The organism is Allobosea sp. 05T422_2 (assembly GCF_056396265.1).
Window position 1 is genome coordinate 1 of record NZ_JBFTLD010000021.1, and the last position, 57,671, is coordinate 57,671.

General features: G+C 65.6%; 50 protein-coding genes and 2 pseudogenes (1 of these 52 running past the window's edge). 24 read left to right on the forward strand and 28 right to left on the reverse strand.

The features are described from left to right. Nucleotides 1-218 precede the first annotated feature (218 nt). Both AC1DJT_RS06180 and tenA read right to left on the reverse strand, forming a co-directional pair. Complete coding sequence (locus AC1DJT_RS06180; protein ID WP_476833727.1) at nt 219-1,352, reverse strand: serine hydrolase domain-containing protein; 1,134 nt, start codon at nt 1,350-1,352, stop codon at nt 219-221. Nucleotides 1,353-1,521: 169 nt separating this feature from the next. Then, nucleotides 1,522-2,190, reverse strand: coding sequence for a thiaminase II (gene tenA, locus AC1DJT_RS06185; RefSeq protein ID WP_441504342.1), 669 nt, complete (start codon nt 2,188-2,190; stop codon nt 1,522-1,524). Here tenA and AC1DJT_RS06190 point away from each other — a divergent pair. The 3 genes from AC1DJT_RS06190 (at nt 2,183) to sugE (ending at nt 3,843) form a co-directional block, all read left to right on the forward strand. Next, a complete protein-coding gene (locus AC1DJT_RS06190) occupies nt 2,183-2,410 on the forward strand; it encodes a hypothetical protein (RefSeq protein ID WP_476833728.1) in 228 nt (75 codons plus the stop codon). The genes tenA and AC1DJT_RS06190 overlap by 8 nt on opposite strands. 340 nt (nt 2,411-2,750) lie before the next feature. Then, on the forward strand, nt 2,751-3,500 hold the full coding sequence (locus tag AC1DJT_RS06195; protein ID WP_441504343.1) for a F0F1 ATP synthase subunit A: 750 nt from the start codon (nt 2,751-2,753) through the stop codon (nt 3,498-3,500). A 25-nt stretch (nt 3,501-3,525) separates the two neighbouring features. Next, nucleotides 3,526-3,843, forward strand: coding sequence for a quaternary ammonium compound efflux SMR transporter SugE (gene sugE, locus AC1DJT_RS06200; RefSeq protein WP_113511072.1), 318 nt, complete (start codon nt 3,526-3,528; stop codon nt 3,841-3,843). A 90-nt stretch (nt 3,844-3,933) separates the two neighbouring features. Here sugE and AC1DJT_RS06205 read toward each other — a convergent pair whose 3' ends face one another. Continuing rightward, entirely contained in the window at nt 3,934-4,602 is a 669-nt protein-coding gene (locus tag AC1DJT_RS06205; RefSeq protein ID WP_441504344.1) for a hypothetical protein, read from the reverse strand. Nucleotides 4,603-4,718: 116 nt separating this feature from the next. Beyond that, complete coding sequence (locus AC1DJT_RS06210; protein WP_441504345.1) at nt 4,719-5,264, reverse strand: MarR family winged helix-turn-helix transcriptional regulator; 546 nt, start codon at nt 5,262-5,264, stop codon at nt 4,719-4,721. A 122-nt stretch (nt 5,265-5,386) separates the two neighbouring features. Here AC1DJT_RS06210 and AC1DJT_RS06215 point away from each other — a divergent pair, with 122 nt between their 5' ends. From AC1DJT_RS06215 to AC1DJT_RS06230, 4 genes are all read left to right on the forward strand, one after another. Then, entirely contained in the window at nt 5,387-6,178 is a 792-nt protein-coding gene (locus AC1DJT_RS06215) for an MBL fold metallo-hydrolase (RefSeq protein ID WP_476833729.1), read from the forward strand. 177 nt (nt 6,179-6,355) lie between these two features. Next, nucleotides 6,356-6,481: a type B 50S ribosomal protein L36 gene (ykgO, locus tag AC1DJT_RS06220; RefSeq protein WP_038363015.1), complete on the forward strand. Its 126-nt coding sequence runs from the start codon at nt 6,356-6,358 to the stop codon at nt 6,479-6,481. A 147-nt stretch (nt 6,482-6,628) separates the two neighbouring features. Beyond that, nucleotides 6,629-7,285, forward strand: coding sequence for a tetratricopeptide repeat protein (locus tag AC1DJT_RS06225; RefSeq protein ID WP_476768274.1), 657 nt, complete (start codon nt 6,629-6,631; stop codon nt 7,283-7,285). A gap of 53 nt (nt 7,286-7,338) precedes the next feature. Next, nucleotides 7,339-8,307: an alpha/beta fold hydrolase gene (locus AC1DJT_RS06230; RefSeq protein ID WP_441504348.1), complete on the forward strand. Its 969-nt coding sequence runs from the start codon at nt 7,339-7,341 to the stop codon at nt 8,305-8,307. Between the two features lie 100 nt (nt 8,308-8,407). On the opposite strand, the gene pyk is transcribed toward AC1DJT_RS06230, so the two are convergent. Genes pyk through AC1DJT_RS06245 form a run of 3 tightly spaced genes read right to left on the reverse strand, consistent with a single transcriptional unit; the run spans nt 8,408 to nt 11,570 of the window. Then, nucleotides 8,408-9,847, reverse strand: coding sequence for a pyruvate kinase (gene pyk, locus AC1DJT_RS06235; protein ID WP_441487924.1), 1,440 nt, complete (start codon nt 9,845-9,847; stop codon nt 8,408-8,410). 10 nt (nt 9,848-9,857) lie between these two features. Next, a complete protein-coding gene (locus tag AC1DJT_RS06240; protein WP_441487925.1) occupies nt 9,858-10,307 on the reverse strand; it encodes a DUF1036 domain-containing protein in 450 nt (149 codons plus the stop codon). Between the two features lie 6 nt (nt 10,308-10,313). Further along, complete coding sequence (locus AC1DJT_RS06245) at nt 10,314-11,570, reverse strand: glycerate kinase type-2 family protein (protein WP_476833730.1); 1,257 nt, start codon at nt 11,568-11,570, stop codon at nt 10,314-10,316. A 173-nt stretch (nt 11,571-11,743) separates the two neighbouring features. On the opposite strand from AC1DJT_RS06245, the gene AC1DJT_RS06250 reads away from it, so the two are divergent. Together AC1DJT_RS06250 and AC1DJT_RS06255 are read left to right on the forward strand one after the other, a co-directional pair. Beyond that, nucleotides 11,744-12,538, forward strand: coding sequence for an N-formylglutamate amidohydrolase (locus tag AC1DJT_RS06250; RefSeq protein WP_476768270.1), 795 nt, complete (start codon nt 11,744-11,746; stop codon nt 12,536-12,538). 110 nt (nt 12,539-12,648) lie between these two features. Continuing rightward, the gene (locus AC1DJT_RS06255) at nt 12,649-12,891 is read left to right on the forward strand and encodes a DUF2312 domain-containing protein (RefSeq protein ID WP_043233170.1); all 243 of its coding nucleotides are present in this window, start codon (nt 12,649-12,651) and stop codon (nt 12,889-12,891) included. 199 nt (nt 12,892-13,090) lie between these two features. Here AC1DJT_RS06255 and AC1DJT_RS06260 read toward each other — a convergent pair whose 3' ends face one another. Next, the gene (locus AC1DJT_RS06260) at nt 13,091-15,628 is read right to left on the reverse strand and encodes a methyl-accepting chemotaxis protein (protein WP_441504351.1); all 2,538 of its coding nucleotides are present in this window, start codon (nt 15,626-15,628) and stop codon (nt 13,091-13,093) included. A 592-nt stretch (nt 15,629-16,220) separates the two neighbouring features. Here AC1DJT_RS06260 and AC1DJT_RS06265 point away from each other — a divergent pair. Together AC1DJT_RS06265 and AC1DJT_RS06270 are read left to right on the forward strand one after the other, a co-directional pair. Further along, on the forward strand, nt 16,221-17,117 hold the full coding sequence (locus tag AC1DJT_RS06265; RefSeq protein ID WP_476833731.1) for an ABC transporter substrate-binding protein: 897 nt from the start codon (nt 16,221-16,223) through the stop codon (nt 17,115-17,117). After that, nucleotides 17,114-19,804 (forward strand): ATP-binding protein, encoded by a 2,691-nt coding sequence (locus AC1DJT_RS06270; RefSeq protein WP_476833732.1) that lies wholly within the window; start codon nt 17,114-17,116, stop codon nt 19,802-19,804. Before AC1DJT_RS06265 ends, AC1DJT_RS06270 begins: the two co-directional genes overlap by 4 nt. On the opposite strand, the gene AC1DJT_RS06275 is transcribed toward AC1DJT_RS06270, so the two are convergent. The 8 genes from AC1DJT_RS06275 to AC1DJT_RS06310 all read right to left on the reverse strand — a co-directional run bounded on the left by AC1DJT_RS06275 (nt 19,768) and on the right by AC1DJT_RS06310 (nt 27,380). Then, entirely contained in the window at nt 19,768-20,487 is a 720-nt protein-coding gene (locus AC1DJT_RS06275) for a response regulator (RefSeq protein ID WP_441504354.1), read from the reverse strand. The genes AC1DJT_RS06270 and AC1DJT_RS06275 overlap by 37 nt on opposite strands. 367 nt (nt 20,488-20,854) lie before the next feature. Continuing rightward, entirely contained in the window at nt 20,855-20,986 is a 132-nt protein-coding gene (locus tag AC1DJT_RS06280; protein ID WP_441504355.1) for a hypothetical protein, read from the reverse strand. A gap of 85 nt (nt 20,987-21,071) precedes the next feature. Beyond that, nucleotides 21,072-21,881: an anti-sigma factor family protein gene (locus AC1DJT_RS06285; protein WP_441504356.1), complete on the reverse strand. Its 810-nt coding sequence runs from the start codon at nt 21,879-21,881 to the stop codon at nt 21,072-21,074. Then, a complete protein-coding gene (locus AC1DJT_RS06290) occupies nt 21,878-22,447 on the reverse strand; it encodes an RNA polymerase sigma factor (RefSeq protein ID WP_476768267.1) in 570 nt (189 codons plus the stop codon). Before AC1DJT_RS06290 ends, AC1DJT_RS06285 begins: the two co-directional genes overlap by 4 nt. Before the next feature lie 47 nt (nt 22,448-22,494). After that, nucleotides 22,495-23,865 (reverse strand): S8 family serine peptidase, encoded by a 1,371-nt coding sequence (locus AC1DJT_RS06295; protein WP_476833733.1) that lies wholly within the window; start codon nt 23,863-23,865, stop codon nt 22,495-22,497. Beyond that, on the reverse strand, nt 23,862-25,037 hold the full coding sequence (locus tag AC1DJT_RS06300; protein WP_441504359.1) for a glycerate kinase family protein: 1,176 nt from the start codon (nt 25,035-25,037) through the stop codon (nt 23,862-23,864). Before AC1DJT_RS06300 ends, AC1DJT_RS06295 begins: the two co-directional genes overlap by 4 nt. A gap of 111 nt (nt 25,038-25,148) precedes the next feature. Then, on the reverse strand, nt 25,149-26,627 hold the full coding sequence (locus AC1DJT_RS06305) for an SLC13 family permease (protein ID WP_476833734.1): 1,479 nt from the start codon (nt 26,625-26,627) through the stop codon (nt 25,149-25,151). 147 nt (nt 26,628-26,774) lie between these two features. Beyond that, on the reverse strand, nt 26,775-27,380 hold the full coding sequence (locus AC1DJT_RS06310; RefSeq protein WP_441504361.1) for an FMN-dependent NADH-azoreductase: 606 nt from the start codon (nt 27,378-27,380) through the stop codon (nt 26,775-26,777). 116 nt (nt 27,381-27,496) lie between these two features. Between AC1DJT_RS06310 and AC1DJT_RS06315 the strand changes: the two genes are divergently transcribed. Both AC1DJT_RS06315 and AC1DJT_RS06320 read left to right on the forward strand, forming a co-directional pair. Continuing rightward, nucleotides 27,497-28,498, forward strand: coding sequence for a LysR family transcriptional regulator (locus AC1DJT_RS06315; RefSeq protein WP_476833735.1), 1,002 nt, complete (start codon nt 27,497-27,499; stop codon nt 28,496-28,498). A gap of 78 nt (nt 28,499-28,576) precedes the next feature. After that, nucleotides 28,577-29,185 (forward strand): glutathione S-transferase family protein, encoded by a 609-nt coding sequence (locus AC1DJT_RS06320; RefSeq protein WP_476833736.1) that lies wholly within the window; start codon nt 28,577-28,579, stop codon nt 29,183-29,185. Between the two features lie 18 nt (nt 29,186-29,203). On the opposite strand, the gene AC1DJT_RS06325 is transcribed toward AC1DJT_RS06320, so the two are convergent. The 3 genes from AC1DJT_RS06325 to AC1DJT_RS06335 all read right to left on the reverse strand — a co-directional run bounded on the left by AC1DJT_RS06325 (nt 29,204) and on the right by AC1DJT_RS06335 (nt 34,701). Then, a complete protein-coding gene (locus AC1DJT_RS06325; protein WP_441504362.1) occupies nt 29,204-30,973 on the reverse strand; it encodes a peptidoglycan L,D-endopeptidase MepK in 1,770 nt (589 codons plus the stop codon). Between the two features lie 200 nt (nt 30,974-31,173). Next, on the reverse strand, nt 31,174-33,099 hold the full coding sequence (locus tag AC1DJT_RS06330) for a L,D-transpeptidase family protein (RefSeq protein ID WP_476833737.1): 1,926 nt from the start codon (nt 33,097-33,099) through the stop codon (nt 31,174-31,176). A 108-nt stretch (nt 33,100-33,207) separates the two neighbouring features. Continuing rightward, nucleotides 33,208-34,701 carry a sigma-54-dependent transcriptional regulator gene (locus AC1DJT_RS06335; protein WP_441504364.1) on the reverse strand — a complete coding sequence of 498 codons (1,494 nt, stop codon included), beginning with the start codon at nt 34,699-34,701 and terminating at the stop codon, nt 33,208-33,210. A gap of 165 nt (nt 34,702-34,866) precedes the next feature. On the opposite strand from AC1DJT_RS06335, the gene AC1DJT_RS06340 reads away from it, so the two are divergent. From AC1DJT_RS06340 to grxD, 6 genes are all read left to right on the forward strand, one after another. Further along, on the forward strand, nt 34,867-36,723 hold the full coding sequence (locus AC1DJT_RS06340) for a M3 family oligoendopeptidase (protein ID WP_476833738.1): 1,857 nt from the start codon (nt 34,867-34,869) through the stop codon (nt 36,721-36,723). 26 nt (nt 36,724-36,749) lie between these two features. Then, complete coding sequence (locus AC1DJT_RS06345; RefSeq protein WP_441504366.1) at nt 36,750-37,631, forward strand: methyltransferase domain-containing protein; 882 nt, start codon at nt 36,750-36,752, stop codon at nt 37,629-37,631. Nucleotides 37,632-37,647: 16 nt separating this feature from the next. Continuing rightward, nucleotides 37,648-38,100 carry an acyl-CoA thioesterase gene (locus AC1DJT_RS06350; RefSeq protein WP_441504367.1) on the forward strand — a complete coding sequence of 151 codons (453 nt, stop codon included), beginning with the start codon at nt 37,648-37,650 and terminating at the stop codon, nt 38,098-38,100. A gap of 167 nt (nt 38,101-38,267) precedes the next feature. Beyond that, nucleotides 38,268-40,475, forward strand: coding sequence for a phosphoribosylformylglycinamidine synthase subunit PurL (purL, locus tag AC1DJT_RS06355; RefSeq protein ID WP_476775641.1), 2,208 nt, complete (start codon nt 38,268-38,270; stop codon nt 40,473-40,475). Nucleotides 40,476-40,487: 12 nt separating this feature from the next. Beyond that, nucleotides 40,488-40,724, forward strand: a complete 237-nt coding sequence (locus AC1DJT_RS06360; RefSeq protein ID WP_476833739.1) for a BolA/IbaG family iron-sulfur metabolism protein — start codon at nt 40,488-40,490, stop codon at nt 40,722-40,724. Between the two features lie 46 nt (nt 40,725-40,770). Continuing rightward, nucleotides 40,771-41,106, forward strand: coding sequence for a Grx4 family monothiol glutaredoxin (gene grxD / locus AC1DJT_RS06365; RefSeq protein ID WP_043233156.1), 336 nt, complete (start codon nt 40,771-40,773; stop codon nt 41,104-41,106). Nucleotides 41,107-41,145: 39 nt separating this feature from the next. Here the strand turns inward: grxD and AC1DJT_RS06370 are convergent, their stop codons facing one another. The 3 genes and pseudogenes from AC1DJT_RS06370 to tlpA form a co-directional block, all read right to left on the reverse strand. Next, on the reverse strand, nt 41,146-41,394 hold the full coding sequence (locus AC1DJT_RS06370) for a DUF1272 domain-containing protein (RefSeq protein WP_441487946.1): 249 nt from the start codon (nt 41,392-41,394) through the stop codon (nt 41,146-41,148). An 87-nt stretch (nt 41,395-41,481) separates the two neighbouring features. Beyond that, a pseudogene (locus tag AC1DJT_RS06375) lies at nt 41,482-43,212 on the reverse strand (carbamoyltransferase family protein). Nucleotides 43,213-43,260: 48 nt separating this feature from the next. Next, on the reverse strand, nt 43,261-43,890 hold the full coding sequence (tlpA, locus tag AC1DJT_RS06380) for a thiol:disulfide interchange protein TlpA (RefSeq protein WP_476833740.1): 630 nt from the start codon (nt 43,888-43,890) through the stop codon (nt 43,261-43,263). Nucleotides 43,891-43,919: 29 nt separating this feature from the next. Between tlpA and argH the strand changes: the two genes are divergently transcribed. The 4 genes and pseudogenes from argH to AC1DJT_RS06400 all read left to right on the forward strand — a co-directional run bounded on the left by argH (nt 43,920) and on the right by AC1DJT_RS06400 (nt 49,642). Next, nucleotides 43,920-45,311, forward strand: coding sequence for an argininosuccinate lyase (gene argH / locus AC1DJT_RS06385; protein ID WP_476833741.1), 1,392 nt, complete (start codon nt 43,920-43,922; stop codon nt 45,309-45,311). Between the two features lie 201 nt (nt 45,312-45,512). Continuing rightward, nucleotides 45,513-45,569, forward strand: a pseudogene (lptM, locus tag AC1DJT_RS06390) (LPS translocon maturation chaperone LptM); the annotation flags it as partial. 112 nt (nt 45,570-45,681) lie between these two features. Then, nucleotides 45,682-46,833 (forward strand): diaminopimelate decarboxylase, encoded by a 1,152-nt coding sequence (gene lysA / locus AC1DJT_RS06395; RefSeq protein ID WP_476833742.1) that lies wholly within the window; start codon nt 45,682-45,684, stop codon nt 46,831-46,833. 130 nt (nt 46,834-46,963) lie between these two features. Then, a complete protein-coding gene (locus AC1DJT_RS06400; RefSeq protein ID WP_441504371.1) occupies nt 46,964-49,642 on the forward strand; it encodes a TIGR02302 family protein in 2,679 nt (892 codons plus the stop codon). A gap of 6 nt (nt 49,643-49,648) precedes the next feature. Here the strand turns inward: AC1DJT_RS06400 and yddG are convergent, their stop codons facing one another. From yddG to AC1DJT_RS06430, 6 genes are all read right to left on the reverse strand, one after another. After that, a complete protein-coding gene (yddG, locus tag AC1DJT_RS06405; protein WP_441504372.1) occupies nt 49,649-50,500 on the reverse strand; it encodes an aromatic amino acid exporter YddG in 852 nt (283 codons plus the stop codon). Between the two features lie 169 nt (nt 50,501-50,669). Continuing rightward, on the reverse strand, nt 50,670-51,809 hold the full coding sequence (locus AC1DJT_RS06410; RefSeq protein ID WP_441504373.1) for an alpha/beta hydrolase: 1,140 nt from the start codon (nt 51,807-51,809) through the stop codon (nt 50,670-50,672). A 266-nt stretch (nt 51,810-52,075) separates the two neighbouring features. Then, nucleotides 52,076-53,350, reverse strand: a complete 1,275-nt coding sequence (locus AC1DJT_RS06415) for an NAD(P)/FAD-dependent oxidoreductase (RefSeq protein ID WP_476833752.1) — start codon at nt 53,348-53,350, stop codon at nt 52,076-52,078. A 48-nt stretch (nt 53,351-53,398) separates the two neighbouring features. Beyond that, nucleotides 53,399-54,520: an amino acid ABC transporter permease gene (locus AC1DJT_RS06420; RefSeq protein ID WP_441504374.1), complete on the reverse strand. Its 1,122-nt coding sequence runs from the start codon at nt 54,518-54,520 to the stop codon at nt 53,399-53,401. Between the two features lies 1 nt (nt 54,521). Next, complete coding sequence (locus tag AC1DJT_RS06425; protein WP_476833743.1) at nt 54,522-55,694, reverse strand: amino acid ABC transporter permease; 1,173 nt, start codon at nt 55,692-55,694, stop codon at nt 54,522-54,524. An 85-nt stretch (nt 55,695-55,779) separates the two neighbouring features. Further along, a complete protein-coding gene (locus AC1DJT_RS06430) occupies nt 55,780-56,802 on the reverse strand; it encodes an amino acid ABC transporter substrate-binding protein (RefSeq protein ID WP_441487957.1) in 1,023 nt (340 codons plus the stop codon). Between the two features lie 310 nt (nt 56,803-57,112). On the opposite strand from AC1DJT_RS06430, the gene AC1DJT_RS06435 reads away from it, so the two are divergent. Further along, nucleotides 57,113-57,671: the 5' portion of an amidohydrolase family protein gene (locus AC1DJT_RS06435; protein ID WP_476833744.1), read on the forward strand. It continues 932 nt past the right edge of the window; 559 of the gene's 1,491 nt are visible here — the first part of the coding sequence; it begins with the start codon at nt 57,113-57,115; the stop codon falls past the right edge of the window.

Below are 57,671 nucleotides of genomic sequence, written 5' to 3' on the forward strand. Positions count from 1 at the left end.
ATCCGGGTTTTTGCGTTTGGTGCCTCAATGGCAAGGGCAGCCGCGATGTCCGAATGCCGCCTGATGCGCGGCAGGGGCGCTCCGCCCATCCCTTGAGGGCGGACGGCGCGAATCACTGCCGCCCGTGCTTTGAAGCGGTCTCCGCCGGGCTCAGGCGGGACCTGCTGCCCCCCGCTGTCCACAGGGCCGGTCAGGCGACCAGCCATCGGCAAACCCGCCTAGCGGGCCGCTGCGAGCATGCGATCGACGAAGCCGTCGAGGGCGGATTTGTCGATCCAGCGCAGCACCGCGACGAGATCCTGCGTGGGATCGAGCCAAATTGCGTTGACGCCGGCACCAAGCGCGAAGACGGCCGTGGCGGGAACATTCGGCCGAGCCGCCGCGCCCCGGTTGAGCCACCAGAGATAGCCGTAATTCTCGAGCGTGGGTGAAGGCGACAGCATGTCGTCGATCCAGGCCGGCGATAGCAGCTCACGGCCAKCCCAGGCGCCACCGCGCCCTACGAGCAGGCCCAGCCGGGCGTGGTCGCGCGCGCTGATGAAGAGGCCGCCGCCCCAATGGCCGCCGCCGGGCACGGACTGCACGCTCCGGCCGTCGATCTCGACCGAGGAATTGCGATAGCCCTGCCACTCCCAGCCTTGCGAGGCCCCGATCGGTTCCATGATGCGCTCGCGCAGGACCTCGGGCAGCGGCTTGCGGAAGCGCTGCAGCAGGCAATAGGCCAGCAGGTTCACCCGTACGTCATTGTACTCGTAGTGGCTGCCAGGTGGCTTGAGGGCGCGCCGCTCGCCCTTGCGGCTGTTGTCGGCGCCCGGCCCGATCTGCCGGTTATGATCGACCTGGTCCGACTTGCCGAAGATTTCCCCCTGCCATTCGCTCGATTGCTGCAGGAGATGGCGCCAGGTGATGGCCGCATTCTGCGCGCCCTCGAACCAGGGACCGTCGACGGTTTTCGCCACCGGCTCGTCGACATCGCGAATCAGTCCGTCGGCGACGGCAAGCCCCGCCAGCACGGCGATATAGCTCTTCGCGATGGAGAAGGTCATGTCGGCGCGGGCCGTGTCGCCCCACTCGGCAACCAGGCGGCCGCCCCGGAGGATCAGGCCGGCCGGACCGCCGCGCTCCCTGACCGGGCCGACGATCTCGCTCCAGGTGCCTGACTCGTTCCATTCGACGAGGCCGACATAGCGCCCGTCGGGATAATAGAAGCTGCGCGGCCAGGTGCTCTCCTGCGCCTTGGCGAAGTCGACGGCAGCCTGCAGCCTTGCGGCGTCGAAGCCGGCTTCGGCCGCTGGAATGGTTTCCCAATCGCCATTGGCCGGCGGTACATAGGCATCATTGGTCTGAGACACGTGGCTGATCCTCGGAGGCATTGCGCGGGCCGATCATTGCGAAACGCTACCATACCCGACCGGTCTCAGCCGTCATGTCGAGAGTGATCCCGGCCTGCGCCGCATACCGGGCGCGCAGAGCTCGCCGGCCGGCTGCAGGTGGTCGGGGCGGATCGGTGGATGATCCCGGCTATGCGGTGCCGTCGTTCAGCGCCATTTGCCAGAAATCCGCCTCGAGACGGGAGGCCTTGGCAAAGAGGGTCGTGAGTTCGGCAAAGCGCCGTTCCGTCATCGCCCGCGCGGCGAGATCGTCGAGATGGCGCCGGGCTGCCATCGCGATTTCCTGATAGGCATCGCCGGCATATTCCCCGATCCAGTCGCGATAGGGATGGTCCCCGAGTGGTTCTGGGCCCGCGGGAGTAAGGTTTCGCCCGATTTCGGCATAGCCGATCACGCAAGGGGCGAGCGCGACATGCAGGTCGAGCAGGTCGCCCGAGACGCCGCAGTCCAGCACGAACCGGGTATAGGCAATCGTCGCGGCATGCTCCGGTGCTGCTTCGATCTCGGTGGGGTGCAGCCCCCAACGGCCGCAGAGCCGGATATGGAGGTCCATCTCGACGTCGAGGATGGCTGCCAGGCCGGCCTTGGCCGCCCGCATGTCGGAAAGCGTGCGGCCCTTGTAGATTGCGAGCGCATAGGCGCGGGCGAACTGGATCAGGAAGAGATAATCCTGCACCAGATAGGTACGGAAGGCGGCCTGCGGCAGCGTGCCAGTCGCCATTTGCCGGACGAAGGCGTGGTCGACATAGCTCGTCCAGTCGGCCTTTGCGGCGGACTTCAGTCGATCGAAAATGTCCATCTCAGGCGTTGTCTCCACAGGCGGTGCCAGCCGGATGCGCGAAATGCGGCATCAGGCCGCCGGAACCGATAAGCTTTGGCGGGCCAGGCTGCAAATTCCGGCTCTACCCCCGAATTCGAACAGCTTCGGGGTGTTTTCGGCGATGGAAGCGCTCGGACCGGTTAGCGCTCGCGGCGGCTTTCTGACCGTCATCAATGTGAAGGCCAGCCCGTCCGGTTGACGTGAAATTCACTTCGCTCTAGAGACCGGCCCGCACTGGACGACCTGTGCCATCTGTAACGCTGKGGACGGCCCCATTGTCTCGGGAGAGATAATGGAACCGACATGCCCCAGGCATGGCCGCAGGCTGCTGATTGATCAGCGAGCCGGGCCTTCTTCTCAGAAACTGCCCTCTTCCCAAAACCTGACGAACCGCTTCGCCCGCTGGCACGTCCATGCGCGCCGTCCGGATTCGTCCCGTATCCCGCCCGCAGTCGAAGCGTTGGCCTGCACGGCCTGGCGCCTGCCGACGCATCGCGGGGCCGTTCCCGTTTCAACCCACATGACGCAAGAGGTTCGCCGTGGCCGGCCCGATTGAGCAATTCGAAATCAAGACGCTGTTCAGCCTTGGGGAGGTCGCTGGGCAGGAGATCGCCTTCACCAACTCATCCGCCTTCATGATCGCGATCGTCGCCAGCGCCAGCGGCTTTCTGCTGCTCTCGACCCGCACCCGCGCGATTGTCCCTGGCCGTGCCCAGGCCCTCAGCGAAATTCTCTACGAGTTCGTACGGAACACGCTCAGAAGCATCGCAGGCGAGCATGGCATGCGTTTCTTCCCGCTGGTCTTTTCGCTCTTCATCTTCATCCTGTTGGCCAATCTGATCGGAATGTTGCCGTTCGCGTTCACCGTGACGAGCCATATCTCCGTGACCTTCGCGCTTGCCATGCTCGTGTTCTGCACGGTGACGATCTATGGCCTCGTGAAGCATGGCTTCGGCTTCCTGCGGCTGTTCCTGCCGTCGGGCGTTCCCATCGTCCTTGCGCCGATCATCGTCCTGATCGAGGTCGTCTCCTATATCTCGCGACCGATCAGCCATTCGATCCGCCTGTTCGCGGTCATGCTGGCCGGCCATATCGCGCTCAAGGTCTTTGCCGGCTTTGTCGTCGGCATGACCGGTCTCGGTGCGGTTGGCATCCTTGGAGCGGTGCTGCCGCTGATCATGACGGTCGCCCTCACCGGTCTGGAGGTACTGATGGCAATCCTGCAGGCCTACATCTTCACCATGCTCACCTGCATGTATCTCAACGATGCCCTTCACCCGAGCCATTGAGGCCGCACGAGACGGAGTATCAGCAATGGCTTGGATCTATCTGCTCTTTGCAGGCGTCTTCGAAGTCGTGTGGGCGTCGACCATGAAACAGTCCGAGGGCTTCACGAAGCTCGGGCCCAGCGTGATCACGATCGCGACGATGATCATCAGCTTTGGCCTGCTGGCCGTGGCGATGAAGTCGCTGCCGCTGGGCACGGCCTACGCGATCTGGACGGGAATCGGTGCGGTCGGAGCTTTCCTCGTCGGCATTTTCGTTATGGGAGAGGCCGTCACCTTCTTCCGGATCGCCAGCGTCAGTCTCATTGTCGCCGGGCTGATCGGGCTCAAGCTTTCGACGGCCTGATGACGCTCGCCTGCGATCATCGCAGACGAACGGCCACCCGGTTGGGTGGCCGTCTTGTTTCAGGGCATGTGTCGATTCGGATCGTTCGGCTCAGTTCGTCGCGAAGCAGTAGAACAGGCCGGCTCCCCCCGTGCCGCGCAGCGCTTCCTGGCTGCAGCCTCCTCGCGACGCATGCGAGGTGTTCCACGACTTCGCCGGTGGGGATTCGTCCAGGCCGCTGCGGTCATGGTGGCCGAGCATGACGGCGCCCTCCGCACCACTCTTGGTGTAGTTGCCGCAGGTCCGGTCCTCGCCGGGGCCGAAGGCGGTGCCGTCGGCCTGGGAGCCTGTGAGCATGTCGTGCTGGTTCGGTGTATCGCCGCGACCATTGACCGGCTCGCCCTTCTCGTTGAGCGCGGTCTGTTTGGTCAAGCCGGCCGCGCCGCCATGCAGGTCAGCGACGCTGGTGGCGATCACAGCTCCCTTGGCGTTGCGCCAGGGCCCTGGGCCGATGCGGTCTCGCGCGTTGACGGCTGTGGTGCTGCCAGTCGCCTGCGTGGAGAGATAGGCCCGCCAGGTCTTGCTGCCTGCACCCGCCGCCTGGGCAAGACGCTGGCAGATGGCGTCGGCGCCTGCGAGGCCGCCGAGATCGGCACCCTTCCCGGATCCGGCACTGGTGACAAAGAAGGTCATTTCGGACGTCTGGGCCTGGGCCGAGCCGGTGGCAAATGCCAATAGTCCAGCCGCAGCGACAAGCGTGAAACACGTCACGCGCTTCATGTGGTCCTCCCTTCATTCTGGATCGGTCTGTGCTTCGGTTCCCCTATTTCTCGGTCCGCCGGGGCTCAGAGTGACAAGTTAATCGGGTAACAACAAGGCTTTGGGGTCGGCAGAAACTAGCCGTGCCCCTGCGTCGTCCCGAGATTGTCCTCGATGGCTCGGTTGAGTTTACGCAGCAACGCGGCAAGGGCCTCGCGTTCTTCCGGCGAGAGATGGGTCAGGAAGGTCGCTTCGCTTGCCATGTCGGCGCGGAAGGCCGCCTCCACCTTCGCGCGTCCGCTCTCGGTCAGCTCGACGGCAAGACTCCTTCCATCGGTGTCGGATGGCACACGCCTGACGAGGCCCGCCCTTTCAAGCCGAGCGAGGCGGTGGCTGAGGCTGCCCGAGGCGATCATCAGGCTGGTGTAGAGTTCGGTCGGCGTCAGGCGGAACGGCGCGCCTGCGCGGCGGAGCGAGGAGACGATATCGAATTCGCCGCGATCCAATCCAAATCCGGCGAAGGTCGCCTCGATGCTTGGGCGAACAAGGTTGGAGAGCCGGTAGGCCCGACCCAGCACGGCCATGGCGCCGGTATCGAGATCGGGCAATTCGCGCTGCCACTGTGCGCGCAGCCGGTCGACATGATCCTGGGTCTCGTCAGCGTCGGCCAAGGCACTCTCCATCAGCCAGAGTATCTTGACATGAAGATAGATTGATGAGCTAGTATCTTCATATGAAGATAGTTTGGCGGCACCGAATGCAGGGGCGTTCGATGCCGGCCTTCGTTCAAGCCGGAGACAGGCTCATGCCGCGCTTCATCTGCCGCCAATGCGGCGCCCGATTTCCCGATACGGCCACCCCGCCCGACGCTTGCCCGATCTGCCGTGATGAGCGCCAATACGTGCGCTGGGACGGCCAGGAATGGCTGACGCCGGGCGAACTCGCGTCCGGTCATTCCGTCGTCTGCAGCGAGGACCATGGCGTGCTTGGCCTGCGCATCGCACCGGCCTTCGCGATCGATCAGCGGGCGTTGCTGGTCGAGGCGGAGGAGGGCAATCTGCTATGGGACTGCATCGGGCTCGTGACGCCCGAGGCGGTCGAGGCGATCCGCGCGCGCGGGCCGATGATCGGCATCGCGATCTCGCACCCGCATTACTACACCGCGATGGCGGAATGGGCGGCCGCGCTCGGCGTGCCGGTCTATCTCCACGCTGATGATCGGCAGTGGGTGACCGAGCCGGACCCTGCCATCCGCTTCTGGGACGGCGAGGCGCTGAGGCTTGGTCCGACCTTGACGCTCTTGCGCTGCGGCGGCCATTTCGCCGGGGCGACCGTACTGCACCATRCCAAGGGGGAGGGCGCGCTCTATTGCGGCGACGTGCTGCAGGTGGCGCAGGATCGCCGCTATGTCAGCGTGCTCTATTCCTATCCCAACATGATTCCGGTCAATGCGGCGACGATCCGGCGGATCGCCGCGGTTCTCGAGCCCTTTTCCTTCGCAAGGATCTATGGCGCCTTCGAGGGAAGGGTCATCGCCGGCGACGGCAAAGCGGCGCTGGCACGCTCCTTCCGGCGTTATCTGGCCGCGATCGCCTGAGGGTATTCGATGGTTTTCGCACGCTGGACCCTTGCGATCGCCGGAAAAATCCGTATACAGCCGGCATCGCATCAGCCGCGCCGTTCGAGTGGTCGATGAGGATCGCCCGCCGATCCGCGTCGCAGCTGTGAATTTTTGACCGATTCGTCCGAAAGGCGGATCGACGGAGTAGAGACGATGAAGATCCGCAATTCGCTCAAGTCGCTGCGCGCCCGTCATCGCGACAACCAGCTGGTTCGCCGCAAGGGCCGCGTCTACATCATCAACAAGGTCCAGAAGCGCTTCAAGGCGCGCCAGGGCTGAGTTGACGCGCGGCTTTCGCTGCCGCGACGTTTTGATGCTGACTCCAGATTTGAAGGTGGGCGCGCTCGGCGCGCCCACCTTTTTTGGCATGAGCCTCTCGCCACGTCGTGATTTGACGCGACCGCACGAGCCCCTAATCTTGTGGGCATGAGCATTCCTCGTCTGCCTTCCGCTGCTCTTGCGCTTGTCCTGGCGACAGCCTTGCCGTTCGGGCTAGGCGCTGCCCTGGGGCAGGACAGCGCACCAGCGCAGCCTGGCACCGTGCCGCATTCGGACACGACGGATAATCCGGCGGCACCGGCTCCCGGTGCCTCGCGCAGCCCGGCTGCGACGCTGGATCGACTGTTCGAGCGGCTTGCTGCCGCCAAGAGCCCGGAGGAGGCCAAGGGCATCGCCAATCTGATCCAGCGGCGCTGGGCGCGATCAGGGTCGGATACGGCGGATCTCCTGATGGCGCGGGCGCAGGAGGCGATGCGATCCAAGGAGCTCGATCTCGCGATCGAATTGCTCGACCGCATCATCAGTCTCGAGCCGGACTGGGCTGAAGGCTGGAATCAGCGCGCCAACGCGCTCTTCCTCGCGGGCGATTCGATCCGCTCGATGATCGACATCGGAGAGGCGCTGAAGCGCGAGCCGCGTCATTACGGCGCGATGATGGGGCTCGGCACCATCCTACGGCAGCAGGGGGACGACAAGCGTGCCCTGATCGCCTATCGGCGGGCGCAGGAGATCTATCCGCAATTCGAGGCCATCAAGGACGCAGTCGATTCGCTGAAGACTGAAGTCGACGGCCGCGACGCGTAGGCCCTTGCGGTTCCCCAGTGAAACCAAAGCGAATGCGGCGACGTAAGCAAATCATGCTCCCGCGCGCCTTGCTCATTCTTCCTGCCCTTCTTGTTGCCGGCCTGCTCGCCAGGACGGAGTGGCTTGGCGTCGAAGCAGAACGACAGCATCCCCCCAAGGGCAGCTTCCTGACGCTTCCAGGAGGTAGGCTGCACTATGTCGAGCGCAAGCCGGTGGGCGAGATGCGCGGCACCGTCGTGCTCGTCCACGGAGCCTCGTCAGATCATGCCGACCTGCTGGCGACGCTCGGACCCGAGCTTGGCCATTACCGGGTGATCGCGCTCGACCGGCCGGGCCATGGCTGGAGCGATCGGATCGACGAGAACGCCATGGCTGATCCCGCTCAGCAGGCGACAGTCATCATGAAGGCTCTCGATCAGATCCTGTCGGAGCCCTTCGTGCTGGTCGCTCATTCGCTGGCCGGAGCGCTCGCAACGCGGATCGCACTGGATCACCCCGAGCGATTGCGCGGACTTGTCCTGCTTGGCGGCGTGACCCACCCCTGGCCTGGCGGCATTGCCTGGTATTATCACGCGGCCTCATGGCCTGTGATCGGCCCGGTCTTCACGCGATTGATCGGCGTGCCGGCGTCCGATGCCCTTTTGCGCTCCGGTGTCGAGAGTGTCTTTGCGCCGCGGCCGGTCACGCCCGGCTATGTCGCAGCAGGCGAAATCCGGCTGCTGCTGCGCCCTTCGACCTTCGAGGCGAATGCCCGGGATGTCGCAGCGACCCACGCCTTCGTCAGCGCACAGGCTCCGCGCTACCGCGATCTCAGGATTCCGGTGGTGGCGATCACCGGGGACAGCGACGCGATCGTGTCTCCGGTGATCCATTCCGCCGCGATCGCACGCGAGGCGCCGCAGGGGCGCTTCGTGCTGCTGCCGGGCGTCGGGCATATGCCGCATCACGCGGCGCCCGAAATCGTCGTCGAGGCAATCGACCAGTTGGCCGGACCGCGCTCGAGCCTCGCATTCGCGCGCTAAGGCATCGGCCCGAAAAGTGGATTGCGGTTTTCGGGAAAGCCGATGCAACACAAAGGGTCAGATCATCGGATACGATATCCGGTCCGATGATCTAAGGGCGTCAGGCCTTGGCGACGTGCTCCTTCGCGATGAAGGCGATACGCACCATGTTGGTCGCGCCCGGCGTGCCGAACGGGACACCGGCAACCACGATGATGCGGTCTCCGACCGCGGCATAGCCTTCGCGGACCGCGAATTTGCAAGCGCGGAAGGCCATATCGTCGATGTCGCTGGCGTCCTTGGTCACGACCGCGTGCACACCCCAGACCAGGGTGAGGCGCCGCGCCGTCCCGCGATTGGGCGTCAGCGCGATGACGGTCGAGTTCGGCCGCTCGCGGGCGATACGGAAGGCGGTCGAGCCCGAGGAGGTCCAGGCGGTGATGGCCTTGAGATTCAGCGTATCGGCGATCTCGTGGGCCGCCTTGGCGATGGCATCCGCGCCCGTGGCCTCGGGCTCAGCGCGTTGCGATTCGAGGATCGAGCGGTAGATCGATTCACTCTCCACCTCCTCGGCGATGCGGTTCATCATCGTCACCGCCTCGATCGGATATTGTCCGGCAGCGCTCTCGGCCGAGAGCATCACGGCGTCGGCCCCCTCGAAGACGGCAGTCGCGACGTCGGAGACCTCGGCGCGGGTCGGCACCGGAGCGGTGATCATGCTTTCCAGCATCTGCGTTGCGACGACGACGGGCTTGCCCATGCGCCGTGCCATGCGGGTGATGCGCTTCTGCGTGCCCGGCACCTTTTCCAGCGGCATCTCGACGCCGAGATCACCACGCGCGACCATGATCGCATCGGACGCCTCGATGATCTCTTCAAGCCGGAGCAGCGCTTGCGGCTTTTCGATCTTGGCGAGTGCGAGCGCCCGCCCGCGAACGATCTTGCGCAGGTCGGCCATGTCCTCGGGGCGCTGGACGAAGGAGAGCGCGATCCAGTCGACGCCGGCATCTGCTGCGGCTTCGGCGTCGGAACGGTCCTTGTCCGTCATCGCCGAAACCGGGATCGTGGTGTCGGGCAGGCTGACGCCCTTGCGCGATGAAAGCCTGCCAGCGACYGTGACGCGGGTCACCGCCTGCTTGGGGCTCGCCTTCTCGACGACGAGACGGATCTTGCCGTCGTCGAGGATGAGGGCGTGGCCGGGCTCAAGCGCACTCAGGATCTCGGGATGGGGCAGGTAGACGCGCTTCACGTCGCCGGGGGCGGGGTCGGAATCGAGGACGAAGCGCGCGTCCTTTTCCAGCATCACGCCACCATCGCCACCGAACTGGCCGACGCGTAGCTTCGGTCCCTGCAGATCGGCGAGAATGCCGACGGGGCGATGGAATTTCTCCTCCAGACCACGCAGCATGGCGACCCGCTCCGGCAGCGTCTCGCGCTGGGTGTGGCTCATATTGATCCGGAAGACGTCGACGCCGGCTTCGAACAGTTTGGCGCACATCTCCTCGCTGGCGGAAGCCGGACCCAGCGTAGCGATGATCTTGATCCGGCGTTCGCGCCTCATTCTTATGTCCTCATGGTCGCGGCGGCGTTGCGCCGGGGGTGGAATCGGTCAGCTGGATGGTCCAGCTCTTCTGCTCGCCGGTATCGACCTCGAAGAAGCCGGACCGGTCATATCCGCGGGCGAGGCAGTCCTCGATGCCTCGGATCGTAAATTCCTTGTTGCGCGTGCACATGATGGATTTGCCGGTCCATTCGCCACCCTTGTCGTAGTCGATGGCGTGCACGTAGTAGAACCTTGCCGCGAGCGTGCCGCGCAGCAGGGTCTCGCAGCCGCGCGGCGCGATGTTCCACCAGCCTTCGGTGACCCAGCCCTGCGCATCGCGATAGCCGATGGCGACACCGACGCGACTGCCCGTGGTGTTGCACATCCGCAGATCGGCGAGCGCGGGAGCCGCGCTTCCGAGAAGGCAGGCCAGCAGCAGGCCGAGGCGCAAGAGAGATCGGTCGAATCGGCTCGTCATGATCGTCTAAGGGTCGATCAGGATGACGCGGCAATCATTCACATTGGTCAAGGTCGGTCCCGTCCGCAGCAGGTCGCCAATGGCCTCGAAGAAGCCGGTGGAATCGTTGTCGGCCAGCGATTGGGCAGGAACGAGGCCGCGCTCCGCCGCTCGCGCCAATGTCGTCGCATCGATCAGCGCGCCAGCGGGGTCGGTCGCTTCGCCGCCGCCGCCATCGGTGCCGTCGGTGTCGCCGGACAACGCGACGATGCCCGGCTCCCCGCCGAGCGCAATGGCCAGAGCCAACGCATATTCCTGGTTCGGGCCGCCGCGGCCCTTGCCGCGCAGGGTCACGGTCAGTTCGCCACCGGAGATGATCGCGGCGCGCCGCGCCTCTGCCTTGAGGCGCAGGGCAAGCGCGGCATGGTCGGCCGCAACCTCGCGCGCCTCGCCTTCGAGATCGGCGCCGAGATCGATGGGCTCGTAGCCCGCGTCCCGTGCATTTGCGACCGCCGCCGCAATCGCGTCCTGAGGCCGGGCGATGATCTGGAATACGCTCCTGGCGAAGGCGGGGTCGCCAGGCTTCGGGGTTTCGCTGGCGTCGTKGGCAAGCAGCGCGCGCGCCGCTGGCGGCAGGTCGAGCCCATAGCGCGCGACGATGGTGCGCGCATCGGCCATGCTGCTCGGATCGGGGACGGTCGGGCCCGAGGCGATCACGGTCGGCTCGTCGCCGGGGACGTCCGAGATTGCGAGCGTCACGAGCCGGGCCGGCGCGGCGGCCAGCGCGAGACGGCCGCCCTTGATGCGCGAGAGCCGCTTGCGGACGATGTTCATCTCGCCGATCGGCGCGCCGGAACGCAGCAGTGCCTTGTTGACTGCCTGCTTCTCCGCCAGCGTCAGGTCACCTGCGGGTGCGACCCAGTTGGCMGAGCCGCCGCCGGAGAGGAGCACCAGCACCAGATCATCCGCGCTTGCCGAGCGGGCGAGTTCGAGCGCGCGTTCGGCGCTGCGAATGCTGCCTTCGTCCGGCACCGGGTGGCCGGCGGCGACCATCGGAACATGGCGCGTCGCGGTCTCGTAGCCATGGCGGGCGACGGCATGGCCAACAAGGCGCTCGGGCGACAGGCCGGAGTCGAGATAATGCGCTTCCGCGAGTGCGGTCATGCTGCCGGCGGCCTTGCCGGCGGCGAGCAGGATCAGGCGGCCGTTCCTGGGTGGTTCGGGCAGGTGAGCGGGAAGGCAGCCGGACGGGCGGGCGCGGTCGACGGCGGCATCGAAAATCATCCTCGCAATGCGCAGGGCCTCAGCCGAATCGTTCCTCACCTGCTGCAAGTCCACCCCGCCTTCCACCCGCTGTCACGTCGATTTGGTCGACTTTCGTTGTATGCTCTTCTATGTCGCTGGCCGGCGGACGTCATCAGGCATTTGCCGATCTAATCATACTTTTTGGAGCGCCGATGCGGTCCGATTTCCCGATGGCGGATTCCGCCATAATGCTCGCCCCAGGCGAGGTCGAGATCATTCCCGGCGATCCCGCGACGGGTATGCTGTTGTTGTGCGATCACGCCTCCAACGCGATCCCGCCCGAGCTTGCATCGCTCGGGCTGCCGACCGAACAACTCGCGCGCCACATCGCCTATGATATCGGTGCGGCCGAGGCGGTGCGCGCCATGGCGCGTGCGACCGGCGCGCCGGCCATTCTGACCAGTTTCTCGCGGCTGCTGATCGATCCAAATCGCGGGCTCGACGATCCCACCCTGGTCATGCGCCTGTCTGATGGTGCGATCGTGCCCGGCAATGCCCGCATCGACGAGGCCGGCATCGCAGCGCGGATCGCCCGCTATTACGCCCCCTATGACGCGGCGATCGACCACGCCGTCGAGATGGCAGTCGCCGCCGGCCATCCGCCGGCGATCGTTTCGGTGCACTCCTTCACACCCTATTGGAAAGCGGTGGCGCGTCCCTGGCATGTCGGGGTGCTGTGGGATCGGGCAGGGGTGCTGGCCCAGCCGCTGATCGCCGCCTTCCAGGCCGAGAGTGATCTCGTCGTCGGGGACAATGAGCCCTATCGTGGCGGCCTGCCGGGCGACACGATCGACCGACATGCCACCCGTCGTGGCCTGCCTGATGCGCTGATCGAGATCCGGCAAGACCTGATCGCGACGCCGGAGGCCGCGCGGGAATGGGGGCTGCGCCTTGCCCGCATCGTGCCGCCCTGCGTTGCGGCGCTGAATGCTGTCGCGATCGCCTGATGCGACAGCAGGACTGTTGAGCACTTTGTGCCAAAGGGCGGTTCGCGCTTGACGCCGGCCCCCGATCCGGGCGAACCCCTGCGGCCAAATCTATAGAGAAGGATTTTGGAATGGACGATCCGGTTCAGGGCGATCAGCTCAAGAGCATCGTGCAGCGCATCGAGCGCCTCGAGGAAGAGAAGAAGACGATCGCCGACGACATCAAGGAGGTCTATGCCGAGGCCAAGGGCAATGGCTATGACGTCAAGGTGCTGCGCAAGGTCGTCGCGCTACGCAAGCGCGACCTGAACGAGCGCCAGGAAGAGGAAGCCATCCTCGAGCTCTATCTTCAGGCCGTCGGCGAGAGCGCCTGATCATTGCCTGTGCGAGCCTCGATAATTTGCACATCGACCTCGTCAGCTCACTGAATACTGTTTCACAGTTGGATTCACCCCGGCTCTCGCGTCGGGGTGAATCCATTCTGATCGCGTGCGTCTCAACTCTGAGTGAGGCCGCATTCCACGCGTTGCGACGCTGAGGTGATGCTCTCCCCGCCGCCCCGGCTTGGCGCGCTCAGAACTCTTCCCAACCGGAATCGCCGGCTCGGCTGTTGGCGACCTTGCGGGCGGGCGCCGGTCTGGCGGGCTCTGAAGGGGGAGCTTTGGCCTGAACGAAGGCGGCCTGGGCCAGCCTGCGCAGGCGAGCCGGTTCCGACCCGGAATTCGCGGCCATCGCGACCCTGTCGCCCGCACGCGTCGGCGGCGGCGCGGTGAAGAGTTTGATTGCCGGCGTCTGAGGCTGCAGATCGGCGAGAGCCGCCGCCTCAGGCCCGGTCTTGAATGCCGCGACGAGATCATTGAGCTGCGCGATGCGCCCGGTCAGCGAAGCTGCCGAGGCAGCACTCTGTTCGGCTAGCGCCGCATTCTGCTGGGTCATTTCGTCGAGATGCGCCACAGCCTGGCTCATTTCGTCGATGCCGTTGGCCTGCTCTCCTGCCGCCGAGGAGATGTCGGCGATCGTGGCTGCTACTTTCTGCGACGCTCCCAGGATCCGGGTCAGCGCATCGCCCGCCTGGCGCACCAGCTTGACGCCATCTCCGACCTCTGTGTTCGAAGAGGATATCAAGGCCGAGATGTCCTTTGCCGCCTCGCCGGAGCGCTGCGCGAGCGTGCGGACCTCGCTGGCGACGACGGCGAAGCCCTTGCCGGCATCGCCGGCGCGGGCGGCTTCCACCGCTGCGTTCAAGGCGAGGAGGTTGGTCTGAAAGGCGATGTCGTCGATGACCCTGATGATGTCGGAGATCTTTTGGGACGCACTCTCGATGCGGGCCATGGCGTCGACCGCCCGGGTCGCGATCGCGCCGCCAGACTGTGCCGTCTCCATCGCCTCGTTGGCGATCGAGGCAGCCTGGCGCGAGGCCTGAGCCGAAGCCTTCACCGAGGCCGCCAACTCCTCCGTCGTCGCGGCGGTTTCCTCTAGCGAACTCGCCTGTTCCTCGGTCCGTTTGGAGAGATCATCGGCGCCCAGGTTGATCTCGCGTGCGGCCAGCTCGACCTCGGCCGAGGTTGTCTGGATCGTGCGCACGGTCGTGGAGAGGCGGTCGACTGTCTCGTTGATCGCGCCCTTCAGTTCCGCGAACTTGCCACGGTAATCGGTGTCGACATGCACAGTCAGATCGCCCGCGGCCACAGCAGACAGTGCCTTGGCGAATTCGCTGGTCGCGCTGTCGACCACCGCATTGATCTCGTTGATTCCGGCCACGAGCTTCTGCATCTGCGGGTCGGCGTCATGGATCTCCAGCCGGGCCGAGAAGTCGCCCGCCGCAGCGGCCGACACCACTTCGCCGACATCCGAAACCACAGCCTCCATCGATTGCGCCCGCGCCAGGCGCATTGTCGCTGCTTCGCGTTCCTGCTCTTCGAGAGCACGGACCTTGACGAGATTCCCGCGGTACGCCTCGAGCGCATTGCTCAGAGCGCCGACCTCGTCGGGGCAGGGGGCGGCGGGAACAGCCCTATCAACCTCACCATCCTGCATCCGGACAAGCGCTTCATTCATGCCCGTCAACGGGTTCGCAATGCGCTTCTGGATGCCGCGCCAGCTCGCTGCGCAGAGGCCCAGCAGCGCGACCAGCAGACCACCAATCAGGGCGAGCCGGGTCAGGGCATGATTGGTCTGTGCCGCCGTGGTCGCCTGCATGTCGTCGAGCGATTGGGTTACCGCGTCAACAATGGCGGCGAACGGACCATTGCACATGGTTGTCCAGTCCTGGGCGCCAATGACGGCGCCGCTACCCTGGCCGAGCTTGCCAAGGAGCTGGTCCATCGTCTGGTTTGCGGTGGCGACTTCGCTGGTCGCGACCTCAACTTTGCGAGCGAGGTCGGGCGAAACACCGACACGCGTCGCAAGCTGCCTCAGTTGGGCCTGGGCTGCATTGCTTGCGCCACGCAATTCGCCAAGCTGCTTCCACTGCACCGGTGTCAGCACCTGGCCGGAGCCAAGCGGAGCACGCAGCAAGGAGCACTGCGTGCCGTAACTTGAGCGCAGCCGCCAGGCGGTGGCCTTGAAACCCTGGAGTTCGGCGAGTGCCGGATCGGCCAGCCGAACCGCGAGCGACGCCGCATCGGAGGCGTTCGTCAGTGCGGCCTCGATGTTTCCGACTGCATTATACCAAGGCATGGTCGCGGCCAGGCTACGCTGAGCCCGGGGCTTGGCCGCCTCCCCGTTGAGATCGGGGATCCGCCCCTGCATGGCCTTTTCAGCCTGCAGAATGGCCTCGGCAAGAACCCGATGCTCGGGCAGGTCAGCGGCGCCGAGTTTTGCTACGGCCGTTGCGATCTGGTTTCGCGATGTCTCCACGATCGCGCGGATCGTCGTGTCAGCATCGTCGTTTGCCTGCAGACTTGTCTGGGCCTTGCCACGATCGGAACGGATCGCATTGCCGGTGAGCAACAGGGCTCGGTCAGCCTCGACCAATCCGGAAAGCCGGTGGTTTGTGCGCACGTCGCGGACCGCATCGTAGGCGAGGTAGCCGAGCGTACCGAGTCCTGGCAGGCAGACTGCCGCCATCGTCGCCAGCAGGTACCGTCGAATGGAGCTCGGAAACATCATGATGCGCATCCAGAACGAAGTTTAGTCGGCGAAAATTGCGGCCATGGTCGACCATTGCCGGATCATTCGGCGAGTTCCGTTAAGATTACCTCTATTGCGCGAAGCCGAGTGTCTGTGTTTCTCGCTCGACTGATCTTGGATATCGCGGGCGCCAATTCTATCGAAGCGGCGAGGGATGCCGAAGGTCGGGCGTCAGAGGCTTGGTTCTTGGGCCGGCGGCGATGTGYGCAATGACGTATCGGACCCCACGCGCTTCGCGGGGCGCGGCTGGGCGACCATGCCGTGGTCTTCGATGCGCGGGCGGTCGGACACAATGGCTGTCACGCTCTTTCGCGCTTCCACGCGAGAGCGCTTCGCCTTCCGGCTCTGGCGCCAAGACGTGCGCACTCCTGACGCGTGCACTCCTCGTTGAAAGTGGTGGAACTCGCTCTCGACGCTTTCGGCGCTGCGTGCGAAGCTGCCCTTGCCCTCCACATTGCCCCGACTTGCCCGCATGCGTCGTCGTTCCTTTCTGGCCGGTTTGGCGTCGTGCGGAGTCACTGCGTTTGCGCAGCCGGTGCGCGCGACCGAACGCCTCAAGCATATCGCGGTCATGATCAGCCTCCCGCTGGACGCCCCGATCGTCCAGGCGAGGTTGCAGGAAATCCGACAACGCCTTGCCGAGCGAGGCTGGATCGAGGGCCAGAACCTGCGCTTGGGCACGCGATTCTCGGGCTCGAGCGAAGCCGATCTTGCGCGAGCGGCGGCGGAGCTGGTCCGGGACAATCCCGATATCATCATCGTCAGCTCCAGTGCCGAAACCGCTGCTGTCCTCGCCTTGACCCGGACGATGCCGGTGCTGTTCGGCACGGCCTCTGATCCGGTCGGGAGCGGCTTCGTGCGTTCTCTGGAGCGGCCGGAGGGTAATGCCACGGGGTTCAGCAACAACGACCCGGTCATGGCGGATAAATGRCTGGAATTGTTGACCGAGATTGCGCCCGAGACACGCAGGGTCGGCGTGGTATTCAATCCGCGCACGACCCCTGCAGCAGGTGAAACCTATCTCGCGCGCCTGAGGGCGGCGGCTGCCTATGCTCGGTTGTCTCTTGGCCCGGTGGCAGTGATGGACCCGAACGGCATCGAGGGTGCGATCGCGGACTTCGCAGGACAGGGCAGCGATGGCGGGCTGGTGTTCCTGCCCGACAGCTTCACGTTCCGCCACGCGGCGCAATGTGCCAAGGCCAGCGCCCGGCATCGCCTTCCTGCCATCTATCCGTTCGACACCTTCACGCGCCAGGGCGGGCTGATGTCGTATACGGGGGGGCGGGACGAGGCGAGCGACCTCATCGCATCCTATAGCGACCTTATCTTGCGTGGTGCGAATGTCGCCGAGTTGCCGGTGCAGTTCTCGCGCAGCTTCGAACTGGTCATCAACGAAATGGCCGCCGCATCTCTGGGATTGAGCGTGCCGCTTTCGCTCCGGATTCGCGCGACACGGATCGTTTCGTGACGCAGGGCGAGACTTCTCGGCCGCGAGGTGCTCTCACCCGCAAATATGCGGTTTTCGTCGGCGTCGCGATCTGCCTCGCGCTTGGGCTCAATACGGCAATTGCAACGTTCTTCGCCTTCTCGGATCAGAGGGCGCTGGTGGTGCGCGTTCAGCAGGAGCAGGCCCAGGCCGCAGCGCAGCGGATCGGCGCCTTCGTGGCGGAGATCATGCAACACCTGGACTGGATCTCCCAAAGCGGCGCGAGCAACACTCCACCCGAGGAACGCCGCCTCGACGGCCTGCGGCTGCTGCGGCAGGTTCCGGCCATTCTCGAATTACGCCAGATCGATCCGGCGGGACGCGAGCAACTCTCGCTTTCGCGCGTCAGCCGCGACCAAACCGGTGGCGACGTCAACTGGTCGACTGATCAGGGTTTCCAGGCCGCCCTGGCGCAGGGCAGCTATTACAGCGATGTCCAATTCCGGCGCGGCTCGGAACCCTATATGATGCTGCTCAAGCGAGCGGCATCTCCGCACTGGGTTGCACAGGCGACCGTCAACCTCGTCTTCATCCGTGATCTGGTGTCCCGGCTGAAGGTCGGTGAGACCGGTCGCGCGTATATCGTCACGGGTTCCGGGCGGTTGATCGCGCATCCCGATCTGCGCTTCGTACTAAGGAACACCAATCTTGCCAGCCTGGTGAGTGCGCATGAGGCGGCCGGAGTGACCGGTGCAGGACTTTCGATGACGGATATCGAAGGCCGGAAAGTGCTGTCCGTGATGGCTTCGGTCCCGGACCTCGACTGGAAGGTGGTGATCGACCTGCCAGAGAGTGAAGCTTTCGCATCGATCAAGGCGTCGCTCCTGCGCTCGCTGGTGCTTCTGGTCCTCGCACTGTCCGCTGCCGTGCTGGCCGGCATCATCTTGAGCCGGAAACTTGTCGCCCCGATCAAGGCCCTCGGCGACGGCGCCGCGCGGATTGGCCGAGGCGAATTGGACGAGCGGATCAGCATCAACACCGGCGATGAATTGCAGCAGCTCGGCGAGCAGTTCAACCTGATGGCTCAGCGCCTCGAGGAAAGCCGCGCGGTTCTGGAGGACAAGGTCACGGAGCGTACAGCGGCCCTGGAGGCCGCTCTCGAGCTTGCTTCGGCCGGACAACGGGCGGCAGAAGAGGCGACGCKGGCAAAGTCCCGGTTTCTGGCGGTTGTCGGCCACGATATCCGCACGCCGCTCTCGGGCGTACTCGGGGTTCTGGAGCTTCTCGACCGTGGTCGCCTGAGCCAACGCGATCGCCGCCTCGTCGCCATGGCGGCGACCTCGGGCGAGGCCCTGGTCGATCTGGCCAATGCGACGCTTGACCTGTCCCGGCTGGAGGCAGGAACCGAAAGCCTGGATCTGCGCAATTTCGAGTTGGGCGCGCTCCTGAACGCCGCCGCGGCGCTGATGCGCCCCCTCGCCGAGCAGAAGGGACTTGTCCTGACACTGCGTCTGCCCCCAGCCGGCGGCCTGCAGTTGCACGGCGATCCCGGCAAGATCCACCGGATTCTGATCAATCTCTTGCGCAATGCGATCAGTTTCACGGAGCGTGGCGGAATCGAATTCGGCGCTGAGCTCCAGCCTTGTCCATCTGCGGAAAATTCAGAATTGACGCTCACGGTCCGCGATACCGGCATAGGCATCGAGCCGGCGATGCAACGCCACATCTTCCACGACTTTGTGCAGGTCGACCCGGACACGGGCCGGCGCAATGGCGGGGTCGGGCTCGGGTTGGCGATTTGCAGCAAGCTGAGCGAACTGATGGGCGGCACGATTTCCGTCGTCAGCGGTCGCGGGCAAGGCAGCACCTTCATTGTCCGTTTGCCGATGGTTGCGGCCAAGGCCGCCGCGCGGTCCGGGCCTATGGCGACGGCGCAGCTGCAACGCGTGCTCGTGGTCGACGATGATCCTGTGACGCGAGAGGTCGCCCGGGTCATGGTCGGGAAGGCCGGCCACAAAGTGCAGGCCGTGGCCTCGGGCGAAGCTGCCCTGGCAACGCTGCGTAATCGCGCCTTCGACATTGTCCTGCTCGATATGCACATGAGCGGAATCGACGGAATCGAAACCGCGCTTGCGGTCCGCGAGCTGCCGAACATCACGCAACCCCGGATCGTCGCGCTGACGGCCGATGTCTCCCCGGAGACGATGCGGCGGATGCGAGCAGCCGGGCTGACGGCGATCCTGTCCAAGCCCATTACTTCTGTAGCGCTGCTACAGKTCATAGGGCGCGGGAGCAGTCGCAGCGGCCAAGGTCCGGTCGTGTCCCTCTCAGTGGACCAGCCGGTCGACGCAAGCTTCTTCCAGACCCAGAGTCGAMTGATCGGAAGCGAGCGCACGCGGCAACTCGTGGCGCTCTTCGCGACCGTATCCGAGAAAATCCTGAAGGGGATGCGGGCGGCGCTCCGGGCTGTCGACCGGGCCGAACTTAGCCGATTGGCTCACCAGCTCGCGAGTTCCGCCGGGGCCGTCGGCCTCGGGCGTGTCTTCGCACAAGCCAGTGCGCTGGAGCGCGACGCAATGGTCGCCGATCGCGAGGAGCTTATCCTCGCCATCGAAGCGCTCGACCGCGACCGTAGCGAGGCGCTGGAGACCCTGGATGGGTTCGGGGACAGGTCGGCAGCCGGAGCGGCCCGTCAGGTGTTGCGTTCGACTGGCACGCCGAGCTTGTAGCCGATCCCGCTGACGGTCGCGATCATGCCCGGCTTTCCACCATGTCCCAGCTTCCTCCGCAGACGCGCGACCAAGGCATCCACACTTCGCGCGTCGACATCGGTATAGCGATTGCTGACGACCTCGATCAGATAGTCGCGACTCAAGGGGCGGCCATCGCTTTCGACGAGAGCTGCAAGCAAGTCGAACTCGCCTCGCGTCAGGCGAATGGGGTCGCCATTGATCGTCGCGAGCTCACGCCGCAGAAAATCCATGATGAAGGGGCCAAAGGTGGCCGTGGTGCTGCGCCGGGCCATGTCCCGCTCGATCTTGCGGCGCCGCAGCAGGGAGCGGGTTCTGGCGAGAAGGTCACGCAGGTCGACGGGCTTGTTGACATAGTGGTCACCGGCAAGCTCGAGGCCGACGATCCGATCGATGTCGGCATCGCGACGCGTCACGAAGATGATTCCGGCGTCGGAAACCGATTGAAGCTCCTTTGCCAGCTCGAACCCGTCTCCATCAGGCAAGACGACGTCGATGAAGATCAGTTCCGGCTTGAAGCGCTGGATCGTCCGCCTGGCCTGGGCGATGGTCTCCGCCTCCTGGACGTGAAACCCCTGGTCGATGAAATATCCCGCGATGACCGCGCGGGTGACGGGGTCATCTTCGACGATGACGAGCCGCTCGCGGGGTGTCGTATCCATCGGTCCTTGGTCTTCCCTGGCCATCCGAACGTCAACGAGGCCGTGCTACATCATGGAGCGGACGATCCAACAGCGACTGACGCGCTGCAACCTGCCGAAGCCCCGATTGTGAACGGCTGTTCGCTTTCCAATCGAAGCGGGGCGGTTTGCCTGCGGATAGTCGGCAAGTCGCCCTGGCCAGCCGGACAGCGCCCTTTGGGACACGTGCTTCTTCCATGGCATGGCCGGCATCCTCGGTTCAAAGGCCTATTTCAAAGGGAGCCACTTTCCAGAGGGCAAACCATGTTCTAACGCTGATCACATGCACGCGAATGGCCATTCCGGCGCGCAAGGGCGACTGCTCGCAGCAGCGCTTGCGCGGGTTGTTCTATTTGATGCGATGGCCACGTAGCAGGCGCTCCGGCGCGGCCCAGCCGACATAGCTGGGTTGGGTCCAGCCGGGAGCCACCTCAAGCGCCTGAACGGCGAGATAGCCGTCGATGTCGAGCAAGGGTGCCATTCCATTCTCCCATGGTCGGGACGACAGCGAGCTACCACCAAAGGGCAGGCATTATGGCCTTTCGGGGGGCAAAGCGTAGGCAGGATCAGCGTTTCGGTCGAGCCAGTGCGTTCAGGAGTTCTGCTTCCGCAGCCGGGGCGAGGGGGCCTTCCGCATTGCGGTCCTGCAGGAAAGCGTCCGCTGCGCTGTCTCCGCTGGCAGGGCGATACCCACCCTCCGACGAGGGGGGGGCAATGACAAGCTCGGTGCGCCAGCGGCCCTCGACGCGGCAATCGATGCCCTTCCAGCGATCTGCTCCCTGCGCGGCGCTGGCGAGCGTATATTCGCGGCAGAGCGTGCCGTCTCCCAGTCGATGTGACGAGACCAGCGTGATGCTGCCGCCGGCAGCGCCGTGCGGCCATGATGTGCTGCTGCCACTTGCCGAGCTGCCGAGCGCCGTGTCGAGAGCCGCGCGGGCCGATTGGAACAGGGCGACGCCGCTAGGATCTGGGTTGCTAGGCGTTTCCGAGCCGATCCGGTAACCGGCGATCCCGCCGATAAGCAGCGCAAAGCAGGCTGCCAGAGGCAGTTGCCAGCCCGGGCGGCGCGGGAGGGAGCGCGGGGAGACGGCCGGGGCGGGCGCTGCGAGTGTGGCGCCGCCCTCGATCACTGCCAGGCCATGCCGACCTGGCCTGACTCCGTCGGCGGCGCGAATCGCTGCGAGCAGGTGCGGCGGCACGGCCTGATCGGAGCTGCCGGCGTCCTCCAGCAGCGCCCGGCTTTCCACGAACAGGGCAAAGCGCTCGGCGAGTTCTGGCTCGGCCATGACCCGCGCATGCAGCGCATCGGCCGTGGCCTTCTCGAGTTCGCCGTCGGCCAGGGCCAGCAACATTTCGTCCGAAACCGCGCTCGTCATGATGTCTTGTCCATTCCAAGTTTCGCCGCGAGGCCCTGGCGGGCTCGCGAGAGCCGGCTCATGACCGTGCCGAGCGGGATCGAGAGCTGCTGCGAGGCTTCGCGGTAGCTCTTTCCGTCGACACAGACCATCATCAGCAGTTCGCGATGGTCGGACGGCATGGCTCCCAGCGCCTGTTGAACGGAATCGACGGTCAAGGCGACGTCGCCGACATGCCGGCCGTCTTCCCCGGCGAGATCGAGATGGTCCTCGAGAGCCTCGCTTTGTCCTTCGCTACGGCGCTTGCGGAGCGAGTCGATCCAGAGGTTGCGTGCAATCCTGAACAGCCAGGCATCGAGCCGGGTACCGGGTTGCCAGAGCGCCTGTGCCTTGAGGGCCCGCTGGCAAGTTGCCTGGGCGAGTTCGTCGGCCTCGCTCGCCGAGTGGGTCAGGGAGAGCGTGAACCGGCGCAGTCTCGGCAGCAAGGCCACAAGCTCGCTGGCGAAGGCCGACAGGGGCGGCTCGGTGCCTGCCGACGCGGCCGTCGTTCCGGTGGAGGCCGTCATATGGGATTGGACGATGTCCAAAGTCGTATCCTTGTCGTCAGGATCAGCAGGCAAGATCGCGCATCGACCTATGGCTGCGCGGGCTGCGGCCGGCATTCCAGCAGACCCCAGCCAAAGACAGGGTCGCGGCCCGGCTCCCCGAGATCGGTCGCCTCGCTGGACAGTGCCGCCACGAGCATCTGCGGTGTCGCGCCCTGATCGGCGGAGCGGCGCTGAGAGAAGGCGAKGGCGACCAGTGGCGCGGCATAGGAGGTTCCCGAGCGCAGCCGACCCGGGCGCAAGGCCTTGTCGGGCATCTGGATACGCACGCCAGGGGCCGCAAAGGCGATATGTGCGCCGCGATTCGCGCGGGCGAAGACCTGGCGCTCGCGGTCGATGGCCGTCACCGCGACCGCCCATGGATAGGCCGCGGGATAACGCGGTTCGGTGCCCGGCCCGTCATTGCCGGCGGCGGCGACTAGGACTGTGCCGCGCTGCTGCATCGCCCGGCCGGCATGGTCGAGCAATGCGTTGGCCGGCCCCGCGAGGCTGAGATTGACCACGGGTACGGAACGTTCCGCCAGACGGTCGAGTGCCGTTACGAGGTCGAGGCTGTCTGTGCTGGCGCCACCCGCGCGCCGATGGAAGGCGTCGACCGCGATCACCCGCGCCCCGGCCGGGCCCGGTCCGTTCCGGGTCAGCAGGATCGCGATATCGGTGCCGTGCGTGTCGCGAGCTGGCCGGTAGTCCGGGGCTCGCACCACCTCGGTGACAATGCCGCTGTGCGACAGGAACGGGTGCTCGGCATCGACTGCGGTGTCGACCATGCCGATCGTGCCATGGGCGCGACAGGTGCCCTCGATCCGTGCTTCCGGGGTCGTCAGGGAGAAGCAGCGTGCCTCGGAACAGGGGGCAGCCAGACTGCGATAGAGATGGTTGAGATCGACCAGCGCCGAAGGCGCRAGCGAGCGCACCCGCTGCAGCGCACGCGCGGTTGAGAGGCCACGCGGAACGCGCAGCCGGGCCGACAGACCGGGCAGCAAGGCGAGCTGCCGCTGTGCCATGATCCGAAAGCCGTCGCGGCGAAGCTTGTCGAAATCGGCTTCGACGAGCCCGCTGGCGACAAGCTCGCGCGGAGACGCTTGTGGCGTGGGCGGCCCCGCCCGCCGCGGACGCTGCGGGGCACGGCCTTCAATGCCGAAGAGCCTGAGCAGGTTGAAGGGGCCGGTCCCGGTGCCGCGATAGCGCGCTGGGTCGACGCCGTCACCGCCTCCGCCGCCGCCTGCGGTGCCACCGCCTGCGCCGCCGCCGGCTCCACCGCCGCCACCGTCCCCGCCATCGTCATCGGCAAGCGCCGCAGGCGCCTGCCATGCCGCGTTGCCCGGGCCGGGCAGCGGCGACAGAGCCAGCACGAGGCCGAGCGCGAGCGCCCTGGCCTGGGTGCCACGCAGGTCGCTCACGCGGCGTGTCCTTCATGCTGCAGCCTGATGCCGACGCCGACCATCCGGATCGCGTCTTCGGCCGCACGGCGCAGCAGCTTCTCGGTTTCGGCGATGGCCTCTTCCAGCGTGCAGGGACGCTTCAAGATGCTCGCGAAGGCATCGATCCCATGCTCGAAATTGATGCGGACACGGCCGCGGCCGATGGTTCCGGCAAGCGCGATGACCGGGATGCCCCGCTTCTTGGCCCGGCGCGCAACCTCGGCGGGAATCTTGCCGAACGGTGTCTGCTCGTCGAGGCAGCCTTCGGCCGTAATGACCAGGTCGGCCTGACCCAGCAAGTCATCAAAAGCCAGATATTGCATGACGATGTTGTACCGCGGATGCAGCCTCGCGCCTAGGAGCGCCTGGAGACCGGCGCCCAGCCCGCCAGAGGCACCACAACCGGGCGCTGTGCTCGTATCGTCGCCCGTCGCAGCCTGGAGTTGAGCTGCATAGACATGCAGCGCCTGCTCGAGCGCGACCACCTGCTCCGGCGTTGCGCCCTTCTGGGGAGCAAAGACCCGGGCGACACCGTTGCGGCCGAGCAGGACATTGTGCCAGTTGACCGCAGCATCGATCCGGGTGGTCGCAAGGCGGGGATCCCGGCCGCTCAGGTCGATCTGGGCGAGAGTGGCAAGTGCGCCGCCGCCCCGGCCGATGCGCCGGCCCGAAGCGTCGAGCAGCCTGATGCCGAGGGCATCTGCCATTCCGGCGCCGCCGTCATTGATGCCGCTGTCGCCGCAGCCGACCAGAATGCGCTCGGCGCCGGCGTCGAGCGCGGCACGGATCAGTTCGCCGACACCGTAGCTGGTGGTCAGCATCGGATTGCGCCGATCACGAGGAACAAGTGCGAGCCCGGCAGCGGCGGCCATCTCGACGACAGCCGTCCTTGGTCCGGAACGCCCGAGGAAGCCGAAGAAGGCCTCGACCGGCTCGCCGACCGGCCCCGTCACGGTGAGGCGATGGAGACGGCCTCCGGTCGCGGCGACGAGCGCCTTGGTGAAACCTTCTCCTCCATCGACGAGGGGGGCAAGCAGGGTGTCAGCGTCGGGCATGCCAGTCTTCACGCCTAGCGCGATGGCCGCTGCGACAGCGCTCGCATCCAGGCTTTCCTTGAAACCGGAGGGGGCGATCAGGATCTTGAGGGTCATGTTGGGCTCCTCGAACACAGGGAGGCTCGTGCCTCCCTGTGCCAAACGAAGCCTGTGCGCGCTTATTCCATGCCGGCTCAATAATTTCTGCGGCCGCCCGCGAAGGGCCGGTCAACGCAGCAGCGGCAGGCCCATCAGTGGCCAGATGTAGGTCGCGAAGCCCATGAGTAGGGCGAAGATCAGGGGTAGCAATACCGCCGATAGCAGTACGAGGTCGCGCGGCTGATAGGTCGGCCGGGCGAGCCCGGCAAAGAGTGCAACCGGCTTGGCGCTGACCGGCAAGGTCTGGCAGAAGCCGGTTCCCATCACGATGACGAAAGCCAGCGCGCGGAGATCGTAACCCTGCGCCGCGAACGGCAAGGCGAGCATCGGAATCAGCACCGCGGCGCGGGCCGAGCGTGAGGTGATGACCAGGTGCGAGAGCAGCGCGATGGCACAGATCACCCCGACCAGCAGCCATGGCGTTGTCAGCGCTTCACCGGGCAGAAGGCCGAGCAGGCCCTTGACGATCGCGCCCGCCGCCCCGGTTTCGATCAGCGCGCCACCCATCAGTGTCGTCGCCGCGAGGAACAGGATGAGCTGCCATTCCGTCGCTTTCACGGCCTGTTTCATCGAGACTGGAGCGAGCGGTTGCAGAGTGACCGCGACAGCGCCGAGCAATGTCACGATCGCGATGTCGATGCCGTGCCAGCTTTGCGTGCTCCAGCCGATCATCACTGTGACAGCGACCGCGAGCACATGGATTTGTGGTCGGGTCAAAGGCGTTCGCTCAGGCGAGCGTCGCTCCAGCGAGCAGCTGCGCTCGGCGCGAGACAGGAACAGCGTGAGAATGGCGATCGTGGCGGCGAGGCTGCACAGCACCGCGAAGGGCRGGCCGAGGACGATCCAGTCGAGATAGTCCAGCCCCGGGCGGCCTGCCCTTGTCATCATCTCGACCGCGATCAGATGCGCGCCGGCTCCGATCAGCGATCCGCCCGCCGATAGCAGGATGACGGAGGGAAACAGCAGCGCCAATGCCCGGTTGATACGGCGGTCATCGATCGCCTCGGCCAGCGCCAGATAGACCGGCAACAGCAATGCGGCGCGTCCGGAGGTCGAGGGGACGAGGAAGGCGGTGGCAATGATGACGAAGGTCACGGAGAAGAAGAGCGAGGATACGCGCGAGAAGGGCTGCAGCGCCGACAGGGCCAGGCGTTCGGCGAGGCCGGAAGCGCGCAGTGCGGCCGCGATCACGAAGGAACCGATCAACAGCCAGATCRACTCGCTGCCAAGTGCGAGATAGAGCTGTTCGGTCGGCACCGTGCGGGTTGCGACCAGGGCCGCTGCGGCCGCAAGGGCGATCAGCGTGTCGTCGATCGCCGTCATCGTCCAGCCGATGGTGGCGAGGGAGAAGACGATCAGCACGATCCTGGCATCCGGTGCCAGTGGGGCCCCGAACCAGATCGACGATGCCGCAGCCGACGCGAGGGCTATGGCGGCGAAACGGATGAATGTGCCGGGCGCGCCGGGCGGCGCCAGAGGCGCACCGGCATGTCGGGACGGCTGCACCGGCGCGATCACGACGGGAGGAGGGGGGAGGACGCTGCTCATGTCGAGAGAAACGAGCGAGAACGCGTCTTATTCCCTCGGCTCGGCGCAGCAGTTGCTCAGTCCGCCCGGCGTGGCGGAGTTGACCCTGCATAGACAAGGCCGGCGTCAGTTTCCCGACGCCGGCCCTGTCCTGGCGAAATATCAGGCTCAGGCAACCAGCTTAAGTTCGGCCTGGGCGGCGTTGATCGCCTGCTCGCGTGCCTCGGGACCGAAAGCGAGCTTCTCGACGCGAATGAACGTGACATCGGTGATGCCCATGAACCCGAACAGGGTGCGCAGATGCGGCTCCTGCGAGTCCATGATCTGGGCGGGGCCGCTGCTGTAGAGACCGCCGCGGCTCTCGACCACGATCGCACGCTTGCCGGTCATCAGGCCTTCCGGGCCAGACTCGGTGTAGCGGAAGGTCACGCCGGCGCGCAGCACATAGTCGAACCAGGCCTTCAGCGTCGACGAGATGCCGAAATTGTACATCGGCGCGCCGACCACGATGATATCGGCCGCCTTCAGTTCCTCTACGAGCGCATCGGACAGCGTGCGGGCTTCTACCTGAGCCGGATTGGCCGGCTCGCCGCCGCGAATGGCGGTCGCGGAATCGAGGGTCAGATGCGGAACCGGGGCCAGGCCGATGTCACGTTCGACGACCTTCAGGCCAGGGTTCTGGGCGGTGAGTCGGGTGACGGTATCCTGGACGAGCTGCTTCGAAACGGAAGCCGAGCCGAGGGCGCTGCTGTTGAGAACGAGAAGGTTGGACATGGTTGCGATCCTGAAACGGAGGGAATGGCCTCGATGCAGTGCAACATAGCGGTTCACTTCACGCACCAGAACGCCCATAGTGGGAACCATACTGTTGCTCTCAGGGGAACACTCTCATGTCGGAGCTCGATGACATCCGCAGCTTCATCGCCGTGGTCGAGACCGGTGGCTTCGGGCGCGCGAGCAAGGTGCTGGGTCTRTCGAAGTCTATCGTCAGCCGTCGCATCGCTCGACTCGAGGCCGATCTCGGTACCCGGCTGCTCAGCCGCACGACCCGCGGCATCAGCCCCACGGAGGCCGGGATCGAGTTCAAGGCGCGCGGCGAACGCATCCTTGCGGATCTCGCGGAGGCGCGTGAATCGGTGGCGCAGCAGACCGGTGGCGTTGCCGGGAGGCTGCGCCTGTCGATGCCGCTGACCTTCGGCGTGCGCCATGTCGCGCCGGTCCTCGCCGAGCTGGCGCATCGTCACCCCAAGCTGGAGCTCGATGTCGAGGCCAGCGACCGCTATGTCGATCTGATCGGCGAACGTTTCGATGCGGCGATCCGGATCGGCACGCTCAAGGATTCCAGCCTGGTCGCGCGGCGCATCGCGCCGGTCTACGGAGCCGTGGTCGCAAGCCCGGGCTATCTCGATCGCAGGGGCCGCCCGATCTCGCCGCTCGACCTGACCGAGCACGACTGCCTCATCTATACCGGTACAGCGACGACAGACTGGACCTTTCGGATGAGCAAGCGCTGGGTTTCGGTCAGGCCGACCGGCCGGATGCGCTCGGACAGTGGCGAAACCCTGGCGGAATGGGCGGAGGCGGGGCTCGGGCTCGCCGTGCTGCCGACCTTCATGCTCACGGACGCGATCAGTAGAGGCGCGCTCRAGCATTTGTTGCTGGACTATCCGATGAAGGAGCAGGGGCTCTTTGTCGTGCGCCCGCCAGGCGCCTATGTTCCCGGCAAAGTGCGCGTTCTGATCGATCTCCTGGTCGAGCATTTCGGAGGCGAGCCGAGCTGGGATCGCTGCCAGATGGCGGCGAAGGCGCGCGGATTGTCCTTCGGCGCGGAGCCGGTTTCCGATGATGCCGTCGCGTCGGAGGCCGGGCTGCCTGCACATCAATTGGCGTGATCTTCGGCATCACATGATTTGGCGTTGCATTCCCTGAACGAGCGGCCAGTCTGCACGCGCTCACAAACGGAGATTGCGATGCTGCTCGTTGGAATGCTGGACAGTCCCTATGTGCGGCGCGCCGCCATTACCGGAACCTTGCTCGAGGTCGAATTCGAGCATCGCTCGGTCTCCGTGTTCCGCCACATGGATGCGTTCCGGGCGATCAATCCATTGATCAAGGCACCCTCGCTGGTTTGCGAGGATGGCACGGTAATCAGCGAGTCGCTGCTGATCATCCAGCATTTCGAGGATGTCGCCGGCCGTTCCCTGCGACCGATCGAAGACACTGCCCGGGTCCGCGATCTCAGCCTGACCGGCATTGGCATCGTCGCGGCGGACAAGGCCGTCTCGGTGGAATATGAGCGCAAGCGTCCCGAAGCCCAGCGCTATGCACCCTGGCAGGAGCGCATCGTGACGCAGTTGCACACTGCGCTCGATCTGCTGGATCAGGCGGCCCAGCGCGGTGAACTGGGCTCGGGGCCGGAGCTCGAGCCTGCCGATATCGCAGCTGCCATCGCCTGGGGGTTCTGCCGCTTCGTGATCCCGGACTATGTCGAGGAGAGCCGCTGGCCGGCTCTTGCTGCTYAGGCGCGCGCCTGCGAGGAGCTGGCCGTGTTCAAGGCCTGGCCAATCGACCGGGAGTGAGCCCCCGGTTCAGCCTGCTCAGTTCTGGACGAAGTTCGTCGGCAGTGGTTTCACCGCAGGGCCGCTGAAGCTGCCGGTCTTGGCGTCGCTCGGATCGGCATGGCTGAAGCCGAGCGAGGCGGCCGGACCGGGGCCCTGGACCCAGCCGGGTGGCGGGGCCGAGGCGGCCTTGGCGCGTGCGGTCGCAACCGTCACCTTGCGACCTTCGGGCGCGGGACGGCTAACGGCGGCGAAGAGCGAGTCCAGGTTCGAACGGTCGGCGTCATATTGCGCAACGATCGGCGTGGGTGCAGGGCTGCCACCGTTGTTCCGCTCGGTCCGGGCAATCACGGTGCTGCCGAGTTGCGGCCGGCTCGGCGGCATCGGATGAGTGATCGTGACCAGCCTGCCTTCCTGCTGGACGGCCGGCACCGGGTCGGCATCGCTGCCGCGCAACGAGGCCGTGGCCAGGTTCGCAAAGGCGACCGGACGCGAAGGCGGCAGCGGGGCGGCCATCGGCTTGCCGGCGACGACCGTCTCGACCAGTGCCGTCATTTCGCCGGGACGGCGCGGCGGCAGCGAGGCCAAGATCAATTTCTGCTCCTCGCCGGGGCGGCCGCCGGGCGCAAGCTGAGGTGCGAAGGCAAGTGCTCCGCCTTGCTGCGGCAGTGCAGCAACCTGGACAACGCCCTGCTGCCCAGCCGGCGGAGTGAGGCCGCCAGGGCGTGCGATGGGAAGCGGCGCGTCGATCAGCTTCGGCCTGACCTCTTCGGGAGCGGGCGCTGGTGCGAGCGCCGCGACCTGAACCGGCGGCTCGGCCGGGACGGGGGCCTGACGGATGGGGCGGGTCACGCGCGGAGCCGGCTCCGGAGCCGGGACCGCGACGAGCGATGCGCCGAAGCGCGTGCCGCCATCCTCCGAGCTGCTGTCGGCGTAATTCTGGCGGGCATAGGCCATGACGACCGGCTGCGGCTTCGGCGCGGGGGCGCGCCCGCGCTGTGGCCGTGCATCCGCCTCCTCGTCATCGCCGCCGAAGAGGGCGGCCCACAGGCTCTTGCGACCGGATGAAATCACCGCGCCTTCATCGAGATCGGCGGCGGCATAACCAGCCACGGCACCGCCGCGCGCCAGGACATCGGCTTTGGCCAGCTCGTATCCGGCAAGCGGCTGGCCATCGGCCGGCAGATGCACGGTCTTCTCGTCCGGGAAGAGGCGCACCAGCTGGTCGCGCGTCATGCGCGGCCAGGAGCGGACCGAGCCGGCATCGAGATGGACGAATGGCGTATGCGCGCCCGGATAGAAGCCGACGCCGCCGCGTTGCAGCCGCATGCCGGCTTCGCGAATCCTGGCTGTCGGGGTATCCGGCAGGTAGAAGTCCATCGCCTTGCCGAGCGTGTGCTGGCTGTGCTTGGCGACGCCGCGCGAGCGTCGGCGCAGCATCGAATTGGTACCGGGCGAGCGATAGGCTGAGACGACGTGGAAGGGCTGCTCGGAGCCGACGGTGCGCTGAACCTCCCAGGCGACGTCGAACAGGCGCGGGTCCATCTTGATCGGTTCGTCGATGCGCCAGTCGCGCAGGGCCCAGTTCAGCTTCTCCAGGCCTTCGGCGACATAACGTCCGTCACGCTTGAAGGTTACGGTGATCTCTTCCTTGGTGTGCATGTGCCGGATGGAGATCGTGCGCGTGTCGCCATTGGCGACGGCGTTCTGCGTGCCGCGGATGCCGCAGACGAGGGCCGCGAATGCAATGGCCATCGTCAGTCCGCCACGGAAACCCGGCGTAACGCGCAGCAGAAGCCGTCTCGGCATGGTGGCTGAGGATCTGCTCAAGCTACTCGACCCGTCTCGATGCGCCGGCAAGGAGCTCGGCAAACGTCAACGAACAGTTGCGGAGATGCGTTAACAGCAGGTTAACAAGCAGGTAACCTGCACGCTACGATTCTTTCCACCGAAGCTGGCTAGCTGTGGATCGTGGCGAAAAGGTGCCCGATCCACATTTCGCCACGATCTCAGCCCTGCTGCTCCAGAGCCTGCCGCACCATGCGGTGGAAGCCGTAGATATCGTCGAAGGTCACCAGCTTGCCGTCCGGCTGGACGACATGAGTGTTGTAGACAAGGTGGATCTGCAGCGGCTGCGGCAGCCGGATGGTGCGCTCACCGGAGCCGATMAGACGCTTCAGACGCTCTGTCGTCCATTCCGGGCCGAGCACCTGGTCGGCAAGCAGGAAAGGATTGTCGACGCGCACGCAGCCATGGCTGTAGGCCCGGCGTTCCGTCGCGAAGAGCCGGCGGTTCGGCGTGTCATGCAGGTAGACGGCATGGTCGTTCGGGAACATGAACTTGATCCAGCCGAGCGCGTTGCGCTCGCCCGGCGGCTGGCGCACCGAGATGTTGTTGCCGCGGCGGGTCACGACATAGCCGCGCTTGGCGGCATAGTCCGGATCGGCGGCGAGGCCGGGCAGGAATTCCTTCTTCAGGATCGATGGCGGCACAAACCAGGATGGGTTGACCACGACATGGTCCATCCGGTGCGAGAAAATCGGCGTCGCCGATTCAGGTTTGCCGACGATGGTGCGGGCGTGGTGCACCACCTTGCCGTCGCGGATTACCCGCATCTGGAATTCCGGCACATTGACCATGATATGGGTCTGGCCGAGATCGGCGGGCAGCCAGCGCCAGCGCTCCATCTGCGCGACGATGTCCTGCTGGGCGCGGTTGGTCGCCGGCGTGCCGAGCGCCGCAATCGTCTGGGCGCTGAGGATGCCGTTGGCGCGCAGGCCAGCCTGTTTCTGGAACTCGGCGACTGCAGTGGCGGTCGAGCGATCGAACACAGCCTCATCGGACGGGCCGAGGCCGAGCCGGGYGCGGATCAGGTGTACGCGCTCGTCACGCATGCCGAGCTTGAGCGGAGGGCCGGCGGGAATGCGCACCATGGGCGTATCGTCCTGGTGGTGGCGCAGCTCGGCGAGCTTGGCCTTCAGGCGGCGATAGCCCTCATGCGGCGGGTTGTAGGCCGCCAGCACCTTGCCCGGATCTGGAACGGCCGCGATCTCGGAGAGAACCTCGGTGGCGGAGGGCAGATACAGTGTCGGCGTGAGCAGCTTGGAAAGCCGGCGCGGGTCGACGCGGGCGCCGCGCGCGTCGCGGGCATAGAGCACGGCGAGCGCGGAAAGCCGGACATCGGCCTCGGCGAGGCTGCCCTTGTCGCTGGCCTCGAAAACGGGCAGCGGATAGTCGGTCGGTCGCAGGCCATCCTCGCCGGCGCGGCTTAGCTGCGCCACGAGCAGCTTGGCCGCCGCGCTCCAGCCCTTGCCGTCGATCCAGAAGGGACGGTTCTCGAAAGCCTGATAGGCGGCGAGGATCTCGCTGCGCTCGCGTTCCGCGAGGCGCGGCAATGCCAGCGCTTCCGGCGCGCGCTCGGTGATTTCGGCGGCGAGCGCCGGTCCGGCGGGAAGCTCGACCACGACCTTGGGCAGGTCCGGCGGCGCAATCACGGGTTCGGCGGAGCGCAGAGGCGCAGGCCTGGCGGCGGGGACAAGCGCTGGGTCGGAAGGCGGCAGATCGATGGCCGGGATGTCGAGCACCACAGGCTCGTCGAGGTCGACGCCGGGCGTCGTGGCAGGCGTCGGGGGCACCTCGAGCGGAGCAAGCCCGCCCTGTGGCTGGGCCGAGGGGGCAACCGTGCCGGTCACCATCTCCGGCTCGGCGTTCGCGGCCTTGGGGGCGGTCTCGATCGTGACGACAACCTCCGGCAAGACCGGCGGCGTCAGGCTCTCGGGCGGCTTGTCGCCATTCAGGATCAGCAGTGCCGGCTGCTCGGGCAGGGGGATGCCGAGTTGAGGCTCAAGGGTAGCCTGCGCAAGCGCATATCCGGTACCAAGGGCCAAGGCCAGGACCGATGCAGAAGCAAAGCTCGCCCAGTGGCGACGACGCATGGTCCAATTCCCTATAGCTCTGCCCGATATCCGCGATACCTGCGTGACTCGGCCTGTTTCGACAAGATGCGGGGGTGCAACAGCGGGCATCTTTCAGCTCTACAACGCCTATGCCGCATCCGAGTTCGCAGATGCGTCATCGCCCTCGATCAGCCCGTAATCCTTGAGTTTGCGATAGAGCGTCGAGCGACCGATGCCGAGTTTGCGCGAGACCTCGGACATGTGTCCGCGATAATGCGCCAGGGCGAATTTGATGATCTCGCGCTCGAGCTCTTCGAGCCTGCGGATGTCGGAGCCGGCGACCAAATCGAGCGCATTGGGATCGCGCACCGGCACCTGAATGATGCGCGGCGCCTCGTCGCGCGGCTCGGGGCGAGCGGTTGCGGTCGGCGCGGCCGGGATACGGACTTCAAAGCCTTCCATCTGCGCCGCGATCTGGGGGAATTCGGCGACGGTCAGCTCATCGCCATCCGCGAGCACGACCGCCCGGAACATCGCATTCTCGAGCTGGCGGACATTGCCCGGCCAGTCATAGCCGTTGATCAGGTTGAGAGCCTCGGGCGAGATCGCTCGCAGCTTCTTGCCCTCTTCGGCAGCGAACCGGACGAGGAAGCCGCGGGCCAGATCGGCGATGTCCTCCCAGCGCTGCCGCAGTGGCGGCAGCGTGATCGGGAAGACATTCAGGCGATAGTAGAGATCCTCGCGGAATTCGCCGCGCTTCACCTGATCGAGCAGGCTTTTGTTGGTGGCTGAAATGATCCGGATGTCGACGCGCACCGATTTCTTGCCGCCGACAGGGTCGACCTCGCCCTCCTGGATCGCGCGCAGGAGCTTGACCTGGGCATCGAGCGGCAATTCACCGACTTCGTCGAGGAAGAGCGTGCCGCCATTGGCTTCGACGAACTTGCCGATATGGCGTTCGGTGGCGCCGGTGAACGCGCCCTTCTCATGGCCGAACAGGATGGATTCAACGAGATTATGCGGGATTGCGCCGCAGTTCACCGTGACGAAGGGCTTGCCCTTGCGGTCGCTGGAGCCCTGGATGGCGCGCGCCAGCACCTCCTTGCCGACGCCGGATTCGCCCTCGATCAGGATCGGGATGTTCGATTTCGCGGCGCGTTCGGCCAGTCCGATGACACGGCCCATGTCCGGGCTCTTGGTGGCGAGGTCGCGGAAGCCGAGCTGCCCGGAGGCGCGGCGCTTGAGATAGCGCAGTTCATGTTCGAGCGCGCCGAGCTTCAGCGCGTTCTTGATCGATATCTGCAGCCGCTCGGCGCCGACCGGCTTGACCACGAAGTCGACGGCGCCGGCGCGCATCGCCGAGACCACGGTTTCGATCGAGCCGTTCGCGGTCTGCACGATCACCGGCGTGTCGATGCCGCGCTCACGCAGCCGGGAGAGCACGCCCATGCCATCGAGATTGGGCATGACCAGGTCGAGGACCACAGCGTCGAAGGCTCCGGTCTCGCCATTGCCAAGCAGGGCAAGCGCCTCGTCGCCGCTCTCAGTCACGACGACGTCGTAGCCGAAGCGCTTCAGCATGGCGTCGAGCAGTCGGCGCTGAACGGGATCGTCATCAACGACGAGAACGGTGGTTGTCATGTCACCTCGATGCCGGTCGCTGCAGAATCAGTGTTCCGTTTCGGGGCACTGTCATCCAGAACGGTTAAGCCGCTCTTAAGCGCCGGCGTCGGGCAGCGGCGTTGATCGCGCGGCCTTGTCCGCGCATATGGGTAAGGATGGTTTCGCCAGCGAGGTGCCTTTGACATGACGATTGCTTTCGACGGGACGATCTCCGCCAACGTCGCAAAAAGCGCGGCGAGCAGCGCCGCCAAGACCGCGAAGGCGCTGGGCAAGCTGCCGGAATGGGATCTCAGCCATCTCTATGCGTCGATGGATTCGCCCGAGTTCACCGCCGATCTCGACCGCGCGCTGACCGACTCGCAGCGCTTCGCCGCACTCTATCGCGGCAAGCTGGCGGAGCTCGCCGCCCGTGACGACGCGAGCGCGACACTCGCTGAAGCCGTGCGTGCCTACGAGCGGCTGGAAGACCTGCTCGGCAAGATCATGTCCTATGCCGGCCTCATCTACTCCGGCGACACCACCGATCCGAAGCGCGCCAAATTCTATGGCGACACCCAGGACCGGATGACGACCGCCTCGACCGAATTGCTGTTCTTCGGGCTCGAACTCAACCGCCTCGACGAGGCGCTGCTGGCCAAGATCGCGGCCGAGCCGCCGCTGAGCCATTGGCAACCCTGGATCGAGGATCTCGCCAAGGACAAGCCGCACCAGCTCGAAGACCGGATCGAGGAACTGTTCCACGAGAAGTCGGTGACTGGGCGTGGTGCCTGGAACCGGCTCTTCGACGAGACCGTCGCCTCGCTGCGCTTCACGGTGAATGGCGAGGAGCTGACGCTCGAGCTCACCCTGAACAAGCTGCAGGATGCCGACGGCGCGGTGCGCAAGGCTGCGGCCGAAGCGCTGGGCACGGTGCTGCGCGGCAATCTGCGCACGTTCTCGCTGATCACCAACACCCTCGCCAAGGACAAGGAAATCTCCGACCGCTGGCGCAAATTCGAGGATGTCGCCGATTCGCGGCACCTGGCGAATCGGGTCGAGCGCGAGGTCGTCGATGCTCTCGTTGCGGCCGTGCGCGAGGCCTATCCGCGCCTGTCGCACCGCTACTATAAGCTGAAGGCCCGCTGGTTTGGCCGCGAGGCCCTCGATTACTGGGACCGCAACGCGCCGTTGCCCAAGGTCGAGCAGCGCACGATTCCCTGGACCGAGGCGCGCGACACCGTTCTCGACGCCTATGGCGCCTTTTCGCCCGAGATGGCCGGCATTGCCCGGCGCTTCTTTGACGAGGGCTGGATTGATGCGCCCGCCCGGCCGGGCAAGGCGCCCGGCGCCTTCGCGCACCCGACCGTGCCGTCGGTCCACCCCTATGTCCTGCTGAACTACCAGGGCAAGCCGCGCGACGTGATGACACTCGCCCATGAGCTCGGGCATGGCGTGCATCAGGTTCTGGCGGCGCCGAACGGGGCGCTGATGGCGCCGACACCACTGACCCTGGCAGAGACGGCGAGCGTTTTCGGGGAGATGCTCACGTTCCGCAAGCTGCTCGACGGAACCACCGATCCGAAGCAGCGCAAGGCGATGCTGGCGGCCAAGGTCGAGGACATGATCAATACGGTCGTGCGCCAGATCGCGTTCTACTCCTTCGAGCGCAAGGTGCATGAAGCGCGCAAGGCAGGCGAGCTGACGGCGGACCAGCTTTGCGAACTCTGGATGAGCGTGCAGGCGGAAAGTCTCGGGCCGGCGATCACGCTTGGACCGGGCTATGAGCCGTTCTGGGCCTATATCCCGCATTTCATTCATTCGCCCTTCTACGTCTATGCCTATGCCTTCGGGGATTGCCTGGTGAACTCGCTTTACGGCGTCTATCAGAACTCGGCCGGGGGCTTTCAGGAGCGCTATTTCGCCTTGCTCTCGGCCGGTKGAACCAAGCACCACTCCGAGCTGCTGAAGCCGTTTGGTCTCGATGCGCGCGATCCCGCTTTCTGGCAGATCGGCCTCACCATGATCGAGGGGTTGATCATCGAGCTGGAGGGAATGGCGTGAGGCCGCAATAGCGCTGGAGCGCGGGCATGGCTGAGGGTCCCCTGGTTTTCGATCGTGATCTCGTCCGCCGCCGCCAGGCACGGGCGGTGGCGGGAGGCTATCCCGATTTCCTGCTGGCCCGCGCCAGCGAGGATCTCGACGAGAGGCTCGCTGCGGTGCTGCGCCGCTTCGCATTGGCGGCCGATCTCGGCACGCCGCTGCCGGTTGCAGCACCCGTGCTGCGTGCCAAGGCCGAGGCGCTCTGGCGAATGGCGGAGACCGAGGGGGCGAGAGGCGATGTCGTCGGCGATCTCGAGCGCCTACCGCTCGCAGCGGCTTCGATCGACCTTGCCGCCTCGCTGCTCGCCCTGCACGGCGTCAACGACCTGCCGGGCGCGCTGATTCAGATCAGGCGGGCGCTCAGGCCCGATGGCCTCTTCATCGGCTGCCTGCTGGGCGGTCGCACGCTTCAGGAATTGCGCGAAGTCCTGCTTGCCGCAGAAGCCGAGACGACCGGCGGCGTGAGCCCGCGTGTCGCGCCCTTCGCCGATCTGCGTGACATGGGCAGCCTGCTGCAGCGCGCGGGATTCGCACTTCCGGTGGTCGACAGCGAACTCGTCACGGTGCGCTATCGCGACCTGTTCGGCCTGCTGCGTGATCTACGCGCGATGGGCTGGGCTAATGCGCTGACCGACCGGCGCAAGGCGCCGCTCCGTCGCGACACGCTGATGCGTGCAGCTGCGCTCTATGCCGAGCGTTTTGCCGATCCCGACAGCCGGTTGCGCGCCACGTTCGAGATCGTCTGGCTTTCCGGCTGGGCGCCGCATGAGAGTCAGCAGAAGCCGCTCAGGCCGGGCTCGGCCAAGGCGAGGCTGGCGGATGCGCTCGGCGTGCCCGAGATCGGGACAGGCGAGAAGCCGGGGCAATGACAGGGAGCAGCAGCCGATGAGCGAACGCGCGGTACGGCTTGGTCGCTCCCATTTCAGGCTGTTTCGCGCGATTCCGACGCGTTGGGCAGATAATGACGCCTATGGTCACGTCAACAACGTGGTCTATTACTCCTGGTTCGACACGGCGGTGAATGCCTGGCTGATCGAGCAGGGGCATCTCGATCTTGCCGGAAGCGAGATTGTCGGCCTCGTGGTCGAGACGGCCTGCACCTATTTCGAAAGCGTCGCCTTCCCCGAGACGATCGAGGCTGGAATTGCGGTCGAGAAACTGGGCCGCAGTTCGGTGACCTATCGGATCGGCATCTTCCGGCGCGGTGGCGAGCAGGCGGCGGCGCAGGGCCGCTTCACCCATGTCTATGTCGGGCGCGCCAGCCAGAAGCCGGCCCCGATCCCGGACGGATTGCGCGATGCGCTCCAGGCGCTCGCCGTATCGGACGCGCCGGGCTGATCTCAGTTCGGGACACCGGTTGGTGCTTTCGCGGGCGGAATAGGCGCGAATGCACGCCTGCATGGCATTGATCGGCGGGAATGCGTTGTCTCCGGCGGACAAGCAGGTTATGCCCCGCGCATCAGAGGCGGGCCGGGCGTCCGCGATCAGGGACCAGGCGAGCCGTGATTCCCAACGAGATCAAGATCACTCCGCAACTCGTGGCCGAGCACGGCCTCAAGCCGGACGAATATCAGCGTTTCCTCCACCTGATCGGTCGCGAACCGACGATCACGGAGCTCGGCATCGTCTCGGCGATGTGGAACGAGCATTGCTCCTATAAATCCTCGAAGATCCATCTGAAGACGCTGCCGACCAAGGCGCCCTGGGTGATCCAGGGCCCGGGCGAGAATGCCGGTGTCATCGATATCGGCGACGGACTTGCGGTGGTCTTCAAGATGGAGAGCCACAACCACCCTTCGTTCATCGAGCCCTATCAGGGCGCGACGACCGGTGTCGGGGGCATCCTGCGCGACGTCTTCACCATGGGCGCACGCCCGATCGCGGCCTTGAATGCGCTGCGCTTCGGCGATCCTTCGCATCCCAAGACCCGGCATCTTGTCTCGGGCGTCGTTGCCGGCATCGGCGGCTACGGCAATTCCTTCGGCGTCCCGACGGTCGGCGGCGCGGTCGGCTTCCACACGCGCTATGACGGCAACATCCTGGTCAACGCGATGGCGGTCGGCCTCGCCAAGACCGACGAGATTTTCTACGCCAAGGCGTCGGGTGTTGGTAAGGCGATCGTCTATCTCGGATCCAAGACCGGTCGCGACGGCATCCACGGCGCGACCATGGCGTCGGCCGCCTTCGGCGATGGCGGCGAGGAACGCCGCCCGACCGTGCAGGTCGGCGATCCCTTCGCCGAGAAGCTGCTGCTGGAAGCCTGCCTCGAGATCATGGCGGCAGGCCATGTCGACGCCATCCAGGACATGGGCGCAGCCGGACTGACCTGCTCGGCCGTCGAGATGGGCGCCAAGGGCGACCTCGGCGTCGAACTCGATCTCGACGCGGTGCCCTGCCGCGAAGACCAGATGAGCGCCTATGAGATGATGCTCTCGGAGAGCCAGGAGCGCATGCTCATGGTGATCAAGCCGGGTCATGAGGAGCCGGCCGAGGCGATCTTCAGGAAATGGGGTCTGGATTTCGCCGTTGTCGGCAAGACCACCGACACCTTGCGCTTCGTCGTGAAGCACCAGGGTGAGACCATGGCCGACCTGCCGATCAAGGAACTCGGCGACGAGGCTCCCGAATATGACCGGCCCTGGATCGAGACACCGAAGCTGGCGATCATCGAGGCGGCTGCGGTGAAGCCACCCATGTCGAACGCGGATGCCTTGCTGAAGCTCGTCGGCTCGCCGGATCTCTGCTCGAAGCGCTGGGTCTATGAGCAGTACGACACGCTGATCCTCGGAAACTCGGTGGTCACGCCCGGCGGCGATGCCGGCATCGTTCGCATCGAGGAGGGGCCGAAGGGCCTTGCCATGACCGCCGACGTGACGCCCCGCTATTGCGAAGCTGACCCGTTCGAGGGCGGCAAGCAGGCGGTCGCCGAAGCGTGGCGCAACCTTACCGCCGTCGGTGCGACGCCGCTCGCCATCACCGACAACCTGAATTTCGGCAATCCCGAGCGCCCTGAGGTGATGGGCCAGCTTGTCGGCTGCATCAAGGGTATCGGCGAGGCCTGCAAGGTGCTCGACTTCCCGGTCGTCTCCGGCAACGTCTCTCTCTACAACGAGACCAATGGCATCTCGATCCTGCCGACCCCGACGATCGGCGGCGTCGGTGTTCTGGCCGACGTGACGAAGCACGCGACTGTCGGCTTCAAGGCCGAAGGCGAGAGCATCATCCTGATCGGCGAGACCTCCGGCTGGCTCGGCCAGTCGGCCTATCTCGCGACCATCTGCGGCCGGGAAGAAGGCGCGCCGCCGCCGGTCGATCTCGCGATCGAGCGCCGCAATGGCGAATTCGTGCGCGCGCTGATCACGGGCGGCCGCGTCAGCGCCTGCCATGATCTGTCGGATGGCGGCCTCGCGGTTGCCCTGACCGAGATGGCGCTTGCCGGCGGCGTCGGCGCGACCGTGACGCAGCTTCCCGCGGGGCCGGCCCATGCCGTCCTGTTCGGTGAAGATCAGGCGCGGTATCTCGTCACCGTGCCGTCGAGTGCCGTCGAGGGGCTGCTGACCGAGTCCAGGGCGGCCGGCGTGCCTGCCGCTCTCATCGGCCGGACTGGCGGAAACGCTCTTGCGCTGCCGGGCGAGGCKCCGGTGGCGCTGACCGCGCTCGACAAGGCGCATGAGGACTGGTTCCCGACCTATATGTCGGCCAAGGGCGCGTAAGGAGACACGATCATGGCGATGGACGCGCACGATATCKAGGCGATGATCAAGGCGGCGCTGCCGGACGCGGTGATCGAGATCAAGGATCTCGCCGGCGATGGCGACCACTACGCGGCGACCGTGACCTCGGCCGCCTTCAAGGGCAAGAGCCGGGTTCAGCAGCACCAGATGGTCTATGCCGCGCTGCAAGGCCGCATGGGCGGCGTGCTGCACGCCCTTGCGCTGACGACGACGGTTCCCCAGAATTAGTAGAGATGACCAGCGGGCCTTGACCCCGCCTCAGGAGAGAAGACCGATGAGCGACGTCAACGCCCGTATCGACGCCGAAGTGAAGTCCAGCGACGTGGTGCTCTTCATGAAGGGCACGCCCCAGTTCCCGATGTGCGGTTTCTCCGGGCAGGTCGCCCAGATCCTCGGTTATCTCGGCGTGCCCTACAAGGGCGTGAACGTGCTGGAAGACCAGGAGATCCGCGAGGGCATCAAGGCCTATTCCAACTGGCCGACCATCCCGCAGCTCTACGTCAAGGGCGAGTTCATCGGCGGTTGCGATATCACCCGCGAGATGTTCCAGGCCGGCGAGCTGCAGGCGCTCTTCGAAGAAAAGGGCATCACCGTCAAGCAGGCGAGCTGAGGCTCGTCCGGACCCGTCCGCGGAGCTGCGTCGTAGCCTTCAGGCCGCGGCGCATTCCGGGTGGGGCTTGCGGATCCGTTCCTGTGAGGGCGGGTATTTTTCCAGCTTGTCGGCGGGCCTGATCGGCCTGCGCACCAGTTCGCCGCCGCAATTCGGGCAGGCGCCGTTGAAGCGCGTCTCGGTGCAGTCGGCGCAGAAGGTGCATTCGAAGGTGCAGATCATCGCGTCGCGCGCCTCGGGCAGCAGGTCACGGTCGCAGCATTCACAGTTCGGGCGAAGTTGCAGCATGGCATTCTCCAGACACGGCGGAKAGATCATGCGACCGGCGATGCTGCGCCGCCAGCACTTGCTGATGAGATCGATCAGCCCAGGCGATTACTTCACCAAAAGCCAGTCCTCGACGACCAGCGCATCAAGGCCGCTGGTATAGAACATCAGGATCGCATCCTCTGCCGTGTGCAGAATGGGCTTACCCATGATGTTGAAAGAGGTGTTGAGGATCACCGGAACGCCGGTGATGGCATGGAAGGCTGAGATCAGCGCGTGATAGCGCTCGTTGCGGTCGGCTGTGACGCTCTGCAGCCGGCCAGTCGCATCTTCATGAACCACGGCGGGGACGCGTCCGCGCACCGGCGGCTTCCAGACCAGCGTACGCTCCATATAGGGCTAGTCCTGGTAGTTCTCGAACCAGTCCGTGCCGTGTTCGGCGAGAATCGACGGGGCGAAGGGGCGGAAGGCCTCGCGATACTTGACCTTGGCGTTGAGCAGATCCTTGGCGTTGGCCGGGCGAGGATCGGCAAGGATCGAGCGGTTCCCGAGCGCACGTGGGCCGAACTCGGCCTTGCCCTGGACCCAGCCGACAAGCTTGCCCTCGGCAAGCAGCCGGGCCGTCACCGGGGCAACCTCCTTGGGTGCGAGACGCTTCAGGCGAGGCTCCCAGGCCGCCATGCGCTCCAGCGGCTCGGTCGAGACGCGCGAGCCGAGATAGGGCGTCAKCGGGCCCTTCGGCGCRCGCCAGTCCGGATGCGCCTCGGCATGGGCGAGCCAGGCCGCSCCRATGGCATTGCCGTCATCGGCGGGAGCGGAGGGTACGAAGACCTGGCTGAAGCCGTGGCGGCCGACGATCTTGCCGTTKAACGAGGAGTTGAGCGCGCAGCCGCCTGACAGCACCAGATTCTCGGAGGGCACCAATGCGGCAGCTTCAGCCAGCAGAGCCGCCATCATCTCGGCGAAGACATCCTGGCCGCAGCGGGCAAGGTCGGCCCAGCCCTGGTCGAGCGCATCAGTGGGCCGCCGCGCCAGGATCTCGGCGGAGACCGCGCGTATGGTTGCGGTATCCGCGAAGGAAAGCTTGTTCTCCTCGATCCGATAGAGGCGTCGCAGCAGCGCCAGCAAGCCGGCATCCTGCTTGCCATAGGGCGCGAGCCCCATGATCTTCCATTCCTCGCCCTTCGCCTGGTCGAAGCCGGTCAGGTCGGTGACGAGGCCGAAATAGAAGCCGATCGACTCGCGCCCGCGGTGACGCTTCACCTCGCTGATCTCGCCATCGCGCAACGTAAGGATGGCCGAGGCCCCTGTCTCGCCCATGCCGTCGACGACGAGGCAGGCGGCATCGCGGAAGGGCGACGACCAACAGGCATAGGCCGCGTGACCGAGATGGTGGCCATAGCGCTTGATCCCGGTGACATTTGCCTTGCCGAAGGCGCGGTCGAGCCCGAGCAGAGTGCCTAGGCCGGCGCGCTGCTGGCCGAGATGCAGCGAGGCGATCAAGGCCCGCTCGGAGCGCTCCGGCACCAGCGAGCGGTTGAGCTCGGGGGAGAGCTTGAGCAGTTCATCGATCGTGAAGGCGCCGGTCCGGCTCATCTGCTCGAGGAACCCGGTGAACTCCCCGCTCCAGCTCGTCGCGATCTGTACCGGAGCGCCTGCCGGGATGTAGCGCTTGAGCAGGCTTTCCATCCGCGGTGCGGAATCGGGTTCGCAGTTCGGTGCGCGCTTATATTGCAGGTAGCGCTCGGTCGCCTCGGCGAAGAGCACCTCGCCATCGGGGCCAACGATCGCGATCGCAGGATCGTGGAAGGTGGTCGCGAGGCCGATCGTGTAGCTCATGCCGCAACGATATGGAGCAGAGCGCGCGATCAGGCAAACCGCGGCGGCTCAGCGTCCGAGCGCCGTGCGAATGAAGGAGAGCGCGTCCTGGCTGGCCCAGTCGGCAGGGCCCTGGAGCATCGCGAGTTCACAGCCCGACGGGTCGACCAGGAAGCTGACCGGCATGCCTTCGATCTTTTTGGCCGAGCGCAGATCCTGGAAGACCTTGGCCTCCGGATCGGCGTAATAGCCGAGCTGGTCGATCTTGCGCTCGGCAAGCCAGGTCTTCGGCTTCTCGAGGTTCCGGGTGTCGATATTGATCGCCACCACCGCGAAATCCTGGCCGCCGAGCTTGCCCTGCAGCGCGTCCAGCGACGGCATCTCATGCAGGCAGGGCAGGCACCATGTCGCCCAGAGATTGACCAGGACGGTCCGTCCCTTGAAGGCTGACAATGTTGTCGGCTKGCCGTCGGGGCCGTTGAAGGCGAGGTTTGGCAAGGGCTGCGGTGCTTTTGCAACCTCCACGGCCGCAAGTTCGCCGCGTGCCAACGGTCGCAGTTTTTCAGCGGTCGCTGCCGCCGCCGAGCATGATCCCGAATTGCCGGCCCGGCCCTGGACAGAGTAGAAGGCCGCGACGCCGCCGAGTGCAATCAAGGCGAGAGCGCCGAAGGCGGCAAATGTTTTTGAACGAGACGTCATTGCGCGTCCAAAAAGCAGGAAAGAGCGTCGTGAGCAATCGCATGTGGGGAGGGCGTTTCGCCACGGGGCCGGATGCCATCATGGAGGAGATCAATGCCTCCATCGACTTCGACCAGCGCCTGTGGCGCCAGGATATCCGCGGGTCGCTGGCGCATGCGGCGATGCTGGGCGAGACCGGCATCCTGACCCGTGAAGATGTGAACGTGATCAGCGCAGGGCTCAAGGCGATCKAGGCCGAGATCGAGGCCGGCACGTTCACGTTCTCGCGCGCGCTCGAAGACATCCACATGAATGTCGAGAGCAATCTCAAGGAGCGGATCGGCGCTGCGGCGGGCCGTCTGCACACGGCCCGCTCGCGCAACGATCAGGTCGCGACCGATATGCGCCTGTGGGTGCGCGATACGCTCGAAACGCTCGATCGGCAGATCGCCGACCTGCAACTGGCTCTTGCCGAGAAGGCCGAGGCCCATGCCGGTGCGGTGATGCCGGGCTTCACGCATCTGCAGTCGGCGCAGCCGGTGACGTTCGGGCATCACATGCTCGCCTATGTCGAGATGCTGGCGCGCGACCGCGGTCGTGTCCATGATGCGCGCGAGCGCCTCAACGAATGCCCGCTCGGCGCTGCGGCGCTTGCCGGCACCTCCTTCCCGATCGATCGTTTCCACACGGCCAAGGCGCTCGGCTTTGCCAGGCCGACCGCCTATTCACTGGATTCGGTTTCGGATCGCGATTTCGTACTGGAGACACTCGCGGCGGCCTCGATCTGCGCCATGCATCTCTCGCGTTTCGCTGAGGAGATCGTGCTGTGGGCGACGCCCCAGTTCGGCTTCGTCAAGCTCTCGGACAAGTTCTCGACCGGCTCCTCGATCATGCCGCAGAAGCGCAATCCCGACGCCGCCGAGCTGGTGCGCGGCAAGGCGGGACGCGTCTTCGGGCATCTTCAGGCGCTGCTGACGATGATGAAGGGGCTGCCGCTCACCTATTCCAAGGATATGCAGGAGGACAAGGAAGGCACTTTCGATGCGCTGCAGTCGCTCTCGCTGTGCCTTGCCGCCACGTCGGGCATGGTCCGCGACATGGAGCCCAACCTGAAGGTGATGAAGAACGCCGCGGGCCTCGGCTACGCCACCGCGACCGACCTTGCGGACTGGCTGGTTCGGGTTCTGAAGATGCCGTTCCGCGATGCGCATCACGTCACTGGCAAGCTGGTCGGCGTCGCTTCTGCCAGGGGCGTCGGGCTGGAGAAGCTGACGCTCGCCGAGATGCAGGACGTCGAGCCGAAGATTACCGAGGCTGTCTTCGCCGTGCTCGGCGTCGAGCAGTCGGTGAAGAGCCGTGTCAGTTATGGCGGCACGGCGCCGGCCAATGTCCGTCGTCAGGCCAAGCGCTGGCTGAGGCAGCTCGCCAAGGAGCAGCAGTGACAATTCGGGGGAGATGCCCGGGCACAACCCGGGCATGACCGCAGGAGATTCCCGGGGCGGCCCTGCACTCTGCCCTGGGAATGACGCTCCGTCGCTGCAAAGGCTCGCAAGCGCGCGCGCCTTTCGCTACAGTCCCCGTCACATATTGCCCGAGGATTCCCGTTCGTGCTGCACCCCCGCCTGAAACTCGGCCGCGCCATCGTGGTCGCCGGCCTGCTAGGTCTCGCTTTGACTGCCTGCGGCCGCAAGGGACCGCTCGAAGCGCCGCCGAACGCGACCAACGCCCTCGACCTGCCTGACGAGGACATCGGCGCGGTCGAGAACCGCGTGCCGGAGACCACGACTTCGCCGATCGCCAAGCCGCAGCGCAATGCGTGGCATCGATCCCGCGGGGCCGGCGCCGCATGTCTTCTATGCCGTCAAGGCGAACGGCAATCTCGGTGTCCTGAAGACGCTGGCCGCGCTCGGCGCGGGGGCCGATACCGTCTCGGAAGGCGAAGTGCGCAAGGCACTTGCCGCCGGTTTCGCTCCCGAGAAGATCGTCTTTTCCGGCGTCGGCAAGAGTGAGAGCGAACTCGCTTTCGCAGTCGGGGCGGGCATCTTCCAGATCAATATCGAGTCGGAGAGCGAGCTCGACCTGTTGTCGAAGGTGGCGGCAAGGCTCGGCAAGCGCCAGGAGGCTGTCTTCCGCGTCAATCCCGATGTCGGTGCCGGCGGCCACGCCAAGATCACCACCGGCTCTGCCGCCAACAAGTTCGGCGTTTCCTTCGAGGAGGCGAGCCGGCTCTACGCACGCGCCGCCAATATGCCGGGTGTCCGGATGATGGGGCTGGCAGTTCATATCGGCAGTCAGATCCGCGAGACCGAGGCCTTTGAGGCGGCCTATGCCAAGATGGTCGGCCTCGTTGGCAGCCTGCGGGCGGAGGGGCACCGGGTCGACCGGCTCGATCTCGGCGGAGGCCTTGGAATTCCCTACGAGATTCCGAAGGATTTCGATCACGGTCCGAGCCTGATCGAGGATTACGCGGCCATGGTCGGGCGCGTCACCAAGGGGCTCGATGTCGAGCTTGGCTTCGAGCCTGGCCGCCTGATCGTCGGCAATGCCGGCATCCTGCTGACGCAGGTGTTGCATCTCAATTCGCGGCCCACCAAGCAGTTTCTCGTCGTCGATGCGGCGATGAACGACCTGCTGCGGCCGGCGATGTACGAGGCCTATCACGAGATCTGGCCGGTGGCCGAGCCTGCTGCCGATATGCGCAAGCTTGCCTATGACGTGGTCGGACCGATCTGCGAATCGGGCGACACATTCACCACCGATCGCCTGCTGTCGGAGCTGAAACAGCACGATCTGATCGCCTTCATGACAGCGGGGGCCTATGGCGCCAGCATGTCTTCGACCTATAATCAGCGCCCGCTGGTCGCCGAAGTGCTGGTCAAGGGTGCCGAATTTGCCGTGACGCGCCCGCGCCAGAGCTATGAAGACCTGATCGGCACGGATCGTGCACCGCCCTGGCTGGCCTGAGCCTGCGGTTCACGAAACGCGGAGCGGCCTGTGTGTGACAGGGCTGCACTCTGGCCTTGCCATATTCACGTGATAGCGTGCTGTTACTTGGTGGGGTTCACGCGGAGCGGGGGCGGCTCGGAGCGACGGCATGAAAGAGGCGCAGCGCCGCATGGCGCTTGATCCGATCGGGAGCATCCGCCAGCGCCTTGGCAGGCTGGCCGCGGTGTCCCGCGCCTCGCTTGCCTGGGAGCGCCTCTGGCCCCGGCTCTGGTTGCCCGCGACAGTCATCCTCACGTTCCTGGCGCTGTCCTGGCTCGGGCTGTGGACGCACCTGCCCTGGCAGGGCCGCGCCATGGGCGTCGTGCTCTTCTTGTCTGCGCTGGCTGCCAGCATCTGGTACGTTGTTCGCACGCCCTTGCCGTCACGGCGCGATGCGCTGGCGCGGCTTGACCAGTCGCTGCAAGGGGCGCATCGCCCGGCCTCGGCGCTGGAGGACAGTCTCGCCGTCGGTTCGAACGATCCGGTTTCCCAGGCGCTGTGGAAGCTTCACGTCGAGCGCCAGGGCGCGCAGATCGCTGGTTTGCGGGTCGCCCCGCCGCGGCCACGCATGGCCATGCGCGACCGGCTTGCCATTCGCGCCGTGCCGCTGCTTGCGGCCGTCACCGCCTTTTTCGTCGCTGGCCACGAGGCCGGATCCCGTATCTCGGCTGCCTTCGACTGGCGCGGTCCGTCGGCGCCGGTTGCCGCCGCCAGGATCGATGCCTGGATCGATCCGCCCGCCTATACCCGCTTGCCGCCGATCCTGATCGATTTCGCCCGGCTGCACGGCACCGCCTTCACCGCGCCGGAAAAATCGACCGTGGTGATTCGCATTGCCGGCAAGAGCGGCATGGATGTCGTGACCACGGGCCGGCTCGACGTATTGCCGCCGCCGCAGACGAAGGATGGCAAGCCGGTCGAGCCGGCCTCTGTTGCCGTGCTGGAAAAGCGCTACATGCTGGCCGGCAATGGCACGCTCAGGATCACCGGCAGCGGCGCGCCTCAGGCGACACTGACCCTGACCGCGGTTGCGGACCAGCCGCCCCAGATCAGCTTCGTCGAGCCGCCCAAACCGGTCAGCGGGGTGCAGGGCGGGCTGGGGCTGACGTTCCGCGCCAAGGACGATTACGGCATTGCCTCGGCCGAGGTCGTCGTCTCGCGGACCGGGCCGCCATCGGGCGGGCGCTCGCTGGTCGAGCCGCCGAAACAGGCGCTCAGCGTTCCGTCCTCCCCGTCCGGCGAGGAAGAACTGAAGAACACGGTCGATTTCTCGGCTCATCCCTGGGCCGGTGCCAAGGTCAAGATGGTGCTCGTTGCCCGCGACGAAGCCGGGCAGGAGGGCCGCAGCGAGACGGTCGAGGTCGTCTTGCCGCAGCGCACCTTCACCAAGCCGCTCGCCAAGGCGCTGGTCGAGCAGCGACGCAAGCTCGTCATGGATGTCGACGCGCGCAAGCACGTCCAGCTCGCCATGGATGCGCTGCTGATCGAGCCTGGGCGCTTCATGAAGGAGGCCGGCGTCTATCTCGGCATGCGCATGATCGGCGAAAGGCTGCGGCGCGCCACCAATGACGACCAGTTGCGCGATGTCGCCGACCTGATGTGGGGCATGGCGCTCCAGCTCGAGGATGGCGATCTCTCCGATGCGGAGCGCGATCTGCGCGCCGCCCAGGAACGGCTGCAGCAGGCTCTGGAGCGCGGGGCGTCCGAGGAAGAGATCCGCAAGCTGACCGAAGATATGCGGCGGGCGCTCGACAAGTTCATGCGCGAGCTCGCCCAGCAAATGCAGCGCCAGCAGCAGAATGGCGACCAGAACCAGGCGCAACTGCCGGAGAATTTCCGCTCAGTGACGCCGCGAGACCTGCAGAACATGCTGAACCGGATCGAAGAGCTTTCCCGGCGCGGCGACATGGCCGAGGCTCAGCGGCTGATGGAGGAGCTGAACAATCTCCTCAACAATCTCCAGATGGCGCGGCCCGGCCAGCAGGATCCGCGGCAGCGCGAGATGAACCAGGCACTCGGCGATCTCGACCGGATGACCCGCGACCAGCAGAACCTCCGCGACGAAACCTATCAGCAGGAACAGCAGCGTCAGAACCGGGCGCAGCAGGGCCGACGCCCTGGCCAACAGCAGGCGCGCCCTGGCCAAGGACAGCGTCAGCAGGGCCAACAGGGCCAGCGCGGGCAGCGTGGACAGCAGCAGCCCGGCCAGGAGGGCGAAGACGGCGAGGGCGAGGACGGGCAGCAGGGAGCCGAGGGTCAGCAGCAGGGCCAAGGGCAGGGGCTGTCACAGCGCCAGCAGGCTCTGCGCGAGCGCCTGCAGGATCTGCAGCGGCGGATGCGCGGCATGGGCGCCCCGGAGTCCGGCGAGCTGGGCGAGGCCGAGGACGCAATGCGCGAGGCCGAAGGCCAGCTCGGCCAGGGGCAGGGCGAGGGTGCGCTCGAATCGCAAGGCAAGGCGCTCGATGCCTTGCGCCGTGGCGGGCAGAACCTTGCCCAGCAAATGCAGGGGCAGCCCGGTGACGGCGACGGTACGGAAGGMGCCTTCGGCGAGCCGGATGGCCAACCAGCCGGCCGGCCTTCTGCACAGCAGCGAGGCCGTGACGATCCGCTCGGCCGGCCGCAGCGTCAGCGCGACTGGGCCGATGGCCGCGTGCGCGTGCCCGGGGCCGATGAAAGTGCGACGCAGCGGGCGCGGCGCATCCTCGAAGAGCTCCGGCGTCGGCTCGGCGATCCGTCGCGGCCCCTCGAAGAGCTCGACTATCTCGAGCGGTTGCTCCGGCGGAACTGAGCGCTTTCAGGCCTTGCGGGAGCTCGCGACCAGCGCCCCGGCCACGATCAGCGCGCAGGACGCCGCGAGCAGCCAGCTCGCGGCCGCATAGCCCGCGATCACGAGGATGAGCGTGGAGAGCACCGGTGCGGCATAGGAGGCGACACCGAGGAAGGCGACGTCGCCGCGCTTCATGCCGATATCCCAGCAGATGAAGGCCAGCCCGATCGAGCCGAGGCCGAGCCCGAGCGCGCCGGCCCATTCAACTGTCGTCAGCTCCCAGAGGGTCGTCTCGAAGGCCGCGTGGCACGCAAGGGCGGCCACAGCGCAGCCAAGCAGGGTGACGCCGAGGCTCTCGGACGGCACCTCGGCAAACCGGCGCGACAGAACCGAGTAGCTCGCCCAGACGAAGGCGCCAAGCGCGGCAAGTCCGTGTCCGAGCGAGAGCCCGCCGCCTGCGCCGAGCCCGCCCGAGATCAGCAGCGCCGTCGCGGCGAGCCCGATCAGCGCCCCGATCAGATGCCGGAGCTTCAGGGTGCCGCCMGGCAGCAGCGCCGCGAAGAGCACGATCAGCAACGGCCAGAGATAGTGGATCAGATTGGCCTCGGCCGCCGGCGCGGTCTTGACCGCGGCATAGTAGAGCGCGGTGTCGCCGAAGGGGCCGTAGAGGCCAAGCGCGAAAGAGCCCCAGGTCGGCCGAACCCTGCGCAGTTGCCCACGTGCGGCGGTGATGCAGAGGATCAGCATGCCGCCGATGGCAAACGTCATGCCGACGAGCTGGAACGGCGGTACGCGACCGGACATGGCCGTGAACAGAGCCAGCGTCGACCAGAGCAGGATGGCGCCAAATCCGGTGAAGGTCGCGGTGCGAGAGGTCATCGGCGGGAAAGCTGCTTGGGGGCGGGACGCTGCTGGCGTTATCAGATCGACGGCTTGCTGCCCATTGATCGCAGCGCTCAACCGACGTGAGGAAAGCGGCTTGCATGCTCGCAAGCCGTGGCGCGCTGATCCCGCGGCCGCGTCGAACAGGTCTTCTGGCGCTGCGGGCTTACCGTCCGGTTATGATCTTGATCGGTGCGCCCAGGATCTTGAGGGGCACCGAGACGATCGCTTCCAGCGAGTCGCCCAGAGCCTCACGCGCATTCTCCGACGCGCGGGCCTGCCTGCCGACACCGCGCTCCAGCGTGCTCTTCAATTGAGGCGCGATCTCCGCCAATTGCGCGAACTTGCCGTGATTGCTCGAATCGGTGGCCTTGACGTCGGTCATGTCGAGGACAACGGCGCCAAGCTGCGCCAGCTCCTCCGCATTCTGGGCATCTCCGACGCGGCCCTGGCCTCCTGCGATGAAACTCGATGCACCCAGCGCCTTGTCGTCCTTGGACAACACGATGAAGAACGGCTTCTTTGGTTTTCCGAAGCGCCGCATCTGCGTCTTGAAGACGTCGATGTCGATATCGGGCGCCGCCAGAATGACAATATCGATCTTCTCGGCGCCGGCGAGCCCGCCTGAGATCTTGATCTGGCGCAGGGCTTCGACAGTCACCCAGTTGCCCATGGAATGGGCCAGGATATTGACCTTTTCAGCGTTGCTGGCCAGGAGCAGCCGGATCGTCCGTTCGAGGTTGTCGCGCGCTGCCGTCGCGCTGTTCGAGTCATAGACATATTGTGTCAGCGCCCCCCGCGATGCCCAGGTGAACAACACCGGTACGGCGGGGGCCTGGGAATCGTGCATGACCTGGGCGAAGCGGTAGAGCCCTTCCGCGAACATGGTGTTGTAGCCATGGATGAAGAGCACAACGTTGCGGCTCCCGCGTGGGCGCAAGGCGAGCTGGGCGTTGAGCGCCCTGATGAAGGCCTGCTCTCCGTCGAGGTAGCCGGCCTGGCGCACGACGAAATTGGCCTTCGGATCGCCTGGAGCCGTCGAGGCCCATTCGATTTCGCCAGGTGTGTGCGTTGGCGGAACCGAGACCTCGATCTTGGCGAAATCGAGCGGCATGGCACGCTCGCCGTTGAAGAGCGTCCCTGGCCGCTCGTCGCGCTGGCGGGTGGTGGCGACCAGTATGGTGTGAGAGGTCGACCCGGCCTCGACTGCTGCAACGGGGGCCAGGAACCCCGTTTCGGGCCGCGAGGCGCAGGCGCCCGCAAGCGCAGCGGCCATGATTGCAGCGACGATTGCCGCGTAACGCATGCGAGGCGACAGGAGCGAGCCCCGGCCCAAACGACGAATCCTGTATCCCACGCCCGCTTGCGAATAGGTCATGTACGGCTCCCCGGCGCGCCGAGCGTATGACGCGCAGCCCGGGCCGTAAAGAAGCGGTCTGCGCTTGCTTCGAGCTGCCTATTCTGTGGGGCCGGATACAGTTGAGCCTGCGCTCCGGCCGCACAATTCTTGCGAGCTCTGTGCTTGCCCCCGCTAAAACTGTCGCTTGCGACCGGGGATGAGCTCGCTCGCGCTCAGCGCTCGCGCAGCCAGTCCATCATCTGATAGCGCCAATAGGTCGCCTGGACAGCGACAGTGCCGAATACGCCGCCRTTCCAGACGAGGCCGAAGGGGGCGAACAGGCGATGGCGTTCGCTGGTTCCGAGAATGGCCTCGGCAATGACGCGGCCACCGATCGCGGTGGTGTTGAGCCCATGTCCGCCAAAGCCGAGGCAGTGCCAGACATTCGGGCTGAGCTGGCCAATCTGCGGCATCAGATGTCGCGCATAGGACATCAGGCCCGACCACGCGATCTCGACCTTCAGTGCTTCGAGCTCGGGATAGGTCGAGATCATGGTCCGGCGCAACAGGGCGGCGAGATCGCGCGGCTCGCTGGTGCGGGTGGTGATGCGGCCGCCCCACAGCAGGCGCTGGCCGTCCTCGACGATGCGATAATAATCCCCGGCACGACGGTCATCGCTGATCGCGGCGCGCGTCCCGATGGCCTTGGCGATCAGCTCCGGCGCTGCCTCGGTCGTCAGCACATAGGTCGCGATCGGCAACTGGCTCGAGCGCAGCTTTGGCACGAGGTTGTCGGTATAGCCGCCGCAGGCGATCACGACCTGCCGGGCGCGCAKCTCTCCCGATGCGGTGACCAGGCGTTTCTCGGGACCGGAGAGCTCGGCCGAGACAACGCGCGATCCCTCGATGATTCGCCCTCCCAACGCTTCGATGGCGTCTGCCAGGGCGCGTGCGTAGTTCAGCGGATGGATGTGGAAGGAATGGGGATCAAACAGGGCCTGGTGGTACTTCGGCGAACGAAGCACCTCGCGAACCTGCTCGGTCGGCCAGAAGTCGACGGTGTAGCCGTGATCTCGCGCCAACTGGTCGCGAGCCCGAGCGAGACTGTCGCCACTGTCATAGCGCACGACGCTGATCCTGCCCKGCCGGGGATCGGCACCGGCGATGGCGAGGTCGCGAATGTTGTCGGAAACGATGCGCATGCCCTCGATCGAGAGGCCATGGAGTTCGTTCGCCTTAGTCTCACCAATGGCGCTTGCGATCGAAGAATGGCTGCGGGCATAGCCGGGGCTGACGAAGCCGCCATTGCGCCCCGATGCGCCCCAGCCGACCGCCTCGGCTTCCAGCACCGCGACCGAGCGTCCGGCCCGGGCCAATTCATAGGCGCAGGTGAGCCCGGCGAGCCCGCCGCCAATGATACAGGTATCGACCTCGATGCGGCCCTGCAGCGGGGCCCTCTTGTTCGTCGTCGCGGCGGTGCGGGCATAGAAGGTATCGGGATAGGTCAGCATGATGCCCAGCAAGGCTCTTGTCGCAGGAGGAGCGAGGCAGTCCGGTCAGTGGGCCGGACTGCGATCGTGATCGGTCTTGAGTCGACGCTCAAGGAACCGGCTATAGGACCCCATGCCATAGCTGAACAGGGCGTAGACCAGAGCGGCAAACACATATCCCTCGATTACGGCGATACCCTGCCAGTTCGGGTCGCGCAGCGAGGCGCGGACCGTATCGAGAAAGTCGAGGAGGCCGATGATGGTGACCAGCGTGGTGTCCTGGAAGAAGCCGATGAAGATATTGACGAGCGGCGGAATCACGATCTTCAGCGCCTGCGGCAGGATGATCTTGCGCATCGACAGCCAGTAGCCGAGCCCGAGCGCCGCAGCGGCTTCGTGCTGGCCCTTCGAGACCGCCTGTAACCCGCCTCTGACGGTCTCCGCGATATAGGCTCCGGCGAAGATGATGATCGCGACCTGTGCCCGCAGCAGTTTGTCGACCGTGAGCCCGTCCGGCATGAACAACGGCAGCATCACCGAGGCCATGAACAGGATCGAAACCAGCGGCACGCCGCGGACGACCTCGATGAAGATGATGGCGATGACCTGAATCGCCGGCAGCTTCGAGCTGCGTGCCAACGCCAGAACGACACCCAGTGGGAAACCGAACGCCAGGCCCACCGAAGACAGCATGAAGGAGAGCGGCAGGCCACCCCAGTTCGTGGTGCTGACGACAGGCAGGCCGAACACGCCGCCATACATCAGCACGCCGCAGATCACCGGCACGGCCAGCCAGAGCCAAAGCAGTCGCCGCGACCAGAAGCGCGGAATCATCGAAACGATCATGGCGCCGAGAAACAGGATCACGGCGAAGGCCGGCCGCCAATGTTCGTCGTAGGGGTAGAAGCCGAAGATCATGAAGCGCAGCTTCGCCGCCAGGAACGGCCAGCAAGCCCCGGCCCCGACCTTGCACGCCTGCGGCCCGCCTTCGAGCACCGCGCGCGTCACGAGCCAGCCCCAGGCTCCCGTGACCAGGCGATAGATCAGCCACAGGCAGGCCAGTGTGATGACGGCATTGATCGGCGTGCCCAGAAAGGGCTTCAACCGGGCGGTCAATTCGCGTCCGCGCGGCGGCGGCAGGTCCGCCCGCGCGAGGTTGAGTGTTTCCATTTCGGCGGCGCTGACCATCTCAGCGCTCCACCAGGGCGACGCGGGCGTTGTACCAGTTCATGAACAGGGAGATCGTGATCGACATGCTGAGATAGACCAGCATGAAGATGGCGATGCCCTCGATCGCTTGTCCCGTCTGGTTCATCGTGGTGTTGGAAACCATCACGAGATCGGGGTAGCCGATGGCAATGGCGAGCGATGAGTTMTTGAACGTCGACAGATAGGAACTGGTCAGCGGGGGCACGATCACGCGTAGCGCTTGCGGCAGCACGACGAGCCGCATGGTCTGACGGTCATGCAAACCCACGGCGCGCGCCGCTTCCCATTGGCCGCGCCCGACCGAAAGGATGCCGGCGCGCACGATCTCCGCGATTCCGGCCGAGGCGGAGAGGCCGAGCCCGACCAGCAATGCGGTGAATTCCGGGGTGACCTGAACACCGCCGGTGATGCGGAACCGGCCCTTCTCCGGCCAGTTGATCACGAAATCAGGCTGCAGCAGCAGGATCGCGAGCAGTGGAGGACCAAGAAGGGCGGCGACGATGATCGGCCATCCCGTCTGGTTCTGTCCGGAGGCGACGCGCTTGCTGCGCAGCCTGGATGCCACGAAGAATGCCAGTACGATACCGGCGATCACCGCCGCGAGGACGCCGGTATGCGCGGAAGACCAACGCAGTGACGGAACGATCAGCCCGCCATTGCTGAGGAAGACCTCGGGCAATGGCTGCCAGGCTTCGCGGACAGGCGGGAAGACCGCGACGATGAGTGCATACCAGAGGAAGAGATAGAGAAGCAGCGGCACATTGCGCAGCGCCTCGACATAGATCAGTGCCAGAAAGGCCAGAAGTGGATTGCGCGAGAGCCGGGCTATCCCGACGATCAGACCGAGCAGCGTCGAAACGGTGACCGCGAATATCGACACCCAGATCGTGTTGAAGATGCCGACGAGCAGGGCGCGCGCGTAGGTATCGCCGGAATCATAGCGGATGAAGGACTGGCTGATGACGAAGCCGGCCGGGCGCGAGAGATAGTCAAATCCGGTCGCAATGTTCTGTTCCGCCAACTTGCGCGAGACATTGCCGAACAGATAGAGCCCGACACCGACGACGAGCGCAACGGCGACGACCTGATAGAGCACGGCGCGCACGCGCACGTCATAGAGCAGCCGCACCGGACTGGATGCAGAGGAAGCCATCGAGCTGTTCCGGTCTGGAGTGCCGCCGGCAACAGGGCGCTGCCGGCGGTCTCAGTTCAATCGAGGGAACGCACGTTGGCTGTGATCACCGGAACGGTGGCGAATAGAGCAGGCCGCCCTTGTTCCAGAGCTGGTTGGGGCCACGGCTCAGGCCAAGCGCGGTCTTCTCGCCGAGGCTGCGCTCGAAGATTTCGCCGTAATTGCCGTTCTGCTTGATGATGTTATAGGCCCATTTGTTGTCGAGATTCAGCATCTTGCCGAGATCGCCATTGACGCCCAGCATGCGCTGGATCTCGGGATCCTTGCTCTTCAGCTGCTCGTCGACATTGGCCTGGGTGATGCCATATTCCTCAGCCGCGATCAGCGTATTGACCGACCAGGAGACGATGTCCTTCCAGTTGCTGTCGTTCTGGCGAACGACGGGTGCGAGCGGCTCCTTCGAGATCGTTTCGGGCAGGATGACGAACTGCTTGGGATCATTCGCAACGGCGCGGACCGAAGCAAGGTCGGAGCGGTCGGTGGTGATGACGTCGCAGCGGCCTGAGAAGAAGGCGTTGCGCCACTCATTGTTGTCCTCGAAGACCACGGCCTCGTATTTGATGTTCCGCGGCTTGAAATAGTCCTCGAGATTCTGGAGCGTCGTCGTGCCGGGCAGCAGGCAGATCGCTGCCTGTGAAAGCTCCGACGCGCTCTTCACGCCGAGTTTGGTCGAGACCATCAACCCCTGGCCGTCATAGAAAACGATCGGCGCGAAATCGAGCCCGAGCGAGTTGTCGCGCGAGAAGGTCATGGTCGTCTGGCGCGACAACACGTCGATCTCGCCGGACTGCAGGGCCTGGAAGCGGATATTGGTGTTGAGCGGGACGAATTCGACCTTGTCTGGCGCGCCGAACACTGCAGAGGACACTGCCCGACAAACATCCGTATCGAATCCCTGACGCACGCCCTTGTCGTCAGCATAGGAGTAGCCCGCGGAACTTGGCGAAACACCGCAAAGGACCTTGCCACGCTTCTTCACGGCATCGAGCGTCGCCTGTGCCGAGGCCGGACCCGCAAATACGGCGAGTGCGGCGGCGGCGATCCCGAGCGCAGCAATTTTATTGATCATTTTCGGCATTGTTCACTCCCCTAGGCCCGCCTTTTTTCCGGCGTGTAGTAACGAGCCTATTTGTGCTGGAAAACAACTTCAAGTGTCCTGATCAGCACAGTCGTCATGCGATGGGACCCGGTTCCCAACACTGCCATCGGAGTGCTGCAATCGCAGGGCGTGCGTCAGGCACCGGTGAAGGACGCCATCCCGGAACATGCGAGACCAAGGGACCGCGATGGCTTTCGTGAATCCGCAGTGAGCTGATGCGTTTTCTGCAAGGCACGGCGCAGAATGCCGTTCCGCAACACATTCGAGGGGGGATCACAGGATGAATGACGGCAAAGAACAGGCCGGCAACGGGCAGGTTGGGACGACGGTTATCCGGAACTGCGACTGGATCGTCGCGTGGGACGCTTCCACATCTTCCCATGTCTATCTGCAGAATGCGGATTTCGCCTTCGCCGGCAATGAGATCACCCATGTTGGGCCGGGCTATCTCGGATCGGCGGATACCGAGCATGACGGCCGCGGCGTGATGCTCATGCCCGGCTTCGTCGACATTCACAGCCATACTGGCCATGAGCCGGGCTGGAAGGGCATGCTCGAGGAATTGGGGAGCAAGCGCCTGGGGCAAAGCTCGCTCTACGAGTTCATGCCGGTCTTCAACATCGGTCCGAAATATGCCCGTCATGCCTGCCGGGTGGCGACATCGGAACTGCTGCGGAGCGGCGTGACMACGATCTGCGATCTCGCCGCCCCCCGCGAAGACTGGGTTGGCGATTATGAGGTCACGGGTATTCGCGCCGTTCTCTGGGCGATGCATCGCTCGGGGGCCTGGCGTACGAGCAATGGCCACTCCGTCGAGTATGACCTGGATACGGAACGCG

Excerpts from the sequence above, each read along its gene's own strand:
- AC1DJT_RS06190 (WP_476833728.1), top strand. The coding sequence starts at position 2,183 with ATGTCCATCTCAGGCGTTGTCTCCACAGGCGGTGCCAGCCGGATGCGC.
- tenA (WP_441504342.1), bottom strand. The coding sequence starts at position 2,190 with ATGGACATTTTCGATCGACTGAAGTCCGCCGCAAAGGCCGACTGGACG.
- sugE (WP_113511072.1), top strand. The coding sequence starts at position 3,526 with ATGGCTTGGATCTATCTGCTCTTTGCAGGCGTCTTCGAAGTCGTGTGG.
- AC1DJT_RS06205 (WP_441504344.1), bottom strand. The coding sequence starts at position 4,602 with ATGAAGCGCGTGACGTGTTTCACGCTTGTCGCTGCGGCTGGACTATTG.
- AC1DJT_RS06210 (WP_441504345.1), bottom strand. The coding sequence starts at position 5,264 with ATGGAGAGTGCCTTGGCCGACGCTGACGAGACCCAGGATCATGTCGAC.
- ykgO (WP_038363015.1), top strand. The coding sequence starts at position 6,356 with ATGAAGATCCGCAATTCGCTCAAGTCGCTGCGCGCCCGTCATCGCGAC.
- AC1DJT_RS06225 (WP_476768274.1), top strand. The coding sequence starts at position 6,629 with ATGAGCATTCCTCGTCTGCCTTCCGCTGCTCTTGCGCTTGTCCTGGCG.
- AC1DJT_RS06230 (WP_441504348.1), top strand. The coding sequence starts at position 7,339 with ATGCTCCCGCGCGCCTTGCTCATTCTTCCTGCCCTTCTTGTTGCCGGC.
- AC1DJT_RS06240 (WP_441487925.1), bottom strand. The coding sequence starts at position 10,307 with ATGACGAGCCGATTCGACCGATCTCTCTTGCGCCTCGGCCTGCTGCTG.
- AC1DJT_RS06250 (WP_476768270.1), top strand. The coding sequence starts at position 11,744 with ATGCGGTCCGATTTCCCGATGGCGGATTCCGCCATAATGCTCGCCCCA.
- AC1DJT_RS06255 (WP_043233170.1), top strand. The coding sequence starts at position 12,649 with ATGGACGATCCGGTTCAGGGCGATCAGCTCAAGAGCATCGTGCAGCGC.
- AC1DJT_RS06260 (WP_441504351.1), bottom strand. The coding sequence starts at position 15,628 with ATGATGTTTCCGAGCTCCATTCGACGGTACCTGCTGGCGACGATGGCG.
- AC1DJT_RS06275 (WP_441504354.1), bottom strand. The coding sequence starts at position 20,487 with ATGGATACGACACCCCGCGAGCGGCTCGTCATCGTCGAAGATGACCCC.
- AC1DJT_RS06280 (WP_441504355.1), bottom strand. The coding sequence starts at position 20,986 with ATGGCACCCTTGCTCGACATCGACGGCTATCTCGCCGTTCAGGCGCTT.
- AC1DJT_RS06285 (WP_441504356.1), bottom strand. The coding sequence starts at position 21,881 with ATGACGAGCGCGGTTTCGGACGAAATGTTGCTGGCCCTGGCCGACGGC.
- AC1DJT_RS06300 (WP_441504359.1), bottom strand. The coding sequence starts at position 25,037 with ATGACCCTCAAGATCCTGATCGCCCCCTCCGGTTTCAAGGAAAGCCTG.
- AC1DJT_RS06310 (WP_441504361.1), bottom strand. The coding sequence starts at position 27,380 with ATGTCCAACCTTCTCGTTCTCAACAGCAGCGCCCTCGGCTCGGCTTCC.
- AC1DJT_RS06325 (WP_441504362.1), bottom strand. The coding sequence starts at position 30,973 with ATGCCGAGACGGCTTCTGCTGCGCGTTACGCCGGGTTTCCGTGGCGGA.
- AC1DJT_RS06335 (WP_441504364.1), bottom strand. The coding sequence starts at position 34,701 with ATGACAACCACCGTTCTCGTCGTTGATGACGATCCCGTTCAGCGCCGA.
- AC1DJT_RS06345 (WP_441504366.1), top strand. The coding sequence starts at position 36,750 with ATGGCTGAGGGTCCCCTGGTTTTCGATCGTGATCTCGTCCGCCGCCGC.
- AC1DJT_RS06350 (WP_441504367.1), top strand. The coding sequence starts at position 37,648 with ATGAGCGAACGCGCGGTACGGCTTGGTCGCTCCCATTTCAGGCTGTTT.
- grxD (WP_043233156.1), top strand. The coding sequence starts at position 40,771 with ATGAGCGACGTCAACGCCCGTATCGACGCCGAAGTGAAGTCCAGCGAC.
- AC1DJT_RS06370 (WP_441487946.1), bottom strand. The coding sequence starts at position 41,394 with ATGCTGCAACTTCGCCCGAACTGTGAATGCTGCGACCGTGACCTGCTG.
- lysA (WP_476833742.1), top strand. The coding sequence starts at position 45,682 with ATGCGTGGCATCGATCCCGCGGGGCCGGCGCCGCATGTCTTCTATGCC.
- AC1DJT_RS06410 (WP_441504373.1), bottom strand. The coding sequence starts at position 51,809 with ATGCGTTACGCGGCAATCGTCGCTGCAATCATGGCCGCTGCGCTTGCG.
- AC1DJT_RS06420 (WP_441504374.1), bottom strand. The coding sequence starts at position 54,520 with ATGGTCAGCGCCGCCGAAATGGAAACACTCAACCTCGCGCGGGCGGAC.
- AC1DJT_RS06430 (WP_441487957.1), bottom strand. The coding sequence starts at position 56,802 with ATGATCAATAAAATTGCTGCGCTCGGGATCGCCGCCGCCGCACTCGCC.